55 protein-coding genes and 3 riboswitches (2 of these 58 cut by a window edge) are annotated in these 53,843 nt (G+C 63.4%); of the genes, 17 read left to right on the forward strand and 38 right to left on the reverse strand.

The genetic code is table 11. The features are described from left to right. On the reverse strand, positions 1–844 hold the 5' portion of the coding sequence (locus tag JWV26_RS17440) for a putative urea ABC transporter substrate-binding protein (protein WP_206417434.1). It extends 224 nt beyond the left edge of the window; the window shows 844 of its 1,068 coding nt (coding positions 1–844); the start codon lies at positions 842–844; its stop codon lies off the left edge, out of view. Positions 845–912: 68 nt separating this feature from the next. Beyond that, positions 913–1,010, reverse strand: a riboswitch (guanidine-I (ykkC/yxkD leader). A 333-nt stretch (positions 1,011–1,343) separates the two neighbouring features. Here JWV26_RS17440 and JWV26_RS17445 point away from each other — a divergent pair. Both JWV26_RS17445 and JWV26_RS17450 read left to right on the forward strand, forming a co-directional pair. Continuing rightward, positions 1,344–2,369, forward strand: a complete 1,026-nt coding sequence (locus JWV26_RS17445; protein WP_074913138.1) for an isopenicillin N synthase family dioxygenase — start codon at positions 1,344–1,346, stop codon at positions 2,367–2,369. Beyond that, complete coding sequence (locus JWV26_RS17450; RefSeq protein ID WP_206417435.1) at positions 2,366–3,298, forward strand: hypothetical protein; 933 nt, start codon at positions 2,366–2,368, stop codon at positions 3,296–3,298. The genes JWV26_RS17445 and JWV26_RS17450 overlap by 4 nt, the downstream gene beginning before the upstream one ends. Positions 3,299–3,413: 115 nt before the next feature. Here the strand turns inward: JWV26_RS17450 and JWV26_RS17455 are convergent, their stop codons facing one another. The 3 genes from JWV26_RS17455 to JWV26_RS17465 all read right to left on the reverse strand — a co-directional run bounded on the left by JWV26_RS17455 (position 3,414) and on the right by JWV26_RS17465 (position 6,605). Continuing rightward, on the reverse strand, positions 3,414–4,229 hold the full coding sequence (locus tag JWV26_RS17455; RefSeq protein ID WP_074913515.1) for an ABC transporter ATP-binding protein: 816 nt from the start codon (positions 4,227–4,229) through the stop codon (positions 3,414–3,416). A 41-nt stretch (positions 4,230–4,270) separates the two neighbouring features. Beyond that, positions 4,271–5,086: an ABC transporter permease gene (locus JWV26_RS17460; RefSeq protein WP_206417436.1), complete on the reverse strand. Its 816-nt coding sequence runs from the start codon at positions 5,084–5,086 to the stop codon at positions 4,271–4,273. A 185-nt stretch (positions 5,087–5,271) separates the two neighbouring features. Continuing rightward, positions 5,272–5,372, reverse strand: a riboswitch (guanidine-I (ykkC/yxkD leader). Positions 5,373–5,543: 171 nt separating this feature from the next. Then, positions 5,544–6,605, reverse strand: a complete 1,062-nt coding sequence (locus JWV26_RS17465; protein WP_072422700.1) for a putative urea ABC transporter substrate-binding protein — start codon at positions 6,603–6,605, stop codon at positions 5,544–5,546. Positions 6,606–6,657: 52 nt separating this feature from the next. After that, a riboswitch (guanidine-I (ykkC/yxkD leader) is annotated at positions 6,658–6,775 on the reverse strand. Positions 6,776–7,008: 233 nt separating this feature from the next. Between JWV26_RS17465 and JWV26_RS17470 the strand changes: the two genes are divergently transcribed. Next, entirely contained in the window at positions 7,009–7,431 is a 423-nt protein-coding gene (locus JWV26_RS17470) for a hypothetical protein (RefSeq protein WP_206417437.1), read from the forward strand. Positions 7,432–7,438: 7 nt separating this feature from the next. Here JWV26_RS17470 and JWV26_RS17475 read toward each other — a convergent pair whose 3' ends face one another. After that, positions 7,439–8,359 carry a LysR family transcriptional regulator gene (locus JWV26_RS17475; RefSeq protein ID WP_206417438.1) on the reverse strand — a complete coding sequence of 307 codons (921 nt, stop codon included), beginning with the start codon at positions 8,357–8,359 and terminating at the stop codon, positions 7,439–7,441. A 97-nt stretch (positions 8,360–8,456) separates the two neighbouring features. On the opposite strand from JWV26_RS17475, the gene JWV26_RS17480 reads away from it, so the two are divergent. Then, entirely contained in the window at positions 8,457–10,244 is a 1,788-nt protein-coding gene (locus JWV26_RS17480; RefSeq protein WP_206417439.1) for an alkyl/aryl-sulfatase, read from the forward strand. Positions 10,245–10,388: 144 nt separating this feature from the next. Then, the gene (locus tag JWV26_RS17485) at positions 10,389–10,634 is read left to right on the forward strand and encodes a DUF1145 domain-containing protein (RefSeq protein WP_206417440.1); all 246 of its coding nucleotides are present in this window, start codon (positions 10,389–10,391) and stop codon (positions 10,632–10,634) included. Between the two features lie 129 nt (positions 10,635–10,763). On the opposite strand, the gene mmsB is transcribed toward JWV26_RS17485, so the two are convergent. From mmsB to JWV26_RS17515, 6 genes are all read right to left on the reverse strand, one after another. Beyond that, on the reverse strand, positions 10,764–11,648 hold the full coding sequence (mmsB, locus tag JWV26_RS17490) for a 3-hydroxyisobutyrate dehydrogenase (protein ID WP_206417441.1): 885 nt from the start codon (positions 11,646–11,648) through the stop codon (positions 10,764–10,766). A gap of 129 nt (positions 11,649–11,777) precedes the next feature. Further along, on the reverse strand, positions 11,778–12,881 hold the full coding sequence (locus JWV26_RS17495) for an enoyl-CoA hydratase/isomerase family protein (RefSeq protein ID WP_206419229.1): 1,104 nt from the start codon (positions 12,879–12,881) through the stop codon (positions 11,778–11,780). 53 nt (positions 12,882–12,934) lie between these two features. Further along, the gene (locus JWV26_RS17500; RefSeq protein WP_072422694.1) at positions 12,935–13,753 is read right to left on the reverse strand and encodes an enoyl-CoA hydratase; all 819 of its coding nucleotides are present in this window, start codon (positions 13,751–13,753) and stop codon (positions 12,935–12,937) included. Positions 13,754–13,831: 78 nt separating this feature from the next. Further along, a complete protein-coding gene (locus JWV26_RS17505; RefSeq protein ID WP_206417442.1) occupies positions 13,832–14,995 on the reverse strand; it encodes an acyl-CoA dehydrogenase family protein in 1,164 nt (387 codons plus the stop codon). 6 nt (positions 14,996–15,001) lie between these two features. Beyond that, on the reverse strand, positions 15,002–16,249 hold the full coding sequence (locus JWV26_RS17510) for an ABC transporter substrate-binding protein (protein WP_206417443.1): 1,248 nt from the start codon (positions 16,247–16,249) through the stop codon (positions 15,002–15,004). Between the two features lie 97 nt (positions 16,250–16,346). After that, complete coding sequence (locus JWV26_RS17515; protein WP_206417444.1) at positions 16,347–17,843, reverse strand: CoA-acylating methylmalonate-semialdehyde dehydrogenase; 1,497 nt, start codon at positions 17,841–17,843, stop codon at positions 16,347–16,349. Positions 17,844–17,972: 129 nt separating this feature from the next. On the opposite strand from JWV26_RS17515, the gene JWV26_RS17520 reads away from it, so the two are divergent. Beyond that, positions 17,973–18,848 (forward strand): AraC family transcriptional regulator, encoded by an 876-nt coding sequence (locus tag JWV26_RS17520; RefSeq protein WP_420890302.1) that lies wholly within the window; start codon positions 17,973–17,975, stop codon positions 18,846–18,848. Between the two features lie 11 nt (positions 18,849–18,859). On the opposite strand, the gene JWV26_RS17525 is transcribed toward JWV26_RS17520, so the two are convergent. After that, on the reverse strand, positions 18,860–19,273 hold the full coding sequence (locus tag JWV26_RS17525; protein ID WP_017677852.1) for a PaaI family thioesterase: 414 nt from the start codon (positions 19,271–19,273) through the stop codon (positions 18,860–18,862). 98 nt (positions 19,274–19,371) lie between these two features. Beyond that, positions 19,372–20,184, reverse strand: coding sequence for an HDOD domain-containing protein (locus tag JWV26_RS17530; RefSeq protein WP_196455794.1), 813 nt, complete (start codon positions 20,182–20,184; stop codon positions 19,372–19,374). Positions 20,185–20,322: 138 nt separating this feature from the next. Between JWV26_RS17530 and ung the strand changes: the two genes are divergently transcribed. Beyond that, complete coding sequence (gene ung / locus JWV26_RS17535) at positions 20,323–21,012, forward strand: uracil-DNA glycosylase (RefSeq protein WP_045734432.1); 690 nt, start codon at positions 20,323–20,325, stop codon at positions 21,010–21,012. A 19-nt stretch (positions 21,013–21,031) separates the two neighbouring features. On the opposite strand, the gene JWV26_RS17540 is transcribed toward ung, so the two are convergent. The 6 genes from JWV26_RS17540 to JWV26_RS17565 all read right to left on the reverse strand — a co-directional run bounded on the left by JWV26_RS17540 (position 21,032) and on the right by JWV26_RS17565 (position 26,938). Then, positions 21,032–21,892: a DUF6279 family lipoprotein gene (locus tag JWV26_RS17540; RefSeq protein ID WP_196455795.1), complete on the reverse strand. Its 861-nt coding sequence runs from the start codon at positions 21,890–21,892 to the stop codon at positions 21,032–21,034. Between the two features lie 159 nt (positions 21,893–22,051). After that, positions 22,052–22,753, reverse strand: coding sequence for an ABC transporter ATP-binding protein (locus tag JWV26_RS17545; protein WP_024307362.1), 702 nt, complete (start codon positions 22,751–22,753; stop codon positions 22,052–22,054). Between the two features lie 3 nt (positions 22,754–22,756). Beyond that, entirely contained in the window at positions 22,757–23,524 is a 768-nt protein-coding gene (livG, locus tag JWV26_RS17550; protein WP_017677847.1) for a high-affinity branched-chain amino acid ABC transporter ATP-binding protein LivG, read from the reverse strand. Next, the gene (locus JWV26_RS17555) at positions 23,521–24,780 is read right to left on the reverse strand and encodes a high-affinity branched-chain amino acid ABC transporter permease LivM (RefSeq protein WP_072422686.1); all 1,260 of its coding nucleotides are present in this window, start codon (positions 24,778–24,780) and stop codon (positions 23,521–23,523) included. Before JWV26_RS17555 ends, livG begins: the two co-directional genes overlap by 4 nt. Beyond that, a complete protein-coding gene (gene livH / locus JWV26_RS17560; RefSeq protein WP_072422685.1) occupies positions 24,777–25,700 on the reverse strand; it encodes a high-affinity branched-chain amino acid ABC transporter permease LivH in 924 nt (307 codons plus the stop codon). Before livH ends, JWV26_RS17555 begins: the two co-directional genes overlap by 4 nt. A 116-nt stretch (positions 25,701–25,816) precedes the next feature. Then, entirely contained in the window at positions 25,817–26,938 is a 1,122-nt protein-coding gene (locus tag JWV26_RS17565) for a branched-chain amino acid ABC transporter substrate-binding protein (RefSeq protein WP_072422684.1), read from the reverse strand. Between the two features lie 295 nt (positions 26,939–27,233). On the opposite strand from JWV26_RS17565, the gene JWV26_RS17570 reads away from it, so the two are divergent. Together JWV26_RS17570 and JWV26_RS17575 are read left to right on the forward strand one after the other, a co-directional pair. Beyond that, the gene (locus JWV26_RS17570; protein ID WP_206417446.1) at positions 27,234–27,551 is read left to right on the forward strand and encodes a DUF2288 domain-containing protein; all 318 of its coding nucleotides are present in this window, start codon (positions 27,234–27,236) and stop codon (positions 27,549–27,551) included. Between the two features lie 95 nt (positions 27,552–27,646). Continuing rightward, positions 27,647–28,018: a DUF5064 family protein gene (locus JWV26_RS17575; protein ID WP_079784281.1), complete on the forward strand. Its 372-nt coding sequence runs from the start codon at positions 27,647–27,649 to the stop codon at positions 28,016–28,018. A 68-nt stretch (positions 28,019–28,086) separates the two neighbouring features. Here the strand turns inward: JWV26_RS17575 and JWV26_RS17580 are convergent, their stop codons facing one another. The 3 genes from JWV26_RS17580 to pyrC form a co-directional block, all read right to left on the reverse strand. Further along, on the reverse strand, positions 28,087–28,305 hold the full coding sequence (locus tag JWV26_RS17580) for a bacterioferritin-associated ferredoxin (protein WP_004423711.1): 219 nt from the start codon (positions 28,303–28,305) through the stop codon (positions 28,087–28,089). Between the two features lie 181 nt (positions 28,306–28,486). After that, positions 28,487–29,161 carry a ribonuclease T gene (gene rnt, locus JWV26_RS17585; protein ID WP_004423716.1) on the reverse strand — a complete coding sequence of 225 codons (675 nt, stop codon included), beginning with the start codon at positions 29,159–29,161 and terminating at the stop codon, positions 28,487–28,489. After that, entirely contained in the window at positions 29,158–30,204 is a 1,047-nt protein-coding gene (gene pyrC / locus JWV26_RS17590; protein WP_206417447.1) for a dihydroorotase, read from the reverse strand. The genes rnt and pyrC overlap by 4 nt, the downstream gene beginning before the upstream one ends. 153 nt (positions 30,205–30,357) lie before the next feature. On the opposite strand from pyrC, the gene JWV26_RS17595 reads away from it, so the two are divergent. The 4 genes from JWV26_RS17595 to JWV26_RS17610 all read left to right on the forward strand — a co-directional run bounded on the left by JWV26_RS17595 (position 30,358) and on the right by JWV26_RS17610 (position 34,242). Beyond that, positions 30,358–31,305: a flagellar protein MotY gene (locus JWV26_RS17595; RefSeq protein WP_206417448.1), complete on the forward strand. Its 948-nt coding sequence runs from the start codon at positions 30,358–30,360 to the stop codon at positions 31,303–31,305. Between the two features lie 117 nt (positions 31,306–31,422). After that, positions 31,423–32,640, forward strand: coding sequence for an argininosuccinate synthase (locus tag JWV26_RS17600; protein ID WP_074913101.1), 1,218 nt, complete (start codon positions 31,423–31,425; stop codon positions 32,638–32,640). Positions 32,641–32,710: 70 nt separating this feature from the next. Beyond that, the gene (gene gloA, locus JWV26_RS17605; RefSeq protein ID WP_072422679.1) at positions 32,711–33,103 is read left to right on the forward strand and encodes a lactoylglutathione lyase; all 393 of its coding nucleotides are present in this window, start codon (positions 32,711–32,713) and stop codon (positions 33,101–33,103) included. A gap of 68 nt (positions 33,104–33,171) precedes the next feature. Further along, entirely contained in the window at positions 33,172–34,242 is a 1,071-nt protein-coding gene (locus JWV26_RS17610; protein WP_072422678.1) for a GGDEF domain-containing protein, read from the forward strand. Between the two features lie 44 nt (positions 34,243–34,286). Here the strand turns inward: JWV26_RS17610 and JWV26_RS17615 are convergent, their stop codons facing one another. From JWV26_RS17615 to metG, 9 genes are all read right to left on the reverse strand, one after another. Then, complete coding sequence (locus tag JWV26_RS17615) at positions 34,287–34,466, reverse strand: PA3496 family putative envelope integrity protein (RefSeq protein WP_017677837.1); 180 nt, start codon at positions 34,464–34,466, stop codon at positions 34,287–34,289. 111 nt (positions 34,467–34,577) lie between these two features. Continuing rightward, positions 34,578–35,216 (reverse strand): endonuclease III, encoded by a 639-nt coding sequence (gene nth / locus JWV26_RS17620; protein WP_003245598.1) that lies wholly within the window; start codon positions 35,214–35,216, stop codon positions 34,578–34,580. Further along, complete coding sequence (locus JWV26_RS17625) at positions 35,213–35,920, reverse strand: electron transport complex subunit E (protein WP_072422677.1); 708 nt, start codon at positions 35,918–35,920, stop codon at positions 35,213–35,215. Before JWV26_RS17625 ends, nth begins: the two co-directional genes overlap by 4 nt. Further along, the gene (rsxG, locus tag JWV26_RS17630) at positions 35,917–36,552 is read right to left on the reverse strand and encodes an electron transport complex subunit RsxG (protein WP_206417449.1); all 636 of its coding nucleotides are present in this window, start codon (positions 36,550–36,552) and stop codon (positions 35,917–35,919) included. Before rsxG ends, JWV26_RS17625 begins: the two co-directional genes overlap by 4 nt. A 2-nt stretch (positions 36,553–36,554) precedes the next feature. Next, entirely contained in the window at positions 36,555–37,586 is a 1,032-nt protein-coding gene (locus tag JWV26_RS17635) for an RnfABCDGE type electron transport complex subunit D (RefSeq protein ID WP_074913095.1), read from the reverse strand. Positions 37,587–37,736: 150 nt separating this feature from the next. Beyond that, the gene (rsxC, locus tag JWV26_RS17640) at positions 37,737–40,376 is read right to left on the reverse strand and encodes an electron transport complex subunit RsxC (RefSeq protein WP_206417450.1); all 2,640 of its coding nucleotides are present in this window, start codon (positions 40,374–40,376) and stop codon (positions 37,737–37,739) included. Continuing rightward, a complete protein-coding gene (gene rsxB, locus JWV26_RS17645) occupies positions 40,373–40,948 on the reverse strand; it encodes an electron transport complex subunit RsxB (protein ID WP_012017990.1) in 576 nt (191 codons plus the stop codon). The genes rsxC and rsxB overlap by 4 nt, the downstream gene beginning before the upstream one ends. After that, positions 40,945–41,529 (reverse strand): electron transport complex subunit RsxA, encoded by a 585-nt coding sequence (gene rsxA / locus JWV26_RS17650; RefSeq protein ID WP_021488430.1) that lies wholly within the window; start codon positions 41,527–41,529, stop codon positions 40,945–40,947. The genes rsxB and rsxA overlap by 4 nt, the downstream gene beginning before the upstream one ends. Positions 41,530–41,648: 119 nt before the next feature. Then, on the reverse strand, positions 41,649–43,685 hold the full coding sequence (gene metG / locus JWV26_RS17655; RefSeq protein WP_206417451.1) for a methionine--tRNA ligase: 2,037 nt from the start codon (positions 43,683–43,685) through the stop codon (positions 41,649–41,651). Between the two features lie 162 nt (positions 43,686–43,847). Here metG and apbC point away from each other — a divergent pair, with 162 nt between their 5' ends. Beyond that, positions 43,848–44,936 (forward strand): iron-sulfur cluster carrier protein ApbC, encoded by a 1,089-nt coding sequence (apbC, locus tag JWV26_RS17660; RefSeq protein WP_206417452.1) that lies wholly within the window; start codon positions 43,848–43,850, stop codon positions 44,934–44,936. A 457-nt stretch (positions 44,937–45,393) separates the two neighbouring features. Here apbC and JWV26_RS17665 read toward each other — a convergent pair whose 3' ends face one another. Further along, positions 45,394–45,603 (reverse strand): cold-shock protein, encoded by a 210-nt coding sequence (locus JWV26_RS17665; RefSeq protein WP_003245585.1) that lies wholly within the window; start codon positions 45,601–45,603, stop codon positions 45,394–45,396. A gap of 300 nt (positions 45,604–45,903) precedes the next feature. On the opposite strand from JWV26_RS17665, the gene dcd reads away from it, so the two are divergent. After that, the gene (gene dcd, locus JWV26_RS17670; RefSeq protein WP_004423764.1) at positions 45,904–46,470 is read left to right on the forward strand and encodes a dCTP deaminase; all 567 of its coding nucleotides are present in this window, start codon (positions 45,904–45,906) and stop codon (positions 46,468–46,470) included. A 131-nt stretch (positions 46,471–46,601) separates the two neighbouring features. Continuing rightward, the gene (locus tag JWV26_RS17675; RefSeq protein WP_074913083.1) at positions 46,602–46,814 is read left to right on the forward strand and encodes a hypothetical protein; all 213 of its coding nucleotides are present in this window, start codon (positions 46,602–46,604) and stop codon (positions 46,812–46,814) included. Between the two features lie 60 nt (positions 46,815–46,874). On the opposite strand, the gene nadE is transcribed toward JWV26_RS17675, so the two are convergent. The 3 genes from nadE to JWV26_RS17690 are packed head-to-tail and all read right to left on the reverse strand — an operon-like array spanning position 46,875 to position 49,553. Then, a complete protein-coding gene (gene nadE, locus JWV26_RS17680; RefSeq protein WP_074913081.1) occupies positions 46,875–47,702 on the reverse strand; it encodes an ammonia-dependent NAD(+) synthetase in 828 nt (275 codons plus the stop codon). A 10-nt stretch (positions 47,703–47,712) separates the two neighbouring features. Further along, complete coding sequence (pncB, locus tag JWV26_RS17685) at positions 47,713–48,912, reverse strand: nicotinate phosphoribosyltransferase (RefSeq protein WP_206417453.1); 1,200 nt, start codon at positions 48,910–48,912, stop codon at positions 47,713–47,715. Further along, positions 48,909–49,553, reverse strand: coding sequence for a nicotinamidase (locus JWV26_RS17690; RefSeq protein ID WP_206417454.1), 645 nt, complete (start codon positions 49,551–49,553; stop codon positions 48,909–48,911). Before JWV26_RS17690 ends, pncB begins: the two co-directional genes overlap by 4 nt. Before the next feature lie 141 nt (positions 49,554–49,694). On the opposite strand from JWV26_RS17690, the gene JWV26_RS17695 reads away from it, so the two are divergent. Next, positions 49,695–50,387 (forward strand): NUDIX hydrolase, encoded by a 693-nt coding sequence (locus tag JWV26_RS17695; RefSeq protein ID WP_206417455.1) that lies wholly within the window; start codon positions 49,695–49,697, stop codon positions 50,385–50,387. 248 nt (positions 50,388–50,635) lie between these two features. Here JWV26_RS17695 and JWV26_RS17700 read toward each other — a convergent pair whose 3' ends face one another. From JWV26_RS17700 to JWV26_RS17710, 3 genes are all read right to left on the reverse strand, one after another. Continuing rightward, positions 50,636–53,149 (reverse strand): penicillin acylase family protein, encoded by a 2,514-nt coding sequence (locus tag JWV26_RS17700; protein ID WP_206417456.1) that lies wholly within the window; start codon positions 53,147–53,149, stop codon positions 50,636–50,638. Positions 53,150–53,249: 100 nt separating this feature from the next. Beyond that, positions 53,250–53,714, reverse strand: coding sequence for a DUF2489 domain-containing protein (locus JWV26_RS17705; protein ID WP_072422664.1), 465 nt, complete (start codon positions 53,712–53,714; stop codon positions 53,250–53,252). Positions 53,715–53,721: 7 nt separating this feature from the next. Continuing rightward, positions 53,722–53,843: the 3' portion of an SEC-C metal-binding domain-containing protein gene (locus tag JWV26_RS17710; protein WP_017677822.1), read on the reverse strand. It continues 73 nt past the right edge of the window; the window shows 122 of its 195 coding nt (coding positions 74–195); its start codon lies off the right edge, out of view; it ends in the stop codon at positions 53,722–53,724.

Consider the following 53,843-nt stretch of genomic DNA (forward strand, 5'->3'; position numbering starts at 1 on the left):
TGTAGAACAGCTTGGTGGTCGCCAGTTGCGCCTGGTAGCCGGCCAGGTCGGTGCCGGAGGCCTTGGCCATTTCGGTCAGGGCTTCGGTGGCTTCGGGCGTGCCGGATTGCATCAGTTCGAGAATCTCGAACCAGGCGCCGACCAGGGCTTTGCCGAAGTCCGGGTTGTCCTTCAGGGTCTGGGTGTTGACCACCATCATGTCGAGGATTTCACCAGGGATCTTCGAGGAGTCGAATACCTGGGTGCTGCCGGGCTGGGCGATGATCTCGGCGAGCATCGGGTTCCAGGTGGCGGCAGCCTGCACGCTGGGGGTGGTATAGGCGGCGATGATGTCGGCGTCGGAGGTGTTCACCACCGTCACGTCACGCTCGCTCATGCCTGCCGACTCCAGCGCTCGGGCGAGGAAGTAGTGGGAAACCGACAGCTCCACCAGGTTGACCTGCATGCCCTTGATGTCGGCCAGGGTCTTGCCCTCGCCCTTGATCAGCAGGCCGTCGTTGCCATTGGAGTAATCACCGACGATCAGCGCGGTGCTGTCCACACCACCGGCGGCAGGGATGGTCAGGGCGTCCATGTTGGTCATGGTGCAGCCGTCGAACTGGCCAACGCTGTACTGGTTGATCGATTCGACATAGTCGTTGAGCTGCACGACATCGATGTCGATGCCGTATTTCTTCGCCCATTTGTCGATGATGCCGGAGGTGCTGGCATGGCCCCAGGGCATCCAGCCGGCGTAGAGCGTCCAGCAGACGCTGAAGCTGTCTTTCTTCTCGGCATGAGCGCTGAAGCTGAGCACCGCGGCCAGACCGGCAGCGGCGAAGGAGAGCAGACGGTACTTGCGCATTTGGAACCTCCAGTCTTGTTGAGTACGGGCAGGAGTCGCGGCACGTTTCGAATCGTTCGAAAGGCGCGTTCTCCCGGGCTTTTATCCCGCCGTGTAACCTCACTGGAGGTCGATGACTCTCGGACCAGCACTTGCCAGGCAAGTCGGAACCCTAGTCATCCATTTCGCAAATTGTGGTGCCGCGATTCCGGGAAAAACCCGGTTAGAACCTGCACGTCCAAGCTTTAGCGAATAGCGTGCCAGCTCGCCGAGGCCCGTGGCTGGGCGCTTGGGTGATGCTGCTTGCAGTTTGCGTGCTGCCTGATGGGGCCTGAGCGGCGTTCATTGCACCGTTCGGGGGCAATTTGGCTCGTGGCATCGCGCCTTGGCGGCATCGGGCGGTGGCATGGAAATCGCTATCGACCCTGTTGCAGGGGCGGCCTTGCTGCTGCCCTCGGGACGACCCGACCCGCTGCTCGTCTGGACGACCAGGTAACTCACTTGTTCAAGGGAGATTGCCATGGCGCATACCCATTTCACGTCCATTCCTCTGATCGACGTTTCCGGTCTGTATGCCGACGACCCTACCCAGCGTCAGCGCGTCGCCGATGAGCTCGGCCGAGCTGCCCGCGAGGTGGGCTTTCTGCAGATCACCGGGCATGGCATTTCGCGTGATCTGCGCGACGGCTTGATCGACCAGGCGCGCCGCTTCTTCGCCCGCCCGCTGGAGGAGAAAATGCGTTTCTATATCGGCCAGTCGAGTAACCACAGCGGCTACGTGCCGGAGGGCGAGGAGCAGTTCGTTGGTGGCAGCAAGGACCTGAAAGAGGCCTACGACGTCAATTACGACTACACCGAAGCGGCCCAGGTCTATCCGCTGCTGGGGCCAACGCAGTGGCCAGACTCGGCGGACTTCAAGCGCGAGGTGAGTGCCTACTATCGGGCAGCGCTGGCACTGGGCGACACGCTGTTTCGTGGCTTCGCCCTGGCGCTGGGGCTGGCCGAAGACACCTTCGCCGGCATCACCCGGCAGCCCACCAGCCAGCTGCGCATGATTCATTACCCGCTCGATCCCGATCCGGTGGCCGACCGGCCAGGCATTGGCGCGCACACCGACTACGAGTGTTTCACCATCCTCTTGCCTACCGCCGAAGGCTTGCAAGTGCTCAACGGCGACGGGCAGTGGATCGACGTGCCGCTAGTCGAGGACGCCTTCGTGATCAACATCGGCGACATGCTCGAGGTGCTCAGCAACGGCCATTTCATCGCCACCTCGCACCGTGTGCGCAAGGTCAGCGAGGAGCGTTTCGCCTTCCCGTTGTTCTGCGCCTGCGACTACCCGACGCGCATCGCCCCAATTGCCGGCCTGCCGGCGCGCGGTGAGCGTGTGTACGAGCCGGTGAACTGTGGCGATCATCTGTTCGCCCAGACCGCGCAGACCTTCCGCTATCTGCGCGAGCGGCTGGAGGATGGTTCGCTGCAATTGCCCGATGGTGCAGCGGGTTTGTCCAGCTTTGGTCAAGGCCGCCGGGAGGTGACGGCATGAACTTGCTGGAATTGGCTGAACGTTACCCGCAGCGCGCCGAGGGCGGCGTGCCGGACTGGATGCTCGGGCACTTTCGTCGCCGCACCATCAGCTTCGCCGATGGCCGCAGCGACGAGCGTACCCAGGTGCATTGGCTGCAAAGCCGCACCTTCACCGTCGACCTGCGCCTGCCGGATGCGCCCGCGTTGCCGGTAAGGGCATGGCAGGACTACGAAGCCGCCGAGTTGCGCCAGCTTGCCAACCATGAAGGCTGGGTGGCCGATAGTGTTTGGGAGAACGGCTACTTGAGCTGGCACGGTGGCGTGTCCCTGCAACTGCATAACCGCTGGCCGGAGCCGGCGCAGTTGCAGCGCATCGGCAATTGCATGATCGAGTTCGGCACCACTGGCGCCTATGTCGAGGACTGGCGTTTGCAGGCCAGCGGCGGGCCATTGATCGGCCTGCGTCTGCTGGAGGAGTGCGATGCCGAAACCGGCCAGGTGCTGCAGCGCGGCGGTGGCCTGATTCTCTGCGGCGACCGGCTTGGCTGGGTGCATGGCCGGGGAGCAGAGCCTGGCGAGTCAGCGTTGCAACTGCGTGAGCGCGCCGAACTGGCGCAGGGTGATGGTGAGACTTTGGCTGCGCTGTTCGACTGCGAGACCTCGCTGGCTTGCGCCGATCAGCAGGGGTGTTACCAGGTGGCGTTGTCCACCATGCCGGCACGGGTGGGGCAGATGGTTTCGCTGGAGGGCTTCGAACTACCGGGAGCAGGGCGTGTCTGTCAGCACCTGCAACGCCCGGACGGCCGTGCGTTGGTGCGGACGTTCATCATCGATACGTTGGAGCCGGATTGGCGCGCGGAACTCGCCACGCCGACTACCGGCGAGGCGCAGCGCTGGTTTGCCGCGGAGAGCGAAACGCTGTCGCGCTATCTCGAGGTGTTGAGCTAGTGGAGGCTGCGCCTCCCCGGCCGGAGGCGCAGTTGGTGCGCGCGGCGCACCCTACGGGTTACCACGCGACTTGCGCTGCGTAGGGTGCGCCGTGCGCACCGAAATTGCCGCTCAATCAGCGGCTGGCAATACGCTCGGCCAGCTCGCTGGGCAATTGCACCTGCGCCCGGCGTGCCGCGTTGAGCGGGATGTCATAGGTGATCCGCGCGCCGTAGGCGTTGGGCGCCTGCGGGTCGTGGCGCACCTTGTCGAACACCAGCAGACGGGTGCCGAGGCTGAAGCCTTCGGACAGGTCGTGGGTGACCATGAACACGGTCAGGCGGGTTTCCTGCCACAGCTCCAGCAGCAGTGCGTGCATGTCCTTGCGGATGCCGGGGTCGAGGGCGCCGAACGGCTCGTCGAGCAGCAGCATGCGCGGTTGCATCACCAGCGCCTGGGCGATGGCCAGGCGTTGCTGCATGCCACCCGAAAGCGCGCTGGGGTACTTGTTCAGGGCATGGCCGAGGCCGACCTTGGTGAGGATTTCCGCAGCGCGTTCGCGGGCTTCGCGCTTGGCCGCGCCGAACAATCGACCCAGTAGCTTCGACTTCGGCAGTTCCAGGCCCAGGGCGACGTTGTCCAGCACGCTCAGATGGGGGAACACCGAGTAGCGCTGGAACACCACGCCACGGCTCGGATCGGGCTCGTTGGGCAGCGCCTGGCCGCCCAGCAGCAGCTCGCCACGGCTCGGACGTTCCTGGCCGAGCAGCATGCGCAGAAAGGTCGATTTGCCACAGCCGGAGGCGCCGACCAGGGTGCAGAACTCACCCTCGTCGACCTTGAGGTTGAGGCGTTCGAGCACCACCAGGTCGCCGTATTCCTGCCACAGGTTGCGCGCTTCGATAAAGGCGGTTTTCCCTGTGCTTGCGGGGGCCGTACTGGAGTCGCTCATGGCAGGTTCACTTAGCGGGACGATATGTTGGCTGAACAGGGTCATGCCTTGCCTCCTTCATGCCAGGGGAAGCACAGGCGCAGCACCTGGCGCAGGCCCAGATCCATCAGCCAGGCCAGCAGGGTGATCCATACGACGTAGGGCAGGATCACGTCCATGGCCATGTAGCGACGTACCAGGAAGATGCGGTAACCGAGGCCGTCGGTCGACGCGATGGCTTCAGCGGCGATCAGAAACAGCCAGGCCGAACCGAGCATCAGGCGCAGCGAGATCAGCAGGCGTGGCATCAGTTGCGGCAGCACCAGGCGCAGGATCAGCGTCCAGGAGTTGGCGCCCAGGGTCTGCGCCTTGATCAGCAGCTCGCTGGGAATCTCGCGGGCACGCTGTTCGATGTCACGAGCGATGCAGGGGGTGATGCCGATGACGATCAGCATCACCTTGGACAGCTCACCCAGGCCGAAGACGATGAACAGGATCGGCAGGATCGCCAGCGGCGGAATCATCGACAGCACCGTGAGCAGCGGCGACAGCGGTGCGCCGAACAGCGGCACGCTACCGGCGGCGATGCCCAGCACCAGCCCCAGCAGCGCGGCGATGCCAAGGCCCAGCCCCAGGCGTTGCAGGCTGGAGGCGGTGTCCTGCCAGAACAGGTACTGGCCGCTGCGTTTGTCCTCGGTGAATGCCAGGCGGTCGATGGCATCGACCATCTGGCTGGCGCTGGGCAGCAGCTTGTCGTTGGGGTTCTCGGCCAGGCGACTGGTCGAGGCGCTGAAATAGACGAACAGCAGCAGGGCGAAGGGCAGCAGGATCAGCAGCAGGCGGCTGCTGCGATCCGGGTGGCGGTTGATCAGGCGCATGGATAGTCCTCGTCGGGCCTGGAACGAAATGCGTGCGCAGCTAGCAGGCGCAAGAGCGCGCTGGTTTCGGGCCTTTGGGGGGGACGGCTGGTTGCCGCTGGTGCGAGTGGGGCGTACCCATGATGAACCTCCAGTTTGACAGGGGCGGGCAGGAGTTCGCGGCGGTTCCCCACGGATGGGGCGCGTTCTCCCGGGCTTTTGTCCCGCCGTGTAACCTCGCTGGAGGTCGCTAGCTCTCGGACCAGTCGCTCGCCTGTGGCGAGCCGGAACCCTAGCCGGCTATTGGCAAATTGTGGTGCCGCGATCCCGGCGAGCCGGGTTGTTCCTGCACGCAGGGTCCGTAGCGAACATCGTGCCAGCTAGTCGAGGCGCCTAGCTGGCGGGTTTCGTCGTCGCTCATCGCGGTGAGTGCGCGTTATTGGTGCGGATCGTGGTGCGCCTGCTGTGCGATGGGGCGTTACAGCGCCCCATCGGCGGCCAGTTCCATATAGCGATGGTTGAAGCGCAGCAGAATGCGCTGCGGGTTGCCCAGCGTCTTCTCGCCACTGAATTCGATACCCAGATTGGTCAGGCCCATGCCGCTCTTGCCCAGCAGGCCGTGAGCATCGGCAAAGTGCGCGACCCGTTGCATGAGGTCCGGCAGCTTGCCGGTGCGCGCGAAGTTCAGCGCGCTGCGCGGCGAATAGAACGAGCGCAGGGTGCCCAACTGGGCGTCGAAGTCTTCCGCGGTGGTGTCGGCGGCGGCTGCCATTCTGGCTCGGGCTTCACGACCGGCCGGGGTGGGCAGGCCGAGCAGACGCTGGGTCTCGAACCAGGCGCCCGTCAGCGCGCGGCCGAATTCCGGGTGCTGGGCAAGGGTCTGGCTGCTGACCACGGTGAGGTCGAGGATTTCACCGGGAATCAGATTGGAGCTGAACACCTGGCTGACCTCGGCCTTGCGCCGAATCTCGGAGAGGATCGGGTTCCAGGTGATCACCGCGTCGCCCTTGCCGGCGAGGAAGGCATCAGCGATTTCGGTATCGGAGACGTTGATGATGGTCACGTCGCTTTCATCGAGCAGGGCCCACTCCAGTGCGCGGCTGAGCAGGTAGTGCGAGACCGAGTTCTCCACCAGCAGCACGCTCTTGCCTTTCAGGTCCTGGATTCTCTGGCCGCTGCCACGCAGCAGCAGGGCGTCGGCGCCATTGGAAAAGTCGCCGATGATCAGCGCGGTGCTGTCCTTGCCGGCAGCGGCGGGAATGGTCAGGGCGTCCATGTTGGTCATGCTGCAGGCGTCGAACTGGCCGGCACTGTAGCGCTCGATGGAAGCGACATAATCCGGCACTTCCTGCACCTGAATGTCAATGCCGTACTTGTCCGCCCACTTCTTCACGATGCCCTGTTCGGCGGCGTAGCCCCAGGGCATCCAGCCGGCGAATATCGACCAGCACAGCTTGAAGGTTTTCGGCGCGGCCTGGGCTGTCGGAGCGCCAAGCAGGCAGGCACAGAGCAGGACGGTGAGCAGGGAGCGAATGGACATGGAAACCTCGGGTCATGGACGAAAGCGGGAAAGCCGGCAGCCTGGCTGCGCGTTCTCCCGGGCTTTTGTCCCGCCGTGTAACCCCGCGGCTTCCCGCCGCTGCATGAGGTCGCCCACTCTCGGACCAGCCACTCGCCGTTTGACGAGCCGGAACCCTAGTCGGCCATTACGATTCGCTACCACTGACGATCCTGTGCATGGATCGGCTTTCCGCGACGCTGGGCAAGCGAATGCCATGCCAGCGACAGGGCAATTGTCCTGTGCTCTTGTGGTTTTGCGCCGTCGGTCACAGCCGACGAAGTGAATCGCACCTGTTGCGGACGGCGCTGTCTGATGCCTCAGGGATCACCATCCCGGAGGTCGACATCGGTCGGCGTCGTCCCAGCGGTCACAGGAGGCCGCCATGCCCTACAAGATGCTGTTTTCCGCCTTGCTCTTGATGCTTTCCGGTTGCGCCGTTTATGGCGATGGCTACGACCGTGGTTATCACCACGGCCATGGCTATAGTTACTACGACAGCCACCGACGCGACTACTACCCGCCGCCACGCTACTACTACGAGGAGCGTCGGCATAACTACTATCCGGCTCCTCCGCGCTACGTACCGGCGCCGCCGCCGCGTCATCACTACGGTCACGATCGCCGGTATCGCGACGGCTACAAGCACCAGCAGCCGCGACATGACTATCGCCGTGACCAGCGTCGTCAGGAGCATCGCAGTGGACAGATTCAGCGCGGCTGGGAGGCAGGCCGCAACACGCAGCATCGTTTCTCCAACGGGCGCAGCAATAACGAACAACGCCGTAGCGGCGAGCGCCGCTGGTAAGCCTCCCTCAATCCGCCGCGTGCCCGGCGCGCGGCGTCTGTTCATCCACCAGGCGAATCGCTGTGACCATGGCTTGCGCCGCTGGCGACAGGCTGTGGCCGGCGCGGCTGACCAGTCCATAGGCCGAATGCTGATGCAGGCCCTGAGGCAACAGCGGCAGCAGGGCTAGCTGACCGCTATCGACTTCGTCGGCGATCACGTCCCAGGGCGCCATGCTCAGCACATCGCTGTCGGCCACCAGGCGCTTGAGCACCAGGAAATTGTCGCATTGCACGCTCAACGGCTGCGCTCGCCCGCTGGCCTGCTCCAGGCTGCGTTCTACCACCTGTGGCAGCTGTGTGCCGGCAAGAGGGAAATCGAGCAGGTCGCGCAGTTGCAGGTTGCGTCGCTGCAGCAGCGGATGAGCCGGGCGGCAGAACAGTACGCCCTGATGCACGCGCAACGGTTCGATGCGCAATTGCGCGTCGTCCTGCAATTCGCGGATATCGGCAACGAACAGCTCGATGGTCGAGTCCAGCAGGCTGTCGCGCAGCTCCAGCCAGTTGGCGATGTCTAGTTTCACCTGCACCCGTGGATAACGTTGCAGCAACTGCCCCAGCGCCTGCGGTATCAGACGCGCGGCCGGGTAGGGACCGGCGCCGAGGCGTAGTTCTCCGGCCTCCAGGTTACCCAGCTGATTGACCGCGTTGCTCAGCGCCAGGCTGCTAGCCAGCAGGCGGCGTGCATGTTCCAGCACCAGGTGGCCATGGGCGGTGAGGCTGACGCCGCGGCTGTGGCGATCCACCAGGGTGCAGCCAAGCTGGCTTTCCAGCGCCTGGATGCTGCGGCTCAGCGCCGGCTGGCTGAGGTGCACGGCCGCTGCCGCGCGGGCGAAATGTTGGTGTTCGGCGAGGGCGACGAAGTGGCGGAGTTGGCGTAGATCGTTCATGCGCTTCCTGCATTGGATGGTCTATTCGAATGCATTGGAATTATCGGACGGCCTTTGCCAACCTGCCAGCACTTCAACAACAAGACCTTCCAATGCCATGAGCCCATTCTCTCGCTTCAGCGGCCTGCTGCTGGCTGCCGCCCTGCCATTGAGCGCCTATGCCGAGCTGCCGGCCGAGCGTATCGAACCCAGCATCAACGCCGAACTGGCTGCCCACACCAAGGTGTTCGCGCAGCAGGTCTATCGTGTTGCCGACAACGTCTATTCCGCGGTCGGTTGGCAACTGGGCAACGTGGTGATGATCGAGGCGCCGCAGGGGCTGATCATCGTCGACACCGGCGAGTCGGTCAGCGAGTCGCGCAAGATCATGGCCGAGTTCCGCAAGCTCAGCGACAAGCCGGTCAAGGCGGTGGTCTATACCCACTTCCACCCGGATCACATCAACGGCGTGCAGGCGTTCGTCAGCCGCGAACAGGTGGAGCGCGGCGAGGTACAGATCTACGCCCACGAGACCCTGCTGCAGAACGTGGTGGCGCAGGGCGCGCTGGTCGGGCCGATTCTCGGCGTACGTTCGGCGTACAGCTTCGGTTCCTTCCTGCCGGCCAGTGATCAGGAGGGCATGAATGGTGGCATTGGTCCGTTGGCCAAGCCCGAGCCGTCGTCCTTCATTGCTCCGACCGTGACCTTCGGCGAGCGCCTGGATACCACTATCGCCGGCCTCGATGTGCAGTTTTTGCATGTGCCGAGCGAGGCACCGGACGAGATCATCCTGTATTTGCCGGACAATCGCGTGCTGATCAGTGCCGAGGTCGATCAGGGGCCGACCCTCCCGAACATCCACACGCTGCGTGGCACCAAATTCCGCGACCCGGTGCAGTGGGTCGAGAGCCTGGACAAGCTGCGCGCCTATCAGGCCGAGTACATGGTGCCGCTGCATGGTCGGCCCGTCAGCGGCCAGGACAAGGTCGAGGAAGTGCTGCGCATGACCCGCGACGGCATCGCCTACATCCATGACCAGACCGTGCGCTGGATGAACAAGGGGCTGACGCCGGACGAGCTGGTGGAGAAGGTCAAGCTGCCGCCGCACCTGGCGGGCTACACGCCCTACCTGCGCGAGTACTACGGCACGGTGAAGCACAGCGTGCGGCAGATCTACAACGGCTACCTGGGCTGGTTCCAGGGTGACCCGGTGGACCTCGACCCGACGCCGCCACGGCAGAAGGCCGAGCGCCTGATCGCCATGATGGGCGGGCGCGAGAAGCTGCTGCTGGAGGCCGGCAACGCCTACCTCAAGGGCGACTACCAATGGGCCGCCGAGCTGGCCGGCCACGCCATTCGCGTCGACCACGAAGACACGCTGGCGCGTGAGATCAAGGCGCGCAGCTTTCGTAAGCTGGGCTACGCCAGCATGAACATCAATTGGCGCAACTGGTACCTGATGAGTGCCATGGAGTTGGAGGGCAAGCTCGACGGCGACGCCATCCGCCAGCGCTCGGTGGAGATGCGCAAGGTGTTCCTCTCGCCGGACATGGTGCGCAGCTTCACTCCGCAGAGTTTCCTGCAGAACTGGGTCACGCGTATCGACCCGGAGAAGGCCGGCGATGTCGAGCTGACCCTGGGCTTCAGCTTCCCCGATGTGGACGAACAGTGGGCGCTGGAGGTCCGGCGCGGTGTCGCGCAACTGCACAAGGGCATTCCCGAGGGCACTGCTCTGCGCCTGAGCATGGACAAGCGCTTCATGGAAACTCTGTTGACCGGCGAAGGTGGCCTGGTCAAGGGCGCGCTGCTCGGCGATGTGAAGGTCGACGGCAACCTGCTGGAGATTCGTCGCTTCCTCAATTGCTTCGACTTCGCCGACGAGGCGTTCGGATTGACGCTGCGTTAGCCCTCGGTTCGAAGCAGCAAGAGCGGCGTTGTGTTAGCCATTCGCCGCGGGGCGCGGCTCCTACGGGGCGTTCCCATCGAAAGAAGGGCGGTCTCCTGCCAACCGCCCGGTCACACTTCAGGTTCATCCATTCGGAGGCTGACAATGAACCTGCTGTCTTTCGCCAAGGGCGCCCTGGCCATGTTCTGGCTGGTGGCGTTGCTCAATCTCTTCTACCCCTTCGCCGCGCCGCTGGGCGGCTGGGTCTCCTGGGGCGCCTTGGCGGTGCTGCTGGCGCATGTGGGCGAGCTGGTGCTGTTCGGCTCGCGTCTGCGGGGCCTACCGCTGTTGTGGTGGCAGCGCCTGCAGATGCTGCTGTTCGGTCTGCTGCATCTGCAGACGCTACGCTGAATGCCGATGGCCCTGGTGCGCACGGCGCACCCCACGATGGGGGACGGCACCCTTAGGGTTCGCCATGCGCACCAGCTCTATCGGGAAACGCCTTGATGCGCACAGCGCACCCTACGGGCGATTAACGCGCTATTGCACGAACAACTGCTGCACCACCGAGAAGTCCTGCTTGCCTTTGCCCTGCTTGAGCAGAAGGCGGTAGAGCTGTAGTGCCAGGGCGCCCATCGGTGTGCTGTTGCCGCTGTGGCTGGCGGTTTCCTGGGCCAAGCCGAGGTCCTTGGTCATCAGCTCGGCCATGAAACCACCGCTGTAGCCCTTCGAGGCAGGGGCGTTTTCCATCACCCCAGGCCAGGGGTTGTACTTCTCCAGCGTCCAGTTACCGCCGGAGCTCTGCCGCATGATCTCCGCCAGCACGGCCGGCTTCAGGCCGTTGGCCACGCCCATGGCCATGGCTTCGGCGGTGGCGATCATCTGCACCGCGAGCACCTGGTTGTTGCATACCTTGGCTACCTGGCCGGCGCCCTCCGGGCCGGCGTGGAATATGTTCTTGCCCATGGTGGCGAGCATTGGTCTGGCCTTCTCCAGCGTTTGGGCTTCACCACCCACCATGAAGGTCAGGGTGCCGGCTGCCGCGCCGCCGGTACCGCCGGATACCGGTGCATCGAGCAGAGCGATACCGCGCTCGCGGGCGGCGGCGTGCACCTTGCGCGCGGACTCCGGGGCGATGGTCGAGCACTCGATCACCAGTGTGCCGGCGGGCAACCGCGCAAGCAGGCCGTCGTCTCCCAGGTACAAGCCTTCCACATGACGGCTGGCTGGCAGCATGCTGATCACCACCTTTGCCTGATCGATGGCGTCGGCGGCGCTATCGGCCGCCACGGCACCTTCGCCGGCCAGCGTGTCGACGGCGCTGCGCACCAGGTCGAAGACTTTCAGCGGATAGCCCGCCCGGAGCAGGTTGCGGGCCATGGGCAGGCCCATGTGGCCGAGGCCGATAAAGGCGGTTTGGGTCATGGCAGCTTTCCTTTCTATTGGGCGCTTCGCGCGTCGATTGTCATTGTTCGAGGATTGCTTGTGAGCTCTCCCGGAGCGCATCCGGGCTACATGTAGGGTGCGCCGTGCGGACCGAGTCGGCGCAGCTTCCTACAGATTCGCCAATGGGTGTTCGCCTTCCCAGGCCGGTGCGAAGTGAGCTTCGACCACGGCGGCGGGGATTGCGGCCACGTCCGGCCAGTGCCAATGCGGCGTTTGATCCTTGTCGATCAGGCGGGCACGCACGCCTTCGGGGAATTCCGGGTGGCGGCAGCAGTTCAGGCTCATGGCGTACTCCATGCGGAATACCTCGGCCAGCGACAGATGGCGGGCGCGGCGGATCTGCTCCCAGACCAGGTGCGCCGTCAGCGGGCAGCCATGGGCCAGGGTCTTGGCGGCGCGGGCGAGCAGGACGTCGTCATCCGCCTGCAGGGCGCTGATGGCATGAACGGAGGCGGGCAGGTCGGCGACGTCGAGCAACTCGTCGATACGCTCGCGGCGCGGCAACCATTGGGCCGCCGGCAGCTCGCTGCGCGCTTCGTTTTCCAGCGCACGAAGCAGGCTGTGCAGTTGCAGGTCGGCTTGCTCGCGCCAGTTCAGTTGCACCAGGCCTTCGAGCAGGGCGTCCTGCTGATCGTCGCGCAGGCAGCGGTCGGCCAGGTTCAGGTCCAGCGCATCGCGGGCATTGATGCTGGCGGCGGTGAGGCCAAGGAACAGGCCCAGGCGCCCCGGTAGGCGAGCGAGGAACCAGCTGCCGCCGACATCCGGGTACAGGCCGATATTGATTTCCGGCATGCCCAGGCGGCTGCTCGGGGTGACAATACGGATACCGGCGCCCTGCATCAGGCCCATGCCGCCGCCCAGCACATGGCCGTGCGCCCAGCAGATGAAGGGCTTGGGGTAGGTGTGGATGCGATGGTCGAGGCGATATTCGTCGGCGAAGAAACGTCGTGCCAGGGCCGGTATTTCGCCTGGCTGTTCGCGACACTGATTGACCAGTTGCACGACATCGCCGCCAGCGCAGAAGGCCTTGGAGCCGTTGCCGCGCAGCATCACGCAGGCGATGGTCGAGTCTTCTGCCCAGGCCTTCAGGCGTTCGTCGAGTGCTTCGATCATCGGCAGGGAGAGAGCGTTGAGGTTCTTCTCCGCGTCCAGGCTGGCGATGCCGATGCGGTAGCCATGCAGGCTGGGGCGTTCTTCGAAGGTGACATTCATCATCGGATTCTCGGTGCGCACGGCGCACCCTACGGGCGGAGCGAAACCGCGAGTTATTTGTTGCGCCACTGCGGGTCGCGTTTTTCCAGAAAAGCGTTGACGCCCTCGCGGGTGTCGTCGGCATCGAACAGGTCGACGAAGCGCTCGCGTTCCTCCGGCAGCCAGGTGTTGGCGCCACGCTCACGGGCGCCCTGGATCAGCGGCTTGATGGTGCGTACCGCCACCGGGCTTTGCCGCGCCACCTTGGACGCCAGCAGCAGGGCAGTGCCACGGGCTTCGCCGGTATCCACTATCTGTTCTATAAGGCCGATGCGCAGGGCGGTGTCGGCATCGATGCGTTCGCCACAGAGGATCATGCGCTTGGCCCAGCCTTCGCCGACCAGCCAGGGCAGGGCCTGGGTGCCACCGGCGCAGGGCAACAGACCCACGGAGGCTTCCGGCAGGGCCATCTGTGCCTGGCGTTCGGCGATGCGGATATCGCAGGCCAGGGCGCACTCCAGGCCGCCACCCATGGCGTAGCCGTTGATCGCGGCAATGGACACGCCGCGGAAGTCGCGCAGGGTTTCGAAAGCTTCGCCAAAGCGCCGAGCCATCTCCCGGGCACGGGCCTTGTCGCCATCGGCGAACATGTTCAGGTCGGCGCCGGCGGAGAAGAACTTCGGTCCCTGGCCTGTCACCACCAGGGCATACACTTCGTCGTCACGGTTGAGGTGCTCGACCACCTGCTTGAGACCGATCAGCGAGTCGCGGTCCCAGGTGTTGGCCGGTGGATGGTTGATGGTGATCAGCGCGGTATGGCCATGCTTCTCCACGGTGAGCTTGTGGGTCAGGTCGAAGATGCCGGACTTGTAGGTTTCGATGGCTGTACTCATGGTCGTCCTCGATACGGATCATTGCTGTAGGAGCGAGCTCTGCTCGCGAACATCGCGCGTTCCTACATATCGTGGTTACTACAACAGGCGATCGAGCATGCCGCCCTGCAGAAACAGGCGGCGGGCGACGATCACCCGCATGATCTCGTTGGTACCTTCCAGTATCTGGTGCACGCGGGCGTCGCGTACCCAGCGTTCCAGCGGATAGTCATTCAGATAGCCGTAGCCACCATGCAGTTGCAGCGCTTCGTTGCACACGTCGAAGCACTGGTCGGTGGCGAAGCGCTTGGCCATCGCGCAGTAGAGGCTGGCCTCGCCGTGGCCGTGGTCGAGCTTGTGTGCGGCCAGCCGCACCATCTGCCGGCTGGCGGTCAGGCTGGTGAGCATATCGGCCAGCTTGAACTGCAGAGCCTGAAATTCGCTGAGTGCCTTGCCGAATTGCTTGCGCTCCTCGACATAGCGCAGGCTTTGCTCCAGCGCCGCCTGAGCCGCGCCGAGCGAACAGCTGGCGATATTCAAACGGCCGCCGTCGAGCCCCTTCATGGCGTAGACGAAACCTTCGCCTTCAGGGCCGATACGATTGTTGGCAGGGATGCGCACACCTTCGAACGTGATGGTGCGGGTCGGCTGCGCCTTCCAGCCCATCTTGTCCTCGTTGCGTCCGTAACGTACGCCGGGCGCATCGGCAGGTACCAGGAAGCAGGAAATACCCTTGGCACCATCCTCGCCGGTACGCGCCATGACGATCAGTACCTGTGTGCTTCCCGCACCGGAGATAAAGCACTTGCTGCCATCGATCACGTAGTCGCCGCCGTCGCGCCGCGCTCGGGTGCGCAGGTGGGCGGCGTCCGAGCCAGCGTCCGGTTCGGTCAGGCAGTAGGAGGCCAGCGACTGGCCGTTGATCAGCCCCGGCAACCAGGCATCTTTCAGTGCCTGGTCGGAGAAGCTGGCGAGCATCCAGGTGGCCATGTTGTGGATGGTCAGGTAGGCGGTGGTGGCCACGCAGCCAGCCGCCAGTTGTTCGAAAATCAGTGAGCTGGACAGCCTGGACAGGCCCAGGCCGCCATCCTCTTCGCGCAGATACAGGGCCAGGTAGCCCTGTTCGGCAGCACGGCGAATCACCTCGACGGGAAACTGTTGCTCGCGATCCCACTCGGCGGCGTGGGGCGTCAGCTCCCGCGCGGCGAAGGCACGGGCGCTGTCGGTCAGAAGACGTTGTTCATCACTGAATTCGAAGTCCATGGCATCTCATTGCAAGGTCAGGGGTTGGCCGCCAGCGCGGCGCTCGGCCTGCCACTCGGCGAGGCTGGGCAGCGCGCTGCTGGCATCGAGGCGGTCGACGATTTCGAAGTAGTCCTGCTTGAGCGGGTCCTTGAGTACCTCGTCGCGCGGCTTGACCTTTACCGCGTAGACCGTCTGCAGGTTCTGGTGGTCGAAGGCACGCCATTGTTGTTCGTCTTTGAGCAAGGTATAGCGGTGGCCTTCCAGCGCCTTGATCAGCGCTTCGCTGTCGAGGCTCCTGGCTCGCGTAGCGGCGTCGGCCCACTGTTGAACGATGCTGTAGGCCGAGGCGGCGGAGCTGGATGGGTACATCTCGTAGCGGGCCTTGAAGGCTTCGACGAAGGCTTGGCCGCGCGCGGATTTTTCCAGCGCCGGCACGCGCCAGGTCCAGGGCTCGGTGCCGATCACGCCTGCCATCAGGTTGGGACCGGCCTGTTCGACCATGCTCTGGGTCAGGTTCGGCGCGACGATCTGCATACGCTCGGTCAGGCCAAGATCCTTGGCGACGCGCATGGCGCGTACCAGGTCCTCACCGAACAGCACCAGGGCGAGGATCTCCGCGTTGCTGGCGGCGGCCTGGGTCAGTGCGTCCTGGTAGTCGGCCAGGCGCGCACCCGGGAAGGGGATGCGTACGCTGGCGTGCTGGGCGGCATTGTCGGTGGCGGTGGCCTGGCGCAGCGACGCCTCGCTGGTGTGGCCCCAAGTATAGTCGGCGGTGACATAGAAGTAGCGCTTGTTCGGCAGGGTCTTGCTCAGGTATTGGCCGAGTACCTTGGCGCTCATCCAGGCGTTGTTGCACTCGCGAAACATGTAGCGATGGCCATCCTTGCCGGTGGTGTCGTTGGAGTAGGTGAGGGTGCCGAAGTACAGCAGACCGTGCTGCCTGGCACGCTTACCGGCAGCGATGGCGACCGCGCTGGAGGAGCCGCCGAAGAGCATCGCCGCGCCCTCGGCGGCCAGCTTGTCGACGTTCTTCTCGGCCTTGGCCGGACGCGAGGCGGTGTCCTTGCTGGACAGGCGCAAGGGCCGGCCCAGCACACCGCCAGCGGCGTTAATTTCATCGATGGCCAGCAGGGCTCCACGCATCTGCGCCAATCCCTCCTCCTTGTATGGTCCGGTGCGCGGATAGTTGAGGCCGAGGGTGATCGGCTCGGCAGCCTGCGCACAGGCGGTAAGTGCGGCCCACAGGGCCAGCGTGGCGGACAGGTGGCGCATTGCAGTTCTCCTTGTTTTTGTTCTGCAGAGAACTGTTTTACGCCGCTCGTCCAGTTCGAGTGATCGTCTATTAGTCTAAGAAAGCATCACCCAGTTCTCATTTCAGCTGAATAGTCATGTTCGGGCCATCGCCGAGCGGCGCGTCGTCGAACCAGCGGCTGGTCACCGTCTTGGTCTCGGTATAGAAACGCACCGCCTGCTTACCGTAGGCGTGCAGGTCGCCGTAGAACGAGCCCTTCCAGCCGGTGAAGGAGAAGAACGGCAACGGCACCGGGATCGGTACGTTGATGCCCACCTGGCCAACTTCCACGGCATGCTGGAAATGCCGCGCAGCGCCGCCGGAGCGGGTGAACAGGCTGGTGCCGTTGCCGTAAGGGCTGGCGTTGACCAGTGCGATGGCCTCTTCCAAGGTGTCGACCTGCATGCACACCAGCACCGGGCCGAAGATTTCTTCGCGGTACAGGCCCATCTTCGTCGTCACGCCACGGAACAGTGTCGGCCCGACCCAGTTGCCATTCGGATACCCCTCCACCGTGCACTGCGAACCGTCGAGCAGGCATTCGGCGCCTTCGGCCTTGCCCTGTTCGATCAGGCGCAGCACGCGCTGGCGTGCCTGCGGGCTGATCAGTGGGCCGTAGGCGGCGCCGCTGTCCTGCCAGTGGCCAGGACGCAGTGCGGCCATCTGCTTGGCCAGCTCATCGATCCACTGTTTCGATTCGCCGACGAACACTGCCACGCTGATTGCCATGCAGCGCTGCCCGGCCGCACCACAACTGGCGCCGAGCAGGTTGCTGAGCACCTGATCCTTCGGTGCGTCAGGCATGATCACCATATGGTTCTTGGCCCCGGCGAAGGCCTGCACCCGTTTCAAATGCTGGGTGCCGGTGCGATAGACGTGCTGGCCCACCGTCACCGAACCGACGAAGGACACCGCGCGTACCTGCGGATGCACCAGCAGCGCATCGACTTGCTCACGGCCGCCATGCAGCACCTGCAGCACGCCAGCCGGCGCGCCGGCTTCGAGGAACAGTTCGGCCAGACGATTGGGCGTCATCGGATCCTGTTCCGAGGGTTTGAGAATGAAGGTATTGCCGCAGGCGATGGCCAGCGGAAACATCCACAACGGAATCATCGCCGGGAAGTTGAACGGGGTGATGCCGACGCACACGCCCAGCGGCTGGATCCAACTGGCGGTGTCGATCTCGCGGGCGACGTTCTCCACCGTCTCGCCCATCATCAGGCTGGCGATATTGGCGGCATGCTCGGCCACCTCGATGCCGCGCCAGACGTCGCCCTTGGCGTCGGCGAAGGTCTTCCCGGTTTCCGCTGCGAGAATCTCCGCCAGCTCGTCGTGATGCTCCTTGAGCAGGTGCTGATAACGCAGCATCAGGCGGGCGCGCTCCGATACCGGTACTTCGCGCCAGGCGAGGAAGGCTTTCTGCGCACTGGCCACTGCGGCATCGATTTCCTCGGCGGTGGCCTTGGGGGCGAGGGCGATCACCTCCTGAGTGGCCGGGTCGGTGACTTCGATCAGCTCACGAGCCTGGCTGGTTTGCCATTGGCCGTCGATCAATTGCGGTAGCGTGCGGGGCATGGTCGCCTCCTGTTGTTCTTGTATGGACTCTTTATAGCCATTCGATGTTCGCTTGTGGATTGACGATCTTGGTTTTGGGATGGACGATCTTGTCATTCGATCGGGATGCAAAAGAGTGATGCAGTGAGGATGCGGGTGGAAACCTCCAATTGGCCGTTGCCCGTCGGTGGGCAGCGCTTCATCACTCCGCCGCGCCTGCGCCGCCTGCTGGCGCGCCATGTGCTCAGCTCTGGTTGCTATCCGCTGGCCATCGGCTTCTATCCGGAAGCGGCCGGGCACCAGATGCGACGCCTGCAACCTGACGATCATCTGCTGATCTATTGCCGCTCAGGAAGTGGTTGGCTGGACGTGGCGAATGGACGATTCGAGGTTGCTGCTGGCGATCTGCTGCTGCTGCCCAAGGACGCGCCGCATGCCTATGGCTCCAATGGACAAAAGCCCTGGACGATTTACTGGGTGCACTTCGACGGTAGTCTCAGCGAGGACTTTCTGCGTATGCTGGGCGCGCAGACGCTGCGGCGTATCGGCGTGCAACCCAGATTGATCGGCGATTTCGAGGCGTTGTTGGGTTTGCAGCGTCAGGGCCTCAACGCCTTGCCCTTCATCCATGCCGCGCACCGTTTGCAGGCGATGCTCAGCTCCCTGGCGGTGCTGCCTGCACGGGCCAACCTCAAGTCCGGCCGCGTGCTGGATATCGAGGCGGTGCAGGCGGTGATGCGCGCGCACCTGCACGGCAGCCTCAACCTCGATGAGCTGGCTGCACAGTTCAGGCTGTCACGCTTTCACTTCGCCAAGACCTACCGCGCGCTGACCGGCCATGCGCCGATCCAGGATTTCATCCAGTTGAAGATGGCCCTGGCCTGCCGCCTGCTCGACCGCGGTGATGCCGAAGTGCGTCAGATCGCCGAGCAGCTTGGCTACGACGATCCCTATTACTTCTCACGGCTGTTTCGCAAGGTGGTGGGCATGGCGCCCAGTCATTACCGGGCGCTGCATCAGGGCTAGTCGCACGCCTGCTACACCCGCGCGATGGTCGCCAGCCCGGTGGCCACCAGCTTTTCCTGGCCATCCTTCAGGGCGAACACATCGGCTCGACAGACTGCCTGGCGCTGCCCGGCCTTGAGCACCTCGGCGCGGCACAGCAGGCGTTCGCCGAGCGCCGGGGCGAGCAGGTTGAGCTTGTATTCGCTGGTGACCACGTCGCCGACCATCGACGCCGCTGCCCAGGCGCAGCCGCTGTCGACCATGAAACCGACCACCGCGCCATGCATGTAGCCATGGTGCTGGCACAGGTCGGGACGGCTGCGCACCTGCAGACTGACCCGGCCCGGCGCAAAATCGAGCAGTTCGGCGCCGAGCAGTTGGGCAAAGGTGGAGTGGGCGAGCGCCTGCTCCAGGCGTTCACGGCTGATACCGTTCGAGTCGCTCATATGACCTCCTGCATCGGGCGGTGCAGAAGAGTCTCAACCTGCTCCAGGGGGCGGACAAGCTGCATCCATGTGCCTGATGAGGCTGCATAGCAGGCACTTCAGGCAAGCAGACGCTTCCACAATTGCAGTTCGCCCGCCAGCTCCTGCCTCAGTTCGTCAAGCGGCTGCTCCAGGCCCAGTTTTGCCTGCGCCGGTAGCGGCCCCTGCAGCGTCTTGCTCGTCTGCAGGGCACTGGCGAGCAGGACCAGATCCGCCAGGTCGGCAGCGCTGTCATGCTCGCGCTGCCACTGGCCGTAAAGACGGGTGGACTCGATGATCGCCGAGGGCAGTTGCCAGCGGGTCAGGACCAGAGCGCCGAGATCCCCGGATAGTTGATCGCATAGCTCGTGCAGCGTATCGCTCTCGCGCGGCACGTTCGGCCAGTGCTCCAGCTCGGAAAGTAGCGGCAGGCTGCCGATGTCCTGTAGCAAGCCGCCGAGCATGGCGTCGTCCAGTGACATGCCCGTGCGCTGGGCCAGCACTGCGCAGTGGGCGGCGCGCTCCCTGGCATTGCGCCAACGAGTGCGAAATGCCTGCTGCAGCGCAGGTTCGGAGCTGGTGAACAGGTTTTGCAGGCTGAAGCCCAACACCAGGTCCGCCAGTTGGCGGGTACCAAGGCGGCTCAGCAGTTCACGCAGCGAGCTACAGGAGCGCTCCCCGCGCAGCATAGGGGTATTGGAGAACTGCATCAGGTACGCGGCCAGCGGCGGGTCGCCAGTGATCACGCGGGTCAGTTGTTCCAGCGAGGTGCGCGGGTCGTCCAACAGCTTTCTGATGCGCACGGCGGCTTCAGGCATCTGCGGAATCCTGGCTTCGCCCTTGAGGAAGCGGTTGAGCAACGCCATGCGCAGGGTATCGGTGGAGGGAGACATCGGCTTGGCATCATCGATTGATACGGTTCCCGAAAGGCTAGCAAAGCATCCTTCGCCCTGCCGGCAAGCTCTTCCTTGACTTGCCTTGCGGCCTTCTCTAGCGTGCCTCCACTCGTTTTGTACCCGCAGGAAAACCGCATGACCGATGATCGCATCAAGCTCGAAGCCAGCTGGAAACACGCGCTGCGTGAGGAGTTCGACAAGCCTTACATGAGCGAGCTGCGTGCGTTCCTGCAGGCGGAGAAGGCGGCCGGCAAGGAAATCTATCCGCCGGGCCCATTGATCTTCAATGCGCTCAACTCCACGCCGCTGGATCAGGTCAAGGTAGTGATCATCGGCCAGGACCCTTACCACGGCCCCGGTCAGGCACACGGCCTGTGCTTCTCGGTGCAGCCGGGCGTGCAGACGCCGCCGTCGCTGGTGAATATCTACAAGGAGCTCAAGCGCGACCTCAATATCGACATCCCCGCGCACGGTTACCTGCAGAGCTGGGCCGATCAGGGCGTGCTGCTGCTCAACACCTCGCTGACGGTAGAGCGCGCCAACGCCGGCTCGCACGCGGGCAAGGGCTGGCAGTTCTTTACCGACCGGGTGATCGAGGTGGTCAGCGAGCATCAGCCCAAACTGGTGTTCCTGCTCTGGGGCAGCCATGCGCAGAGCAAACAGCGCCTGATCGACCCGACCAAGCACCTGGTGCTGCGTTCACCGCATCCGTCGCCGCTGTCGGCGCATCGCGGTTTCATTGGTAATGGCCATTTCAGCCGCTGCAACCAGTTCCTCAGCCAGAATGGCATGACGCCCATCGACTGGCGCTTACCGGCGCTCTAAGCCCGCTTGCGAGGCCTGCTCAGCGTCGCGCAACTGCCTGATCAGCCGTGCATTGCTGCGCGGCCAGGTCGGCATGCAGGCTTTTCAAGCGCTTGTCGGCTCGCTCCATCTGTTTTGAGTCGGCCAGGGCGACCAGGTCGACGATCATCTCGGCCATGGCCTGACGATTCTTATCAAAACTGGCCTGGTAGGCCTTGGTGTAGAAGCGCTCGCGTTGTTGCAGCAGGGCGGTCATGCGCGCAGCGAAATCGTCGCCACGGCGTACTTCCAACGCCTCACGCAGAGCCTGCTGCCAGGCCATGCGGTTTTCCAGCCAGACCTGGTTCTGCTCGCCCAGGCCCTGTGCCCAGCTCTGCACCCGCTCGCGCTGCTCGGCGTTCAGGGTGCCGAACCAGGGTTGCAGACGCTCCTCCATGCGCTCGGCGCGCCGGTTGGCCTGCTCCTGCACCGGCGGCTCGAGAAACTCTTCACGCAGCTTGGCGTTCTGCTCGTCCATTGCCGCCAATAGCTGATCGACCTGACGCGGGCTGAGGCCACGCAGCAGCTCGATGGTGCTGGGGGTTATTTCCACGGCGATGCGCTGCATGGCCTGTTCGAAGTCGGCCAGCTGGCTGTCCATCAGTTCGCTGTCGCGGCTGCTCAGCGCTTGCTGACTGCGCTGCAGCCAGTCGAGATAACGCGGCAGCTCGACGCTGCAATGCCAGGCGAGGTGCTCCTGCAGTTGGGGTTTGAGCCAGGCGCTCTGCTCGCTGGTCAGCGCTACGTAGTCGCCCAGTTTCCAGGGGATCAGCCAGTCGAGGTTGCGATAGGCCAGGCCGACACGGCTGCAGGCGCTGAGCAGCACAGTGGTGACCAGTAGCAGAAGCAGGGATTTGCGCATGAACGCAGTCTCGCAAAGGCAGAGCACTTGAGACTAATACTCGACGAACCTGATGCAAGAGGATGGAAATATCCGCTTAAGACTTCAGCGAAGCGGGCATTCGATGCACGGGCAAAAAGAAACCGCCCCGAAGGGCGGTTCCGATATAGCAGGTATCGCTTAGCCGCCGAGGTAGGCGTCGCGTACCTTGGGGTCGTTGAGCAGCTCTTCGCCGCTACCCTGCATGACGATGTGGCCGTTCTCCAGCACGTAGCCGCGATCGGCCAGCTTCAGCGCCTGGTTGGCGTTTTGCTCGACCAGGAACACGGTCACGCCATCTTTGCGCAGTTGCTCGATGATGTCGAAGATCTGCTGGATGATGATCGGCGCCAGACCCAGCGACGGCTCGTCGAGCAGCAGCAGGTTGGGCTTGCTCATCAACGCGCGACCGATGGCGAGCATCTGCTGCTCGCCGCCGCTCATGGTGCCGGCACGTTGGGCGAAGCGTTCCTTCAGGCGCGGGAACAGGTGCAGTACCTTGTCCAGTTGCTCCTGATTGTCCGCCTTGTCACCGAAGAAGCCGCCCATGGCCAGGTTTTCCTCGACGGTCAGGCGGGCGAACACGCGACGGCCTTCTGGCACGATGGCGATGCTCTTGCGCATGATCTCCGGGGTATCCATGCCCACCAGCTCTTCACCCAAGTAACGGATGCTGCCGCTGGTGGCGCGCGGGTTGCCGCAAAGGGTCATCAGCAGGGTCGACTTGCCGGCACCGTTGGCGCCGATCAGGGTGACGATCTCGCCTTTCTGCACTTCGATGCTGACGTCGTGCAGGGCCTGGATCTTGCCGTAGAAGGTTGAGACGTTGTTGAAGCTGAGCATGGATTACGCCTCCCCCAGATAGGCTTTGATCACGTCCGGGTTGTTGCGGATGTCGTCCGGCGTGCCGTCGGCCAGGGGAGTGCCCTGGTTGATCACGTAGATGTGGTCGGAAATGCTCATCACCAGCTTCATGTCGTGCTCGATCAGCAGCACGGTGACATTGTGCTCGTCACGCAGCACGCTGATCAGCGCTTTCAGGTCTTCGGTTTCACGCGGGTTGAGACCGGCGGCCGGCTCGTCGAGCATGAGGATGCTCGGGCGCGTCATCATGCAGCGGGCGATTTCCAGGCGACGCTGCTGACCGTACGCCAGGGTGCCGGCGCTGCGGTTGGCGAAGTCCACGAGGTCGACCTGTTCCAGCCAGTGGGCGGCGTAGTCCATGGCCTCGCGCTCGCTGCGGCGGAATGCCGAGGTTTTGAACAGACCCGCCAGGTAGCTGGTGTTGAGATGGCGATGCTGGGCGATCAGCAGGTTTTCCACCGCCGTCATGTCCTTGAACAGACGCACGTTCTGGAAGGTGCGTACCACGCCCTTGCGGGCGATCTTGTGGCCGGGCAGGCCTTCGATCGCTTCGCCATTGAGGCGGATGCTGCCGGAGCTCGGCTGATAGAAGCCGGTCAGGCAGTTGAAGACGGTGGTCTTGCCGGCGCCGTTCGGGCCGATCATCGAGACCACCTGCTTTTCCTTGACATTCAGGCCCACCCCGTTGACGGCCAACAGACCGCCGAAACGCATGGACAGGCCGCTTACTTCGAGAATCGTGCGGCTCATCGCTTCAGCTCCAGGTGGGGACGTTGCATCGGCAGCAACCCTTGCGGGCGCCATATCATCATGAAGATCATGACCAGGCCGAAGATCAGCATGCGGTACTCGCTCAGCTCACGCATCTCCTGCAGCATCACCATGACGATGGCGGCGAGGATAACGCCCAGCTGAGAGCCCATGCCGCCGAGTACGACGATGGCGAGGATCATCGCTGACTCGATGAAGGTGAACGACTCTGGCGTTACCAGGCCCTGACGGGCAGCGAAGAAGCTGCCGGCGAAACCGGCCAGGCTGGCACCGATGGTGAAGGCCGAAAGCTTGATCACGGTCGGGTTCAGGCCCAGCGCACGGCAGGCAATCTCGTCTTCGCGCAGTGCTTCCCAGGCACGCCCGATCGGCATGCGCAGCAGGCGGTTGACCAGGAACAGGGTCAGCAGCACCAGCAGCAGGGCGATCAGGTAGAGGAAGATCACCTTGTACTGGGAGTTGTAGGCGATTTCGAAGTAGCCGTGGAAGGTCGGCATGTCGGCCGGCACGCGGCGCTCGAAGGACAGACCGAACAGGGTCGGCTTGTTCTCGTTGGCGATACTCAGGCCGTTCGGGCCACCGGTCAGTTCGGTCAGGTTACGCAGCAGAATGCGGATGATCTCGCCGAAGCCCAGGGTCACGATGGCCAGGTAGTCGCCGCGCAGGCGCAGCACCGGAAAACCGAGCAGGAAGCCGAACAGCGCAGCCATCATGCCGGCGATCGGCAGGCACATCCAGAAACTCAGGCCGAAGTAATGCGAGAGGATCGCATAGCTGTAGGCGCCGACTGCATAGAAACCGACGTAACCCAGGTCGAGCAGACCGGCCAGACCCACCACGATGTTCAGGCCAAGGCCGAGCATCACGTAGATCAGGATCAGCGTGGCGATATCCACCGAACCGCGGCTGGCGAAGAACGGCCACACCAGCGCCACCATGACCATCGCCAGAATGATCCAGCGCTGGGTGGAGGGCAGGGTGAGGAAGTTGCCGATCTGACCGGAGCCGCTGGGCAGCTTGGGCAGTTTGGCCCAGGCCGGAGTCAGCCGGTCACGCAGCAATTGCCATAGGAAGATCAGCGTAGCGGCACCGCCGATGCACCAGAGTTCGAATGCAGTTGCGCCTTCCACGCGCAGGCTGATGCCGACGGTGGAGAGTTTCAGGCCCAGTACCGGGTAGGAGATGATCAGCACCAGCAGGGCGCTGAAAATCGCGGATTTGATGTTCCGGCTCATACCTTTTCCACCTCCGGGCGGCCAAGGATGCCGGTTGGACGGAACAGCAGCACCAGCACCAGCAGGCTGAACGCCACCACGTCCTTGTATTGATCACCGAAGATATCGGCGCCGAAGGCTTCGGCCACGCCCAGCAGCAGGCCGCCGAGTACCGCGCCAGGGATGCTGCCGATGCCGCCCAGTACCGCAGCGGTGAAGGCCTTGATGCCGGCGAGGAATCCAAGGTGCGGGTTGATCACACCGTAGTTCATGCCCAGCAGTACCGAGGCGATGGCGGCCAGTGCAGCACCGATGACGAAGGTCAGGGCGATGATGTTGTTGGTGTTGATGCCGAGCAGGTTGGCCATCTTCAGATCTTCGGCGCAGGCGCGGCAGGCGCGGCCCAGGCGCGAACGGGAGATGAACAGGGTCAGGCCGATCATGGTGACGAACGTGACGATGAAGATCAGCACCTGCATGTAGGACACCACCACGCCGTTGGCGGCGCTTTCACCGAGGATGAAATTGCCCGGCAGCAGGCTGGGAATGGCCTTGTCCTTGGAGTCCTGTGAGAGCAACACCGCGTTTTGCAAGAAGATCGACATACCGATTGCGGAGATCAGCGGGATCAGACGGTTGCCGCCACGCAGGGGGCGGTAGGCCACCCGTTCGATGCTGTAGCCGTAGGCGCTGGTGACGATCATGGTGGCGGCGAACGCCGCGATCATCACGAAGGGCACGGCTTCCAGGCCGAACATGGCGAGGCCGGCGATAACGGTGAAGGCTACGTACGAGCCAATCATGTAAACCTCGCCATGGGCGAAGTTGATCATGCCGATGATGCCGTAGACCATGGTGTAGCCGATGGCGATCAGGGCATAGGTGCTGCCAATGGTCAGGCCATTTAGCAACTGTTGCAGGTAGTGATAAAGATCAGGCATTGCCTAACTCCTGGGCGCTTGCGTAAAGCGGCGCTTGTGGCGCAGCGCGAGGCCGGAATTCTTCTAATAAACAAAGCCCACTGCTCGCGCAGTGGGCTTTGGCTCAGACAGGAAGCTTACTTGGCTTCGGACTTGGTGCCGTCCTGGTGCCACTCGTACACCACGAAGCTGAAGTCCTTCAGGTCACCCTTCTCGTCGAAGGCCAGGGCGCCGGTGGGGGTGTCGAAGCTGTTGGCGCGCAGGGCAGCCGCTACCTTGGCGGTATCGGTATCGCCGGCTTTCTCGATGCCTTCGGCGATCACCTGAACGGCAGCGTAGGCCGGGAACACGAACGGACCGCTCGGGTCTTCGTTCTTGGCCTTGAAGGCCTCGACCAGCGCCTGGTTCTTCGGATCCTGGTCGAAGGACTTCGGCAGGGTGACCAGCAGGCCTTCGGAAGCCGGGCCAGCGATGGCCGAGATTTCCTTGTTACCCACACCTTCCGGGCCCATGAACTTGACGTTCAGGCCGCGCTCTTTGGTCTGGCGCAGCAGCAGGCCCAGCTCCGGGTGGTAGCCGCCGTAGTAGACGAAGTCGACGCCAGCCTGGTTGAGCTTGGCGATCAGTGCCGAGAAGTCCTTGTCGCCGGCGTTGATGCCTTCGAACAGGGAAACCTTCACGCCTTTGCCTTCCAGGGTCTGCTTGACCGCGGTGGCGATACCTTCACCGTACTGCTGCTTGTCGTGAATGACGGCGACGTTCTTCGGCTTGACGTGGTCAGCGATGAAGTTGCCGGCGGTCGGGCCTTGCAGGCTGTCCAGACCGATAGTGCGGAAGACCAGCTCGTAGCCACGAGCGGTGATGTCCGGGCTGGTAGAAGCCGCGGTGATCATCAGGATGCCTTCGTCTTCGTAGATGTCGGAAGCCGGCTGAGTAGAGCTGGAGCACAGGTGGCCAACCACGAACTTGACGCCGTCGTTGACGATCTTGTTGGCAACGGCAACGGCCTGCTTCGGATCGCACGCGTCGTCATAGACCACGCCTTCGAGTTGGGCGCCGTTGACGCCGCCGGCCTTGTTGATCTGCTCGATGGCCATCTTGGCGCCGATGAATTGCATCTCACCGTACTGAGCAACGGCACCGGTCACCGGACCGGCCAGACCGATCTTGATGTTGTCGGCCGCCATCGAATAGCTGGCCGCCCCCGCCAGTGCCATTGCCGCGAACAGCTTGGAAATCTGCTTAGTAGCCTTGTTCATGAGTGCTCCACTCTTGTGTTTTTCGTTGTTGTAGTTCTTGCGGCCGAAGCTGCAGAACCGGGTTCGTTACCCCGGTAATGCCTCCGGCAACTGTACCGGAACAGTGTAGAGCGCGGATTTGCGCCTTGAAAAGCCGGCAGCTGGAGGCGAAACGTGGGGTTGTCGCTAAATTGCAAGGAATGTATAGAAAAACGGCGTGGCCTGGGTCGGCTGGCGAGCGTCGCGCGGTTGCCAGGGCAGTTGCCGACGCTATCATTGCGCGCCTGCATTCAAAGCCATCGAGACGGGACACACCATGACGGATCAATCTAGCACCCTCTATGCCAAGCTGCTCGGTGAGACAGCACCGATTCGTTGGCAGGAACTGCAGCCGTTCTTCGCTCGCGGTGCGCTACTCTGGGTCGAGGGTAGTCAGGATCTGGTGGCGGTCGCGCAGGCTGTGGCCGAGAACGATCAGGCTCTAGTCGCGCAATGGATGAACCAAGGCCTGTTGTGCAAGCTCGAAGATTCACGTGCCGAAGATCTGCTCTCGCGTGACCCGCAGTTGTGGGCAGTCGTGGTCGCCCCCTGGGTGCTGGTACAGGAAAGGGCAGGGGATTCGACCCTGCACTGAAATGGCGCGCTGCAGGGCTGTGAGCGGCGAGCTAGACTCTTCGCACGCTCCCGCCAGGGAGTTTTTCGCAGCGTCATGGCAAAGGAGTGAGCCCCATGTTCGAACCTGGTCATCTGCATCGCAGTAATCCGCCTGGCCTGGGCGGGCAACCCGGTTACAGCATCGATTTCTACTACGAGGTGCGCAAGGATTCGCAAGAAGGGCCCATGCTGCATGGGCGTCTGGTGGGCGAGATCGACGGCAAGGCCTTCGAGGAAGTTTTCGAAATGCACCGCGATACTGCGTTCAATTTCGCCAGCGTGATCTCCCGCCTGGTGGCCAAGCATGGCCTGCCGCCCAACCATAGTCCGATCATGCGTGCGCACGCCGAGTACGATGCGATCTTCGAGGACATTCGCGCCAAGCTGCACGCCAAGCCGGGTGAAGCGGTGGACCTCGATCACCTGGAGCGCGACGGCCTGACGTGACCCCTGGCTGTTCGAGGACGAAAAAAAACCGGATTCCAGGATCCGGTTTTTTCATTCTCGGTCGTGCGTCAGGCCGCGACGAAACCAGCGGGGTAGGCCAGCGAGGCTTGGCTGCTCTGGACTTCGGCGATGGTTTCGCGGACGACCTGCTTGGCCAGGCAAGCGCACTTGCCGCACTGGCTGGCGATGCCGAGCGTGCCGCGGACTTCACGATAGCTGCAGCAGCCCTCGTAGACCGCGTCGCGGATTTGAGTATCGGTGACACCTTCACAGAGGCAGACGTACATAAGCAAGGCTCGTCTTGGTGGTTCTGTTCGATGGATCGGATACTAATGTTAATGAGAATGCTTGTCAAAGATCGATTGCGAATGCTCGCATCTCCTGACGAACGGTGTATGAGCGCCGTTGCGCAGATATGAAAAAACCGGCCTGGCCGGTTTTTTCATTGAAGGGTGAATGCGCGGAGGCTCACTGATCGAACTCGTCCCAGCCGCCCATTTCCTTCCAGCGATTGACGATGCCGCAGAACAGTTCGGCGGTCTTCTCGGTGTCGTAGCGTGCCGAGTGCGCTTCCTTGCCATCGAACTCGATACCGGCGGTCTGGCAGGCCTTGGCCAGCACGGTCTGGCCGTAGGCGAGACCAGCCAATGTCGCTGTATCGAAGCTGGAGAAGGGGTGGAAGGGGTTGCGCTTGATGCCGCAACGAGCCACCGCGGCATTGAGGAAGCCCAGGTCGAAGCTGCTGTTATGGCCGACCAGAATCGCACGCTTGCAGCCAGCCGATTTGATCGACTTGCGCAGTCCCTTGAAGATTTCGCCCAGCGCGTGCTCTTCGCTCACTGCCATGCGCAGCGGGTGGTCGAGCTTGATGCCGGTGAATTCCAGCGCGGCCTGTTCGATGTTGGCGCCTGCGAAGGGTTCGATGCGGAAGAAGTGGGTGTGATCCGGATAGAGGAAGCCGCTCTCGTCCATGGCGATGGTGGTCGCGGCGATTTCCAGCAGGGCATCGGTGGCGCAGTTGAAGCCGCCGGTTTCCACATCCACTACCACGGGCAAATAACCGCGAAAGCGCGCCGCCATGGGCGTGCGCGGGCCGGACGGCAGGCTGGGTTCGAGTTCGTCGTCGTAGTTGTCTTCGCTCACGCCTGAGCCTCCAGCAATTTCCAGCGCAGGGTTTCGCCGGCGCGCAGTGGCACCACGCTGTTGTCGCCCAGCGGCAGGGTGGCCGGCACGGTCCACTCCTCACGCACCAGGGTGATGCTGTCGCTGTTACGTGGCATGCCGTAGAAATCCGGGCCGTGGAAGCTGGCGAAGGCTTCCAGCTTGTCCAGCGCACCGCGCTGCTCGAAGGCCTCGGCGTACAGCTCGATGGCCGCATAGGCGGTGTAACAGCCGGCGCAGCCGCAGGCGGCTTCCTTGGCGTGCTTGACGTGCGGTGCCGAGTCGGTGCCGAGGAAGAACTTGACGTTGCCGCTGGTGGCGGCGTCGAGCAGGGCTTCCTGGTGCACGTTGCGCTTGAGGATCGGCAGGCAATAGAAGTGCGGGCGAATGCCGCCAACCAGCATGTGGTTGCGGTTGTACAGCAGGTGGTGCGCGGTGATGGTGGCGCCGACGTTGACCGAGGCGGCCTCGACGAACTGCACCGCGTCGCGGGTGGTGATGTGCTCGAACACCACTTTCAGTGTGGGGAAGCGTTCGACCACGCGGGTCAGGTGCTCATCGATGAAGGCTTTCTCACGGTCGAACACGTCGATCTCGGCGCGGGTCACTTCGCCATGCACCAGCAGCAGCATGCCGACCTCGGCCATGGCTTCCAGCGCCGGGAAGATCTTGTCGATGCTGGTCACGCCCGAGTCGGAGTTGGTGGTGGCGCCGGCCGGGTAGAGCTTGGCGGCATGCACGAAGCCACTGGCCTTGGCCGCGCGCACATCCTCGGGGCTGGTGTTGTCGGTGAGGTACAGCACCATCAGCGGCTCGAAGCGGCTGCCTGCCGGGCGGGCCGCGAGAATGCGCTGGCGATAGGCGTCGGCTTCGGCGGCGTTGCGTACCGGCGGAACCAGGTTGGGCATGATGATGGCGCGGCCAAAAGTGCGCGCGGCATCGCCGACGGTGTGTGGCAGCACCGCGCCGTCGCGCAGGTGAATGTGCCAGTCATCGGGACGCAGGAGAGTCAGGCGGTCGGACATGGAGGCTTCCAGGCGGGTAAAACGTGGCCGCATGTTAACTGAAAAGCGCCTGTTCGCGCTCGCGCCGACGCGACAATCGCACGCCGGGGGTCAAGTTTCCGCGCGCCTGACCGATACCCCGTGAGAATGCCGTGAACCGCCGTGGAGTTGACCGTGCGTGCGCCCAATTTCCTTCTGATCAGCCTGCTGGCTGGCATGCCCTTGTGCCTGCCGGCGCATGCCATCAGCTTCCAGACGCGGCTGGAAAAGGTAGAGTGGACGGTCGAGGGTGACCAGTTCGAGTGTCGCCTGAGCCAGCCGATCAGCAATTTCGGCAGCGGCGAGTTCGTACGCCGCGCGGGTGAACAGGTCACCTTTCGTCTCAAGGCCCGTGAGCGCTGGATGGGGGCGGGGTCGGCGACCTTGCTGGCGGCGGCGGCGCCCTGGCAGCCGGGGCGCGGCGATATCAATCTCGGTGTGGTCAGCGTCGGTAATGGCGAGGTGCCGTTCAACAGTTCGCAGGAGCAGGGGGCGCGGCTGCTCACCGGTCTGCTCGAAGGGCGCAGCCCGCTGGTGCGCCACCGCACCCTCAATGGTGGCGACAATCTGGAAGTACGTTTGCTGCCGGTCAAGTTTCACAAGGCCTATGACGATTACCAGGCCTGTACCGCCAAGTTGCTACCGGTCAATTTCGATCAGATTCGCCAGGCGCAGATCGGTTTTCCCGGTGGCGGCATCGATCTCGATCCGATGGCCAAGGCCAAGCTCGACATCATCCTCGACTTCGTCAAGGCCGACCCGAGCATCAACAGCTTCCAGATCGATGGTCACGCCGACAACAGCGGCAATCGTCTGACCAATCGCGACCTCTCACGCCGCCGTGCGCTGGCCGTGCAGGAGTATCTGGTGGCCGGTGGCGTACCGGTCGAGCAGATCACCATGCGCTTTCATGGCGAGCGTTACCCGCTGGTGCCAAATAATAACGAAGCCAATCGCGCCAAGAACCGTCGCGCGACCCTGCGCCTGGATCGCGTACCCGCGCCGGAAGTCCCGGTACAGAGCGAACCGCAGACCGCTCCACCGACCACCCCGGTCGATCCGGTCGGAAGCACCCCCTCCTGAGCAAAAAACGCTGATTCCCGCCGTCGCTTCGTCGTCACAAGCTGTCGCGCCCCTGTAAATTGGCCCGCAGGGCCAGTAGAATCACCGGTTTTACCGTACAACCCGTGGAGTGATGGCATGGCGGACGTCAAAAAGGTAGTTCTGGCCTATTCCGGTGGCCTGGACACCTCGGTGATCCTCAAGTGGCTGCAAGATACCTACAACTGTGAAGTGGTGACTTTCACCGCCGACCTCGGTCAGGGCGAGGAGGTCGAGCCGGCCCGCGCCAAGGCTCAGGCGATGGGCGTCAAGGAAATCTACATCGACGACCTGCGCGAAGAGTTCGTCCGCGATTTCGTCTACCCGATGTTCCGCGCCAACACCGTCTACGAAGGCGAGTACCTGCTGGGTACGTCCATCGCCCGCCCGCTGATCGCCAAGCGCCTGATCGAAATCGCCAACGAGACTGGCGCCGACGCCATCTCCCACGGTGCTACCGGCAAGGGCAACGACCAGGTGCGTTTCGAGCTGGGCGCCTATGCGCTGAAGCCGGGGGTGAAAGTCATCGCTCCGTGGCGCGAGTGGGACCTGCTGTCGCGTGAGAAGCTGATGGACTACGCCGAGAAGCACGCCATCCCGATCGAGCGCCACGGCAAGAAGAAGTCGCCGTACTCCATGGATGCCAACCTGCTGCACATCTCCTATGAAGGTGGCGTGCTGGAAGACACCTGGACCGAGCACGAAGAAGACATGTGGAAATGGACTGTCTCCCCTGAGGCAGCGCCGGACGCACCGACTTATATCGAGCTGACCTACCGCGCCGGCGACATCGTCGCCATCGACGGCAAGGCCATGAGCCCGGCGCAGGTACTGGCCGAGCTGAACCGCATCGGTGGCGAGAACGGCATTGGCCGTCTGGACATCGTCGAGAACCGTTTCGTCGGTATGAAGTCCCGTGGCTGCTACGAGACCCCCGGCGGCACCATCATGCTCAAGGCTCACCGCGCCATCGAGTCGATCACCCTCGACCGCGAAGTGGCGCACTTGAAAGACGAGCTGATGCCGAAGTACGCCAGCCTGATCTACAACGGTTTCTGGTGGAGCCCGGAGCGTCTGATGCTGCAACAGATGATCGACGCCTCCCAGGCCAACGTGAACGGCGTGGTACGCCTGAAGCTGTACAAAGGCAACGTCATCGTCACTGGCCGCAAGTCCGACGACTCGCTGTTCGATGCCAACATCGCGACCTTCGAGGAAGATGGCGGCGCCTACAACCAGCAGGACGCGGCGGGCTTCATCAAGCTCAACGCCCTGCGCATGCGCATCGCCGCCGGCAAGGGCCGCAAGCTGGTCTAAGCTGATTCACCTGCGCTACAAGGACCCCGGCCAAGTGCCGGGGTTCTGCTTTCCAGAAGAGGAAAACCTGATGAGACTGCTGCATACCATGCTACGTGTCGGCGACCTGGACCAATCCATCGCCTTCTACACCGAAGTGCTGGGCATGACCTTGCTGCGGCGCAAGGATTACCCGGACGGACAGTTCACCCTGGCCTTCGTTGGCTATGGCGACGAGGCACACAACAGCGTGATCGAGCTGACCCACAACTGGGGTGTGGACAGCTACGAACTGGGCACCGGCTACGGTCATATCGCCCTGGAAGTCGAGGATGTCTACAAGGCCTGCGAGGACATTCGCAGTCGGGGCGGCAAGATCACCCGCGAGCCGGGGCCGATGAAGCATGGCAGCAGCATCCTGGCCTTCGTCGAGGATCCGGACGGTTACAAGGTCGAGCTGCTGTCGCCCAAGCGAAGCGATTGACAGTTGGAAATCTTTGTAAGTAAATGCTTACAAAGATAGTGGCTATTCGCTGATCGGCGAGGTGCCCCATGATGGCTGATCCCAAGGCCTTGCGCCTTATTCGCGTGGTTCAGGAGCTGTCGATGGCGAAGGACGTGGACCGTGTGGCGGAGATTGTTCGCAGCGCGGCCCGCGAGCTGACCGGGGCCGACGGCGCCACCTTCGTTCTGCGCGATGGGCAGCAATGTTTCTATCGCGATGAGGACGCCATCTCACCCTTGTGGAAGGGCCAGCGTTTCCCCCTCAGTGCGTGTATCAGCGGTTGGGCCATGCTCAACCGCCGCGCCGCCGTGATCCCCGATATCTATGTCGACTCGCGCATTCCCCATGAGGTGTATCGGCCTACCTTCGTCAAGAGTCTGGTCATGGTGCCCATCCGCACCCTGGAGCCGATCGGCGCCATTGGCACCTATTGGGCGGAGTCTTATCAGGCCTCCGACGAGCAGATTCAGCTGCTGCAGGCCTTGGCCGACTCCACCTCGGTGGCCCTGGAGAATGTCCAGGTCTATGCCGAGCTGGAGCAGCGTGTAGAAGAGCGCACGGCGCAACTGGCCGAGGCCAATCGGCGCTTGCAAGGCGAGGTGCGTGAACGCCAGCTGGCCGAGCAGGCGGTGCGCCAGCTGTCGCTGACCGATGAGTTGACCGGGCTGTACAACCGTCGCGGTTTTCGCCTGCTGGCCGAACGCGAACTGCGTGCGGCGCAGCGGCGCAAGGGCCGTTGCCTGTTGCTGTACGCCGATCTCGATGATCTCAAACCGGTCAATGATCGCTTCGGCCATGGTGCCGGGGATCGTTTGCTCAGGGCGGCGGCCGAAGTGCTCAAGACCCAGTTCCGTACCACCGACGTGATCGCTCGCCTGGGCGGCGATGAGTTCGTCGTGCTGGCCAGCGACTACAGCGATAGCGAAGAGGTGCTGCGGCGTCTTGAGCAGGCATTGCGTGGCAGAGAGGGCGGAGCCGGTCAGAGACTATCAATGAGCATGGGGATCAGCGAATCGTCGCTGAATCCCGACGAGGGGCTCGATAGTCTGTTGGTGCAAGCCGATGCGGCGATGTACGCCAACAAGTGCGCGCGGCGCGCCTTGCGCGCGGTGAGCTGAAACGAAAAAGCCCCGCGGTTGGCGGGGCTTCTTGCGCGGCGCGATCAGATATCGAAATCGTATTCGGCCAGCTGTTTGTGCAGGCGACGTTCTTCGAGGAAGTTGTCGATGATGCGGCGCTTGGTCAGGTTGGTCTTGGCGACTTCTACCGCAGGCTCGGCATCGTCCGATTCTTCCGCGACAAAGTCTTCGTCCAGCTCGAGATCTTCTTTGTCAGTGCTCATCTATTCCACTCCAGGCCAGTTACTGGGGCCGTTTGCGCACCTTATAGCGGCAAAAATAGAGCGGGTAAAAAAGATTTTTTCAATCAGGAGATCGCCAGATTCTATGGTCGATCAATCGTCGGATGTCTTGGCCTTGTACTCGCACAGATCTTCGATGCGGCAGGCGCCACAACGCGGTTTGCGCGCGGTGCAAACATAGCGCCCGTGCAGGATCAGCCAGTGATGGGCGTCGAGCAGATAATCCTTGGGCACGAACTTGAGCAGCTTCTTCTCCACCTCCACCACGTTCTTGCCCGGCGCGATGCCGGTGCGGTTGCTGACGCGAAAAATATGCGTGTCCACGGCCATGGCCAGCTGGCGGAAGGCGGTGTTGAGCACCACGTTGGCAGTCTTGCGGCCGACGCCTGGCAGGGCTTCGAGGTCCTCGCGGTTGTCCGGCACCTGGCTGCCGTGTTTCTCGATGAGAATGCGGCAGGCCTCGATGACGTTCTTCGCCTTGCTGTTGTAAAGGCCGATGGTCTTGATGTACTCGCTCAATCCCTCGACGCCCAGGGCGTAGATGGCCTCTGGCGTATTGGCCACCGGAAACAGCTTGGCCGTGGCCTTGTTGACGCTGACGTCGGTGGCCTGGGCCGATAGCGTCACCGCCACCAGCAGCTCGAAGGGTGTGCTGTAGGCCAGTTCGGTCTTCGGCTCGGGGTTGTCCTCGTGCAGGCGACGGAAGATTTCCAGACGTTTGGCTGCGTTCATTCGATGACTCCGGTAACGCGAACGCGGCGGCTTTGTGCAGGCAGCTCGGGCGCGGCGGCCTTGGCCCGTTCCGCGGCGATCTGATCGATGCGGTTCTTGCCGGCGATCAGCAGGCCCAAGACGATGAAGGCGCCCGGCGGCAGGATGGCCAGCAGAAAGCCCTTGTAGTCCTGCACCAGGGTGAGCTTCCACTCGGCGGCAATCGGGCCGAACAGCAGGTGCATGTTGGCGAACAGTGCACCGGTACCGAGCAGCTCGCGGATGGCGCCGATGAGCACCAGCACCACGCCGAAGCCCAGGCCCATCATCAGGCCGTCATAGGCGGCGCGGGCCGGGTCATGCTTGGCGGCGAAGCCGTCGGCGCGGCCGAGAATCACGCAGTTGGTGGTGATCAGCGGGATGAAGATGCCGAGAATCTGGTACAGCTCATAGGTGTAGGCCTGCATCAGCAGTTCGATGCAGGTCGTCAGCGCGGCAATGATCATGACGAAGGCAGGTAGACGCACGGCTGTATTGACGACGCCGCGGACCAGCGACACGGCGGTATTGGAGCACACCAGCACCACCGCACTGGCCAGGGCCAGGCCGAGGGCGTTGACCGTGGAGTTGCTCACCCCCAGCAGCGGGCACAGGCCGAGCAGCTGCACCAGCGCCGGGTTGTTCTTCCACAGGCCGTTGAAGCTGATTTCGCGGTAACTGGTCATTGTTCGTCCTCCGCCAGGCCCAGCAGTTGGGCGCGGTGCTTGTCGAAGTAGCGCAGGGCGCCGTGCACGGCCTTGACCACGGCGCGCGGGGTGATGGTGGCGCCGGCGAACTGGTCGAACTCGCCGCGATCCTTCTTCACTGCCCAGCCGTCTTCGCCGGGGGTGCTCAGGGACTTGCCCTCGAAGCTGCGCACCCAGTCGCTCTTGGCCAGCTCGATCTTGTCACCCAGCCCCGGGGTTTCTCGGTGGCTGAGCACACGTACGCCAGCCAGGCGACCATCAGCGAAGATGCCCACCAGCAGGTGGATGGCGCCGCTGTAGCCATCCGGTGCGGTCACCGGCAGGATCAGCGCGCTGGGTTGGTCGCCCTTCAAGGCCAGGTAGGCCGACTGCGGGCTGCGGTGGCCCAGCTCGGGGGCGTTGAGCTCGATGCGGTTGTCCAGCAGGTGGTTGTCATAGCTGCCGGCCGGCAGGATCTCGGCCAGGGCGCGCACCTGCGCTTCGCGCTCGGCGGCGGCGATACGCGTGGCGGTGCCCTGTTGCAGCAGGGCGACGCTGCCGACGGTGCCAATGGCGAACAGCCCGAGCACCAGGGCGTTCTTCAGCATCGAGCGGCTGATTTCCGGCAGCATGCTCATTCTCCCAGCTTGAAGCCGCTATTGGGCTTGCGATGGCCGTAGCTGCGCGGCCGGGTGTAGTAATCGATGGTCGGCGCCGCCAGGTTCATCAGCAACACGGCGAAGGCCACCGCGTCCGGGTAGCCGCCCCAGGCGCGGATCACGTAGACCAGTACACCGACGCCGATGCCGAACACCAGGCGCCCGCGATTGCTGGTAGCGCCGGACACCGGGTCGGTGACGATGAAGAAGGCGCCGAGCATGGTGGCGCCGGTCAGCAGGTGAAACAGCGGCGAGCCGTTGGAATCCGAGCCGCTGCCGTTCCAGAACAGCAGGCTCATGACGAACAGCGCGGCGAGCATCCCCACTGGCGCGTGCCAGGTGATCAGGCGTTTGTGCAGCAGGTACAGGCCGCCGGCGAGAAAGGCCAGGTTGACCGCCTCGCTGCCGGCGCCGCCGAAGTGGCCGAAGGCCACATTGCTAGCGCGTAGCTCGTCGATGGTCAGGCTCTTGTTGACCTTCAATGCGTCCAGCGCGGTGGCCTGGGCCCAGCCGTCGGGCAGGTTGGCAATGCCGAGGATGTGCTTGAGACCGTCCAGCGCGGCGACGCCGTGTGGCGCAGGCCAACTGGTCATTTCCACCGGGAAGGAGATCAGCACCACCACGTAGCCGACCATGGCCGGGTTGAAGGGGTTCTGCCCGAGGCCGCCATATAGCTGCTTGCCGAAGCCGATGGCGAAGCCGCAGGCGATCAGGGTCAGCCACCAGGGCGAGTAGGGCGGCAGGGCCAGGGCCAGTAGCACGGCGGTGACCAGGGCGCTGTAGTCCTTGAGGAAGAAGGCCAGCGGGCGTTGGCGCGCTGCCAGCAAGGCGGCCTCGAAGCCCAGCGCGCAGAGGCTGGCCCAGACCAGGTTGAACAGGGTGCCGGCGCCGAACAGCCAGGTCAGCGCGAGGATGCCCGGCACAGTGGCCAGCAGCACCTGCAGCATGACCTGCTGGGTGCGGTTGCTGCCCTTGGCGTGGGGCGATGTGATGCGGGGCAGGGCCATCGGCGCTCCGGTGGTTCTGTTACTGCGTTCGTACTGATCGCAGTGGTGTTCATTCCCCGGATTGCATCCGGGCTACGGTTGTCTGTGCCGCCCGGATGCTCCGATGCGACGGATTATTGCGTGTAGCCCGGATGCAATCCGGGATGATCGTTACGGCTGATAGTCGGCCAGCTTGCGTTCGGCTTCGCTCAGACGAGTGCGTGCCTGCTCCAGTGCATCGGCGGCGGCGTTGTCGTCCCGTTCCAGCTTGCGCAGGTCGGCGCGAGCAAAGGCCACTTCGGTTTTCAAGGCTTTCAGCTCGGCATCCACACCAGGCCGTTCGGTGCGTACCAGTTCCGGGGCAGGCTTGCCCGAGGCCGCCTCGGCGGCGTGCAGGGCCTGTTCGGCAGCGGCCAGGGCATCACGCAGCGGCTGCAGAGTGGCTTCGTCAGCGCCGGCCTTCTCGGCCTTCTTCAGTTCGGCGCGTTTCATCGCCAGCTCGACCTTGGTCTTTTTCAAGGCATCGTCACCGGCGGATTTGGCGGCTGGGGCGGGTATCTGGCTCTCCACATCGGCCAGGGCTCTCTCGGCTTCTTCCAGTTGCTGGCGCAGACGGGCGAGTTCGGCCTGTTGCTCGTCGTCCGGGGTTTCGATCTTCTCCAGCTTGCGCAGCTGCGCCTTGAGCATGGCCGCTTCGATCTTGGCCTTTTTCAAGGCATCGTCACCGGCGGGTTTGGCGGCTGGGGCGGGTGTCTGGCTCTCCAGATCGGCCAGGGCTTTCTCGGCGGCTTCCAGCTGTTGGCGCACACGGGCGATTTCGGCCTGTTGCTCCTCGTCCGGGGTTTCGATCTTCTCCAGCTTGCGCAACTGGGCCTTGAGCATGGCGGCGTCGATCTTGGCCTTTTTCAGCGCCTCGTCGCCGGCTGGCTTGGCCGCGGGGGCAGGCGCCTGGCTTTCCAGGCTGGTTAGAGACTTCTCGGCTTCTTCCAGCTGCTGACGCAGACGGGCGAGTTCGGCCTGCTGATCGTCGTCCGGGTTCTCGATCTTTTCCAGTTTGCGCAGCTGGGCCTTGAGCATGGCGGCTTCGATCTTAGCTTTTTTCAGCGCTTCGTCACTGGCCGGTTTGGGCGCTGGGGCTGGTGCAGCTGCCTGTGCGTCGGCCAGGGCCTTTTGCGCGGCTTCGGCAGCGGCGCGTAGCTCGCTGACCTGCGCCTGCAGTTCGGGCGTATCGTGGGCGGCCAGCTGTTTTTCCGCCTTTTTCAGCGCGACCTGGGCCATGCTGGCTTCGATCTTGAGTTTCTTCAGCGCTTCATCGGCCGGCGCGGCTGCGGCTGCAGGGGGCGCTTCGGCCTGCGCCGCCTTGGCGCGGGCGGCTTTTTCGGCACGGGCTTTGCGCTCGGCTTCCTTCTGTTCCTCGGCGCGGCGCAGGCGTTCCTGGCGCTGCTCGAAACGCTGCTTGGAGTGCTCGGCCTTGAGTTGTTTCTGCTCCAGCTCGCGGATTTCCGCCTTGGCCGCGCGGTAGTACTGCACCAGCGGAATACTCGATGGGCAGACGTAGGCGCAGGCGCCGCACTCGATGCAGTCGAACAGGTTGTGCGCCTTGAGCTGTTCGTGCTCCTGGCCCAGGGCGAAGAAGTGCAGCTGCTGCGGCAGCAGGCTGGCCGGGCAGGCCTCGGCGCATTCGCCGCAGCGGATGCAGGGCAAGGGCGGCGGCGGTGGCGGCAGTTCGGCGGCGGTACTGGCCAGCAGGCAGTTGGCGGTCTTGATCAGCGGCACGTCGAGCGAGGTCAGGGTGAAGCCCATCATCGGTCCGCCCATGATCAGGCGATTGAGTTTGCTGGTGTCCAGCCCGGCAAACTCCAGCAGCTCGCCCACTGGCGTGCCGAGCAGCGCCTCGACGTTACCCGGCCGCGCCAGTGCTTCGCCGGTCAGGGTGGTAATGCGCGAGATCAGCGGCTTGCCCAGCACCACCGCGTCGTGAATGGCCGTGCAGGTACCGACGTTCTGGCAGAGGATGCCGATATCGGCCGGCAGGCCGCCCGAGGGCACCTCGACACCGGTGAGAATCTGGATCAGCTGCTTCTCGCCGCCGGAGGGGTACTTGGTGGGGAATACCCGCACCTGGTAGCTGCGCTCGCTGCAGGCGCCGCGTACGGCAGCGATGGCCTCGGGCTTGTTGTCCTCGATGCCGATCAGCACCTGATCGGGCTGGATCAGCTGCACCAGGATATCGATGCCGGAAATCAGCTCATCTACGTGCTCGCGCATCAGCAGGTCGTCGGCGGTGATATAGGGCTCGCACTCGGTGCCGTTGATGATCAGCGTGTGGATCTTCTGCGTCGGCCGTGCGGTGAGTTTGACCGCGGTAGGGAAGCCGGCACCGCCCAGGCCGCTGATACCTGCCTCGCGAATCAGCGCCAGCAGCTCGGCCGATTCCATATGCCGGTAGTCGGCATGGGGCGTCAGTTCGCCCCACTCGTCCATGCCGTCGCTGTCGATGACAATGGCCGGCGCCAGCATGCCGGAGACGTGCGGATAGGGCTGCGGGCCGATAAAGCTGACGGTGCCGGAGGTCGGGGCATGCAGCGGCGCGCTGACGAAGCCGTTGGCCTCGGCGATCTTCTGCCCCTTGAGTACCCGCTCACCGACCACCACGCAGGGCTCGGCGACCGTACCGATATGCTGGCCGAGCGGCAAGACCAGGCGCTTGGGCAGCGGCGCCTGCTGGATCGGCGTGCGGTTGGACAGCTCCTTGCGCTCGGCAGGGTGTATGCCACCCGGGATATCCCAGATCTTTTCCTGCGCGCTCATGCCGCCTGCTCCCGGTCGCTGGCGATCAACTGGCCGGGCGCCAGCGGTTTGTCCCATTTCCAGCTCTGCACGGTGCTACCGACCTCGATCATGTCGATGCAGTCGACCGGGCAGGGCTCCACGCACAGGTCACAGCCGGTGCATTCGCTGACGATGACCGTGTGCATCTGCCGCGCCGCGCCGACGATAGCGTCCACCGGGCAGGCCTGGATGCACTTGGTGCAGCCAATGCATTCCGCTTCGCGGATAAACGCGACCATCTGCGGCTTCTCGCCTTCCACCGCATCCAGCGGCTCGGGTTCGACGTCCAGCAGGTCGGCCAGCGCCTGGATGGTCGCCTCGCCGCCGGGCGGGCACTTGTTGATCTTGTCGCCGCCGGCGATCGCCTCGGCGTAGGGCTTGCAGCCGGGGTAGCCGCACTGGCCGCACTGGGTCTGCGGCAGCAGGGCGTTGATCTGCTCGGCGATGGGGTCGCCCTCGACCTTGAAGCGCACCGCGGCGAAACCCAGAATGGCGCCGGCGATCAGGCACAGGCCGAGCAGCGCGAGTACGGCGACCAGAACCAGGCTCATAGCTTGATCAACCCGGCAAAGCCCATGAAGGCCAGCGACATCAGGCCGGCGGTGATCATGCCGATGGCCGCGCCCTGGAAGGATTTCGGCACGTCGGCGATGGCAATGCGTTCGCGCATGGCGGCGAACAGCACCAGCACCAGGGAGAAGCCCAGGCCTGCCGCGAAGCCGTTGGCAGTGGCGGTGATGAAGGTGAACTCGGCCTTGTTGGCGTTGAGCAGGGCGACGCCGAGGACGATGCAGTTGGTGGTGATCAGCGGCAGGAAGATGCCCAGCACGCGATACAGCAGCGGACTGGTCTTGTTCACCACCATCTCGGTGAACTGCACGGTCACCGCGATCACCAGAATGAAGCTGATGGTGCGCAGGAACTCCAGATCCAGCGGCTTGAGCACGTACTGCTGCACCAGGTAGCTGCACATGGCAGCCAGGGTCAGCACGAAGGTGGTGGCCAGGGACAGGCCGATGGCGGTTTCGATCTTCTTCGACACGCCCATGAACGGGCACAGGCCGAGAAACTGCACCAGCACGAAGTTGTTGACCAGGATGGCGCTGACCATGATCAGGACGAGTTCGGTCATCGGATTGCCGTCGAGTGCGCAAAGGCCATAGGAAAAGGGCGCCTATTATCGGGAAGCGCGCAGATGCAAACAAGCCGGCATTGGCCGGCTTGTTCGACGCCTATAAGCCTAGCTGGGGCTTACTTGACGCGCTGGCCCGGCTTGGCGCCGCTGTCCGGGCTGAGCAGGTAGATTTCCTCGCCACCGGGGCCGGCGGCCAGGACCATGCCTTCGCTGATGCCGAACTTCATCTTGCGCGGCGCCAGGTTGGCGACGTACAGGGTCAGGCGGCCTTCCAGCTTGCTCGGGTCCGGGTAGGCGGACTTGATGCCGGAGAACACGTTGCGCTTCTCGTCGCCGATATCCAGCGACAGGCGCAGCAGCTTGTCGGCGCCTTCGACGAACTCGCACTTCTCGATCAGGGCGATACGCAGGTCGACGGCGGCGAAGGCGTCGAAGTTGATCTCGGCGGCCAGCGGGTCCTTGGCCAGTTCACCATTGCCCTGTGGCTTGGACGCTTCGGCGGCCAGGTCTTCCTTGGAGGCTTCGACCATGGCTTCGATCTTCGCCGGCTCGATGCGGGTGAGCAGCGGGTTGAACGGGTTGAGCTGATGGTTGGCCAGCGGCAGCGACAGGTCGGCCCAGGTTTGCGGCTTCACATTGAGGAAGGCTTCGGCGTCACTGGCCAGCTTCGGCAGCACGGGTTTCAACATGATTACCAACTGACGGAACAGGTTGATGCCCAGCGCGCAGATTTCCTGCACCTCGGCCTGCTTGCCTTCGACCTTGTTCAGGGCCCAGGGCGCCTTGTCGGCGATCCAGGCGTTGGCGCGGTCGGCCAGCGCCATGATCTCGCGCATGGCGCGGGAGAAGTCGCGTGCCTCGTAGGCCTCCGCGATGCTCGGCGCGGCGGCCTGGAAGGCGTCCCACAGCTCCGGCTCCGGGTTGGCGGCGACCAGCAGGCCATCGTTGCCCTTGTGGATGAAGCCGGCGCAGCGGCTGGCGATGTTGACCACCTTGCCGACCAGATCCGAGTTGACCTTCTGCACGAAGTCATCGAGGTTCAGGTCCAGATCGTCGACGCCGCGGCCCAGCTTGGAGGCGTAGTAGTAGCGCAGGTATTCCGGGTTCAGGTGGTCCAGGTAGGTGCGCGCCTTGATGAAGGTGCCGCGCGATTTGGACATCTTCTGGCCGTTCACCGTCAGGTAGCCGTGCACATTGACCGCGGTGGGCTTGCGGTAGCCCGCGCCTTCGAGCATGGCCGGCCAGAACAGGGCGTGGAAGTTGACGATGTCCTTGCCGATGAAGTGATACAGCTCGGCGGTGGAATCCTTGCCCCAGAATGCGTCGAAGTCCAGCTCCGGACGGCGCGCGCAGAGGTTCTTGAAGCTGGCCATGTAGCCGATCGGCGCATCCAGCCAGACGTAGAAGTACTTGCCCGGCTCGCCGGGAATCTCGAAGCCGAAGTAGGGCGCATCACGGCTGATGTCCCACTCCTGCAGGCCGCCGTCGAGCCACTCGGCGATCTTGTTGGCCACCGCTTCCTGCAGGGCGCCGGAGCGCGTCCACTGCTTGAGCATGGCTTCGAAGTCCGGCAGCTTGAAGAAGAAGTGCTGCGACTCCTTGAGCACCGGCACCGCGCCGGAGATGGCCGAGCGCGGGTTCTTCAGCTCGGTCGGTGCATAGGTGGCACCGCATTTCTCGCAGTTGTCGCCGTACTGATCCTCGGTGCCACATTTCGGGCAGGTGCCCTTGATGAAACGGTCGGCGAGGAACATGCCCTTCTCGGGGTCGAAGTACTGGGTCACCGCGCGGGTGGCGATATGGCCCTTGTCGCGCAGCGCCAGGTAGATCGACGCCGACAACTCGCGGTTTTCCTGCGAGTGGGTGGAGTGGTAGTTGTCGAAGTCCACGCCGAAGTCGGCGAAGTCGGCGGTGTGCTCGGCCTGTACGTTGGCAATGAGCTGCTCGGGGGTGATGCCTTCTTTCTCGGCGCGCAGCATGATCGCCGAACCGTGCGCATCGTCTGCACAGACGTAGATGGCCTGATTGCCACGCAGCTTCTGGTAGCGCACCCACATGTCGGTCTGCACGTACTCGAGCATATGGCCAAGGTGGATGGAACCGTTGGCGTAGGGGAGGGCGCTGGTAACGAGAATCTTGCGGGCTTCGGTCATGGTGATCGGCTGCACTGGTAAAACGAGGGAAGTCGGCAACTATAAAGCAGCGGCAGGCTGCAAGCCACCTGCACCGGGTAAGCGTGGTCGATGTACCGCGCATGGCTCGGTGCTGCTGCTATTATGCCGGCCTGTTTTTCTGCTGCCTTCTGGAGTCCATGCATGAGTGCCGTCACCCGCGAAGCGGTCGAAGCCTGTCTGCGTCAGTTCACCGACCCCCATCTCGATCAGGACCCGGTCAGCGCCGGTTGTCTGCGTGAAGTCGATATTCAGGGCGCACGCGTATCCGTGCACCTGGAGCTGGGCTACGCCGCCGGCTTGTTCAAGAACGGTTGGGCGCAGATGCTGCAGATGGCGCTGGAGAACCTCGATGGTGTCGACGGTGCGCGAGTGCAGGTCGATTGCGTGATCGACTCGCACCAGGGGCAGGCGCAGGTGCCGGCGTTGGCTGGGGTGAAAAACGTTATCGCCGTGGCCTCGGGCAAGGGCGGGGTGGGCAAGTCCACCACCGCCGCCAACCTGGCGCTGGCGCTGGCCCGCGAGGGCGCGCGTGTGGGCATTCTCGATGCCGATATCTACGGCCCGAGCCAGGGCATCATGTTCGGCATCGCAGAGGGCACGCGGCCGCAGGTGAAGGATCAGAAATGGTTCGTGCCTCTCGAAGCCCATGGCGTGCAGGTGATGTCCATGGCCTTTCTCACCGACGACAACACGCCGATGGTCTGGCGCGGGCCGATGGTCAGCGGTGCGCTGCTGCAACTGATCACCCAGACCGCCTGGAACGACCTCGATTACCTGGTGGTGGACATGCCGCCGGGCACCGGCGACATCCAGCTGACCCTGGCACAGAAGGTGCCGGTGGCCGGTAGCGTGATCGTCACCACGCCGCAGGACCTGGCCCTGCTCGATGCCAAGAAAGGCGTGGAGATGTTCCGCAAGGTGCATATCCCGGTGCTCGGTGTGGTGGAGAACATGGCCGTGCACATCTGCTCCAACTGCGGTCATGCCGAGCACCTGTTCGGCGAGGGTGGCGGTGAGAAGCTGGCTGCACAGTATGGCGTCGAGCTGCTGGCCTCGTTGCCGCTGTCGATGGCCATCCGCATGCAGGCCGATGATGGCAAGCCGACCACCATTGCCGATCCGGAAAGCCAGATCGCCATGATCTACCAGGACCTGGCGCGCAAGGTCGGCGCGCGCATCGCTCTGGCTGGCAAGCCGGCGATGCCCAGTATCGAGATCAGTGAGGACTAATAGCGGCTGCGCAGCGGCCCTCTGATGACCCTCTCCCATTCATGGGGCGAAGAGGCGCGTTTTGGAAGCATCGCTTCCTGCGCCTATGAGCGCCTGATCGCGAAGCGATCAGGCCGGGGCGCGGAGCGGGGTGCCCGAAGGGCGGGAGAGGGCCATGCAGGCGACTCGGTCCTGACTTGGCTTTCCAATTGCCCTGCGGCGTGGGCATCCTGCGCAGCTCTACCACCCGACTCAGTTCAAGCGCCGGCGGATCGAATCTGTAGGAGCGGCGCCCCGCCGCGAATCAGGGCGGCGCAAATTTGAAAAGCTTCGCCCCGGGGCGGGGCTCCTACGGAAAGCTGCTTTGGAGCGGCTTCAGCCGCGATTTCGCGGATAAATCCGCTCCTACAAGGCGTGTAAACACCCACAAAAAAGCCCCGCACTAGGCGGGGCTCTTTCTCAAGCAGGGTAGCGCAGGTTAGATAACCTGAACTTCCTCAGCCTGCATGCCTTTCTGACCACGGGTGGCCACGAAGGATACTTGCTGGCCTTCTTTCAGGCTCTTGAAACCATCGCTCTGGATGGCTTTGAAGTGTACGAAGAGGTCGTCACCGGATTGCGGGGTGATGAAGCCGTAGCCTTTCTCATCGTTGAACCACTTGACGGTGCCAGTCTGACGATTGGACATGTGATGTCTCCTAACAAAAGTAATAACAGCCCTGGAAAAGCCCAGGCCGGGACTGAGTGCAACGAGTACTAGGAGTCGGACGATGTTTGGATCGAGATCTAGGCATCTAGTAGCGATTCGCGGTGACACATGCAGCACAGTGGGCACACCATACGTGTTTTTATCGCCAAGTGCGAATGCTCGATGCAGCTTTTTTGCAAATAATGACTGATGGGCGCGCCGGCACTCTTTGAAGCGTGGCGCCTGCATCGGTAAGATGCGCTCACTTTTTTCGTAACCGCCCACTCAGGACACCTCGCCATGAGCATCAAATCGGACAAGTGGATTCGCCGCATGGCCCAGGAACACGGCATGATCGAGCCCTACGTCGAGCGCCAGGTGCGCGGTGCCGACGACAGTCGCGTCATCTCCTACGGTGTTTCCAGCTACGGCTACGATGTACGTTGCGCCGATGAATTCAAGGTGTTCACCAATATCCACTCGGCCATCGTCGACCCGAAGAATTTCGATGAGAAGAGCTTCGTCGACATCAAGAGCGACGTTTGCATCATTCCGCCTAACTCCTTCGCCCTGGCCCGCACTGTCGAGTACTTCCGCATCCCGCGCGACGTACTGACCATCTGCCTGGGCAAGAGCACCTATGCGCGTTGCGGCATCATCGTCAACGTCACGCCGCTGGAGCCGGAGTGGGAAGGTCACGTGACCCTGGAATTCTCCAACACCACCAACCTGCCGGCGAAGATCTACGCCAACGAAGGTGTGGCGCAGATGCTGTTCCTGCAGTCCGATGAGGCCTGTGAGGTTTCCTACCGTGATCGTGGTGGCAAGTACCAGGGGCAGACCGGGGTAACCCTGCCCAAGGCCTGATCGCCGAAGCGTTGCCAGAAAGCCGGGCTTAGCCCGGCTTTTTTGTGCGCGCTAGCGTTTGGTCGGATAGCCTGAATTTCCTGCTCCTGTGGGGCTCCATCTACAACAGCCCACGTTCAGGAGAACGACTCATGTCTTTGCTCGATCTCAATGCGGGAGGCATTCCCGGCCAGCCCGAACCCGATATCCCTGATCAGCCAGGAAGACCCGTGCCGCCGCAGGAGCCGGGTGAGCCGACATTGCCCGATCAACCGCCGCCGGCGCCGGTGGCCCAGTGTCGGCCACGTGAGGTTTTCGAGCGCCTCGCCGCGCCAGCAGAGCGCATTGCCGGGGAGTGGCATTGATTTGCAGTGCAGACGAAAAAGCCGGGCGATGCCCGGCTCTTTCTTTCCGCCCTGCGGCGCTCAGGGCACCAGCGGCAGTTCGCGTTTGTGGCGTGTGTTGTCGTAGGTGCGAACGATGGTGGCATAGGCCTCGTCACTGACTTTCTCGCCATGCAGGAAGGCGTCGATTTCGGCGTAGGTGACGCCATGCGCCTCCTCGTCTGGTTTGCCTGGGCGCAGCTCTTCCAGGTCAGCGGTCGGCGTTTTCATCACCAGGTGCTGCGGAGCACCCAGGTGCTTGGCAATGGCACGTACCTGATTCTTCACCAGGCCGGACAGCGGAGCGAGGTCGCAGGCGCCGTCACCGAACTTGGTGAAAAAACCCATCACCGCCTCGGCAGCGTGATCGGTGCCGATCACCAGGCCATTGTTGGCGTTGGCGATGGCGAACTGGGCAACCATGCGGATGCGTGCCTTGATGTTGCCGACGACGAAATCGCGGCGGGCGTCGCTGAGTTTCTGTAAATGAGTGACCTGCTCGCCGAGGCCGGAGACGCTGTCGGCGATGTTTACCGTGTCTTGTTCATCGGCGCAGATGAATTTCAGCGAATCCTGGGCGTCATGCTCGTCGTGCTGAGCGTTGTGCGGCAGGCGCACGGCGATGAAGCGGTACGCAGTCTCGCCTGTTTCGGCACGCAGCTCCTCGACCGAAAGCTGGGCCAGGCGCCCGGCGGTCAGCGAGTCGACGCCGCCGCTGATGCCCAGGACCAGCACCTTGAGGCCGGAATTCTTCAGGGTGTTCTTGATGAAGGTCTTGCGCCGCTCGATTTCTGCACTCAGCGCAGCGTCGTCGGCGAATGGCGGCACCACGTCGAGGGCGGCGGCGATTTCGGCTTGGCGGTTGCTCATGTCTGGCTCCTCACTGGGTCACGCGAAAGACGTGTTTCAGGTAATGGACGAAGTTCTCGTCGCGGCATTGGGTCTTGCCGGGCGTATCGGAAATCTTCGCTACCGGTTGACCGTTGCAGGCGATCATCTTGATCACGATGTTCATCGGCTCGACGCCGGGGATGTCGCAGGTCAGGTTGGTTCCGACCCCGAAGCTTACGTGGATTCGCCCGGAAAGTGCACGGTAGAGCCGCAGCGACTTGGGCAGGTCGAGCCCGTCGGAGAACACCAGGGTCTTGCTCATCGGATCGATGCCGAGTTTCTCGTAGTGGGCGATGGCTTTTTCCGCCCACACCAGTGGGTCGCCGGAGTCATGGCGCAGGCCGTCGAAGAGCTTGGCGAAGTACAGGTCGAAATCGGCCAGGAAGGCATCCATGGTGATGCAGTCGGTCAGGGCGATGCCCAGCAAACCGCGGTATTCGCGCACCCAGCAGTCGAGCGCGGCGATCTGGCTGTCGATCAGCCGTGGACCGAGCTGCTGGTGCGCCATCAGCCATTCGTGGGCCATGGTGCCAATGGGCTTGAGGTCGAACTCGCGGGCCAGGTGCACATTGCTGGTGCCGACGAAGCGACCGGGGAAATCGCGCTTGAGTATGTGTACCGCCTGCTCCTGTACGCGGTAGGAGAAGCGCCTGCGGGTGCCGAAATCAGCCAGCTGGAAGCCGGCCAGTTCGCTCGGCGAGGCTTCGGCCTTGAGCCAGTCGAGCTTCTCGTACAGGCGCTCGGCAGCCTGCTCCAGCAGCACTTCACGGTAGCGATAGCGGTTGCGCACTTCGCTGACGATGGCCAGTAGCGGCACCTCGAAGAGGATCACGTGCAACCAGGGGCCGCGCAGACGGATGCTCAACTGGCCGTCTTCGATGCTGGTGTGCACGTAGCGCAGGTTGAAGCGGAACAGGCTTAGAAAACGAATGAAGTCCGCCTTGATGAACGGGATGCGTTCGAGGAAGGCCAGCTGGTCGACGCTCAGGCTCAGCTCACTGAGGCGTTCGATCTGGTAGCGGATCTCGGCCAGATAGGGCGTCAGATCCTCGCTGCTGCGGCAGCGGAATTCCCATTCCACCTCGGCATTGGGGTAGTTGTGCAGCACCGCCTGCATCATGGTCAGCTTGTAGAAATCGGTGTCCAACAGATTCTGTACGGTGCGGTCGGCGAAGATGCTCTCGCTCATCGCAGGTTCTCCTTGGCGAGGGTGCCATCCAGCTGTTCCAGGCTGGCAGCCAGTGTGATGCCCTGTTCGCGCATGGCGAGGCAGGCGGTTTCAGCTGTTTCGCTGGCGATGGCTCGGCAGGCCGGCAGATACACGATCACTTCGAAGCCGGCGCGACGCAGTTGCAGGGCGGTGGTCTTGACGCAGTAGTCCAGGGCCAGGCCGCCCATCAGTACAAGGTCGACGCCATTTTGCCGAAGAAATTCGATCACGCCCGTGCTGCGCTTCTCGGCCAGGTCGTGATAGCAGGCGCCGTAAGGGTGCAGGTCCGGCTCAACACCTTTCCACACGAAGTAGTCGTAATCCAGCGGCGCTGGCAGGCCATCGAGCAATTCGAAGCCGGGTGTACCAGGTACGCAGTGGCTGACCCAGGTCAGGTCGGCATTGGCCAGCGGCAGGGGGCGCAGCATCTCATCGTGTGTGTCGACGACCCAGGCCGCCTGCGGGCTATGGGCATCCTTGCTGCCGATGCGCAGCTGGGCGCGTGTGGCCAGTTGGTTCAGCGCCGGGACGATGGCATCGCCCTCGGGTACGGGGAGCTCGCTGGGGCATAGCGGGGTGAAGCCTTTCTGGGCGTCGACGTCGAAGCTGGCGATCTTCATGGTGCGCCTCCTTCTCGTGGGTGAGTGACTACATATTTCATCTGATGAAATATGTAGTCAAGCGTTTTCACCAAATCCTGCGTGAAAAAATATGAGTTATTGGTCAAGATGAAATAAGTAGATGAAGGAGCAAGGGACGGGATGAGTGCAGTGGAAGTGCTGGCCGGGGTGGATATCGTTGCCCTACGCCTGAGCGAGGAGGGGGTGTTGCAGGTGCTGCTGCTGCGTCGCCAGCGTGAACCCTACGCCGGGCAATGGGCGCTACCGGGCGTGCTGGTCAACGGTCGTTGCGCCGATGCCAGCCTGGACGCCGCCGCAGCCCGTGCGCTGGCGGACAAGGCACGCCTGCAACCGCAGTATCTGGAGCAGGTGGCGACGGTGGGTAATGGTCTGCGAGATCCACGTGGCTGGTCGCTGAGCACCTGCTATCTGGCGCTGCTGGCACCCGACGCCGAGCCGCAGGATGAAAGTTTGCGCTTCGTCGATCTGTCGCGCGTCACTGCAGGGCAGCAGGCGTTGCCATTCGACCATACGCAACTGGTGCGCCTGGCAGCCGAGCGGCTGCGCGGCAAGTCGGTGTACAGCTCGCTGCCGCTGTACCTGCTGGCGCCGCGATTTACCGTGACCGAAGCGCTGACGGCATTCCAGGCTTGCTTGGGCGAGCCGGTACAGCACACCACCTTGCGTGGCCGTCTGGAGCGGATGAAGGCGCAGGGCTGGATCAGTGACACCGGCGAGAAGAATTATCCGAAGATGGGGCGGCCGCAGAATCTTCTGGAGCATCGTCCGCAAGCGGTGGATGCCTTTATCTTTGATCGCAGCCTGTTGGCTTAGGCAGGAATTGCCCGAATCACAGGCAAAAAAATAGGCGCCAGAGGCGCCAGGGGAGCATTTCAATCGATGCATAGTCTCTGAGCATGCAGCGTGCGAGAAGTTCCGCCCGGTGATGGAAAAAAGCCATCTTTTTTCTTCAGGCAAAAGAAAAGGCGCCAGGGGCGCCTTAAACGATGATCTATGGAGTAAGTCGATTATTCAGAGTGGGGCGCTGAGGTAAAGGTTCAGCGTCACCCGACGAACGGTCGCTACTTGGCCGGCATCAGCAGCAGGCGCTGGTTACCGTAGACCTTGTCCAGATTCTCCGCTTTGAACGGGAAGCTCATGTACCCGCCTTTGAGCCATGCCTCGATGCCATCGGCATAGTGAGGGCTGGCCGGGTTGCCGGATTGCCCCGAGCTGTTGACGCCGACCAGGGGTTCGTCAGCGGCAAAATCCACCACGATACGCATGGCCGGGATCAGGAAGGTGTTGAAATCCTGGCCCCAGGCGTAGGCCGATACGTTCAGCGTGCTGTGGTCGCCCCCGGCCGGATAGGGGCCGCGATCCAGATAGCCTTTCAGGGCGTTGATGCTGGTGCGCTGGCTGGCGCTCATGTGAGGCGCCATGCGCGTGGCGTCGGTTACCCACTCATAGGTGTGCAGTTTGCCCCATTGCCAGTTGCGCCGCTCGGCGCCCAATCGACTTTCCAGCAGCTCGATGCTGGCGGCCAGGCTACGCGCCAGAATGGTCGGCTTGTCTTCCTGCACTGGCGTGCGGATGTCGTTCCAGAACGGGCTGTCGGCACGCCCAAGCAGGTGATCGGCCTGCGCCGAGTAGGAGGTGTTGGCGGTTTGCACCAGCGCCTTCCATGCCGGGCTGTCGTCCGGGCCCAGCTCGTCGAGGAAGATCTGCCGTGCGCTTTCATGCAGGAAGGCGCCGTAAATGGCGGCATCGGCCGAACTGGCGGCAAGCTTGCCGTCGAACGCCAGCAGGCGCTTCAGGGCTTCATCAGCACGTGCGCGCTGGCCAGCCGGCAGGGCCGCGATAGCCTGGCGCAGCGAGTCGTGCATGGCCGGGTCATTGAACATGGCCTGCAGTTTGGCGACGAAGGGTGAGGTCTGGTCGTACTGCATGGCGATCATGCTGCGGCCATCGTGACGGCCATTGCCGGCCAGCTCGGCGATACGTTCGGCGCGTTCCGGGTAGTACCAGGAGCTGGACAGCTGCATGCCGTAACCGGGCGGCACGCTACGTTCGTTGGCGGTGCCCAGCCAGCCTTGCGGCGGGTCCTGATCGTAAGGGTGCAGCATCGGGTCGGCGAAGCCGTCCCAGGCGTAGCGCTCGTCCCAGCCAGGGGAGGGCAGCAGGCCACGACCTTCGCGGCGATTCGGGTAGCGCCCGGTGACCTGCCAGCCAATATGCTGGGCGTCGGCGAAGACGATGTTCAGCGGCATGGCGCGGATCTCCCGCGTCGCCTCGAAGGCCTGGTCCACCGACTGTGCTCGCGACAGGTCGAAGAAGGCGTCGAGGCTCTGGTCACGCTCGAACTGGGTGGTTTTCAGCGCCAGGCCGTAGCCGCTCTGCAGCGCCAGGGGTTGCAGCATATGCTTGCGTTCGCCCAGTACCGAGTTGAGCAGCGGCCCGTTGCGGGTCTCGTAAAGCGTTTCGCGGATCGGGCGCTGGCCCTTGATGAAGAAGGTCTCCTGGCGTTCGCTGACCGGCAGCCACTTGCCGTCGGCCTGGTACATCAGGCGACTGCCTTCGCGCTTGATGCGCTCCAGGTAGATGTCCTGATTGTCGCCCATGACCATGGTCATGCCCCACGCCAGCTTGCCGTTGTAGCCGGCGACCACAGCCGGCACGCCCGCCAGGGACACGCCCGCAGCCTGGTATTTGGGCGAGCGGATCTGCACGAAACTCCACAGCGAGGGCATGCTCAGTGGCAGGTGCGTGTCATTGGCCAGCAGGCTCTTGCCGCCACGGCTACGCTGCGGGGCGATGGCCCAGTTGTTCGAGGCGGCGACGCCGAGCATGTGTTGTTCGGCGATCTGCGCGGTTGTGCGGGAAATCGCCTGCAGGCCTGGCAATTGGCCTTTGAGGTCGAGTCCGGCGAGTTTTTCCGCCTCGGCGAAGGGCAGCGGTTCGTCCGGGTAGATCGGCAGCAGCCAGGGCAGCTTGTCGGTGCCCACCTGCTGGGCCATGGTCAGCGCGGCGATCTCTTCCTGCAGGTTCACCGCCAAGCCGAAGTTGAGCAGGCAGAACAGCAGCACCGAGTCCTCGGGCTTCCAGTACTCGGGACGGTAGCCGGACTCGGCCAGATCCATCGGCATACGATCACGGTAGCGGAACATATAGGCGTTGACGCCACGCGAATAGACCTCGAAGAAACGTTTCAGGCGCGGCGAGGCGTCGGCGTAGAGAATTTCTGCGTTCTTTTTCAGGTTGACCGCGCGCATGAAACGGTCCATTTCCAGCACGCCGGGCCCCGCCATCTCGGCCAGGCGGCCTTGAGCCAGCAGGCGCATGCCGATCATCTGGCTGAGACGGTCACCGGCATGCACGTAGCCCAGGGTAAACAGCGCGTCGTGAAAATTGCTCGATTCGATCAGCGGCATGCCGAGTGCGTTACGCCGCACCGACGCACTCTCGGCCACGCCCTGGATGCGCTCAACGCCACGGGTAGGTGGCACGCTGTCGGCATAACGGCTGTTGAGCAGGGACTGGCAGCCGGCGAGGCTGATCAGTGAGGCGGCAAGAGTCAGGCGGGCCAGCGCGCGCATGGCGAAGTTCCTTGGTGTGCGGACGGTCGAGGCCGGTCGCGCAATGACCGGCCACAAAGGCGCCAAGGTAATGAGGCTGCCGTAGCCTGGCAAGAGGGGCTCAGGCGTTTGCTCGAGACCCTTTCAGTCCTTCGTCCAGTAACCAGCGTGCAGCGATGCGAGCAGCGGCCTTGTGCTGCAGTTCCAGCTCGTTGAAGCGTTTTTCGAAGCGCCGCCGTTCGGCCTTGTCCAAGGCTTTCCAGCCCGCATGCGTGGGCACCTCGGCGGTGGCTTCGAAGAGCAGATGGAACACCTGGCAGCGGCTGTCATTGCTCAGGGCGCTGTCATAGTTGTCAAGCAGCACCTTGATGCGGATGGCGCCTTCGATCAGTGGCAACTGCTCATCGAGCAGGCTGCTGGCGAGGATGCTCAGGTCACCGCCGATGCGTTGCTGGCGCTCTTGCTGCGCTTCGTCACGGGCGCGTTGGTTCGCCCAGACGCGGCGCCACAGATGCCAGGCATAAGCGGCCAGCGCTGCGATCAGCAGCAGGCCGATCAGCAGCAGGGTGAGGTTCAGGGCACTCATGCGCGGTTCAGGCGCCGTGGCACTTCTTGTACTTCTTCTCACTGCCGCATGGGCAAGGATCGTTACGGCCGACATCCTTCAGCGCGTTGCGCACCGGCTCCTGATGGCCATGGTTGCAGTGCGGGCCGT

It is taken from the genome of Ectopseudomonas toyotomiensis (assembly GCF_017167985.1).
GTDB classification, from domain to species: domain Bacteria; phylum Pseudomonadota; class Gammaproteobacteria; order Pseudomonadales; family Pseudomonadaceae; genus Aquipseudomonas; species Aquipseudomonas toyotomiensis.

Bases quoted from the DNA above. Each gene is read 5' to 3' on its own strand.
- JWV26_RS17445 (WP_074913138.1), top strand. From the start codon at position 1,344: ATGGCGCATACCCATTTCACGTCCATTCCTCTGATCGACGTTTCCGGT.
- JWV26_RS17450 (WP_206417435.1), top strand. From the start codon at position 2,366: ATGAACTTGCTGGAATTGGCTGAACGTTACCCGCAGCGCGCCGAGGGC.
- JWV26_RS17455 (WP_074913515.1), bottom strand. From the start codon at position 4,229: ATGAGCGACTCCAGTACGGCCCCCGCAAGCACAGGGAAAACCGCCTTT.
- JWV26_RS17460 (WP_206417436.1), bottom strand. From the start codon at position 5,086: ATGCGCCTGATCAACCGCCACCCGGATCGCAGCAGCCGCCTGCTGCTG.
- JWV26_RS17465 (WP_072422700.1), bottom strand. From the start codon at position 6,605: ATGTCCATTCGCTCCCTGCTCACCGTCCTGCTCTGTGCCTGCCTGCTT.
- JWV26_RS17470 (WP_206417437.1), top strand. From the start codon at position 7,009: ATGCCCTACAAGATGCTGTTTTCCGCCTTGCTCTTGATGCTTTCCGGT.
- JWV26_RS17475 (WP_206417438.1), bottom strand. From the start codon at position 8,359: ATGAACGATCTACGCCAACTCCGCCACTTCGTCGCCCTCGCCGAACAC.
- JWV26_RS17480 (WP_206417439.1), top strand. From the start codon at position 8,457: ATGAGCCCATTCTCTCGCTTCAGCGGCCTGCTGCTGGCTGCCGCCCTG.
- JWV26_RS17485 (WP_206417440.1), top strand. From the start codon at position 10,389: ATGAACCTGCTGTCTTTCGCCAAGGGCGCCCTGGCCATGTTCTGGCTG.
- mmsB (WP_206417441.1), bottom strand. From the start codon at position 11,648: ATGACCCAAACCGCCTTTATCGGCCTCGGCCACATGGGCCTGCCCATG.
- JWV26_RS17495 (WP_206419229.1), bottom strand. From the start codon at position 12,881: ATGAATGTCACCTTCGAAGAACGCCCCAGCCTGCATGGCTACCGCATC.
- JWV26_RS17500 (WP_072422694.1), bottom strand. From the start codon at position 13,753: ATGAGTACAGCCATCGAAACCTACAAGTCCGGCATCTTCGACCTGACC.
- JWV26_RS17505 (WP_206417442.1), bottom strand. From the start codon at position 14,995: ATGGACTTCGAATTCAGTGATGAACAACGTCTTCTGACCGACAGCGCC.
- JWV26_RS17510 (WP_206417443.1), bottom strand. From the start codon at position 16,249: ATGCGCCACCTGTCCGCCACGCTGGCCCTGTGGGCCGCACTTACCGCC.
- JWV26_RS17515 (WP_206417444.1), bottom strand. From the start codon at position 17,843: ATGCCCCGCACGCTACCGCAATTGATCGACGGCCAATGGCAAACCAGC.
- JWV26_RS17520 (WP_420890302.1), top strand. From the start codon at position 17,973: ATGCGGGTGGAAACCTCCAATTGGCCGTTGCCCGTCGGTGGGCAGCGC.
- JWV26_RS17525 (WP_017677852.1), bottom strand. From the start codon at position 19,273: ATGAGCGACTCGAACGGTATCAGCCGTGAACGCCTGGAGCAGGCGCTC.
- JWV26_RS17530 (WP_196455794.1), bottom strand. From the start codon at position 20,184: ATGTCTCCCTCCACCGATACCCTGCGCATGGCGTTGCTCAACCGCTTC.
- ung (WP_045734432.1), top strand. From the start codon at position 20,323: ATGACCGATGATCGCATCAAGCTCGAAGCCAGCTGGAAACACGCGCTG.
- JWV26_RS17540 (WP_196455795.1), bottom strand. From the start codon at position 21,892: ATGCGCAAATCCCTGCTTCTGCTACTGGTCACCACTGTGCTGCTCAGC.
- JWV26_RS17545 (WP_024307362.1), bottom strand. From the start codon at position 22,753: ATGCTCAGCTTCAACAACGTCTCAACCTTCTACGGCAAGATCCAGGCC.
- livG (WP_017677847.1), bottom strand. From the start codon at position 23,524: ATGAGCCGCACGATTCTCGAAGTAAGCGGCCTGTCCATGCGTTTCGGC.
- JWV26_RS17555 (WP_072422686.1), bottom strand. From the start codon at position 24,780: ATGAGCCGGAACATCAAATCCGCGATTTTCAGCGCCCTGCTGGTGCTG.
- livH (WP_072422685.1), bottom strand. From the start codon at position 25,700: ATGCCTGATCTTTATCACTACCTGCAACAGTTGCTAAATGGCCTGACC.
- JWV26_RS17565 (WP_072422684.1), bottom strand. From the start codon at position 26,938: ATGAACAAGGCTACTAAGCAGATTTCCAAGCTGTTCGCGGCAATGGCA.
- JWV26_RS17570 (WP_206417446.1), top strand. From the start codon at position 27,234: ATGACGGATCAATCTAGCACCCTCTATGCCAAGCTGCTCGGTGAGACA.
- JWV26_RS17575 (WP_079784281.1), top strand. From the start codon at position 27,647: ATGTTCGAACCTGGTCATCTGCATCGCAGTAATCCGCCTGGCCTGGGC.
- JWV26_RS17580 (WP_004423711.1), bottom strand. From the start codon at position 28,305: ATGTACGTCTGCCTCTGTGAAGGTGTCACCGATACTCAAATCCGCGAC.
- pyrC (WP_206417447.1), bottom strand. From the start codon at position 30,204: ATGTCCGACCGCCTGACTCTCCTGCGTCCCGATGACTGGCACATTCAC.
- JWV26_RS17600 (WP_074913101.1), top strand. From the start codon at position 31,423: ATGGCGGACGTCAAAAAGGTAGTTCTGGCCTATTCCGGTGGCCTGGAC.
- gloA (WP_072422679.1), top strand. From the start codon at position 32,711: ATGAGACTGCTGCATACCATGCTACGTGTCGGCGACCTGGACCAATCC.
- JWV26_RS17610 (WP_072422678.1), top strand. From the start codon at position 33,172: ATGATGGCTGATCCCAAGGCCTTGCGCCTTATTCGCGTGGTTCAGGAG.
- JWV26_RS17615 (WP_017677837.1), bottom strand. From the start codon at position 34,466: ATGAGCACTGACAAAGAAGATCTCGAGCTGGACGAAGACTTTGTCGCG.
- nth (WP_003245598.1), bottom strand. From the start codon at position 35,216: ATGAACGCAGCCAAACGTCTGGAAATCTTCCGTCGCCTGCACGAGGAC.
- JWV26_RS17625 (WP_072422677.1), bottom strand. From the start codon at position 35,920: ATGACCAGTTACCGCGAAATCAGCTTCAACGGCCTGTGGAAGAACAAC.
- rsxG (WP_206417449.1), bottom strand. From the start codon at position 36,552: ATGCTGCCGGAAATCAGCCGCTCGATGCTGAAGAACGCCCTGGTGCTC.
- JWV26_RS17635 (WP_074913095.1), bottom strand. From the start codon at position 37,586: ATGGCCCTGCCCCGCATCACATCGCCCCACGCCAAGGGCAGCAACCGC.
- rsxC (WP_206417450.1), bottom strand. From the start codon at position 40,376: ATGAGCGCGCAGGAAAAGATCTGGGATATCCCGGGTGGCATACACCCT.
- rsxB (WP_012017990.1), bottom strand. From the start codon at position 40,948: ATGAGCCTGGTTCTGGTCGCCGTACTCGCGCTGCTCGGCCTGTGCCTG.
- rsxA (WP_021488430.1), bottom strand. From the start codon at position 41,529: ATGACCGAACTCGTCCTGATCATGGTCAGCGCCATCCTGGTCAACAAC.
- metG (WP_206417451.1), bottom strand. From the start codon at position 43,685: ATGACCGAAGCCCGCAAGATTCTCGTTACCAGCGCCCTCCCCTACGCC.
- apbC (WP_206417452.1), top strand. From the start codon at position 43,848: ATGAGTGCCGTCACCCGCGAAGCGGTCGAAGCCTGTCTGCGTCAGTTC.
- JWV26_RS17665 (WP_003245585.1), bottom strand. From the start codon at position 45,603: ATGTCCAATCGTCAGACTGGCACCGTCAAGTGGTTCAACGATGAGAAA.
- dcd (WP_004423764.1), top strand. From the start codon at position 45,904: ATGAGCATCAAATCGGACAAGTGGATTCGCCGCATGGCCCAGGAACAC.
- JWV26_RS17675 (WP_074913083.1), top strand. From the start codon at position 46,602: ATGTCTTTGCTCGATCTCAATGCGGGAGGCATTCCCGGCCAGCCCGAA.
- nadE (WP_074913081.1), bottom strand. From the start codon at position 47,702: ATGAGCAACCGCCAAGCCGAAATCGCCGCCGCCCTCGACGTGGTGCCG.
- pncB (WP_206417453.1), bottom strand. From the start codon at position 48,912: ATGAGCGAGAGCATCTTCGCCGACCGCACCGTACAGAATCTGTTGGAC.
- JWV26_RS17690 (WP_206417454.1), bottom strand. From the start codon at position 49,553: ATGAAGATCGCCAGCTTCGACGTCGACGCCCAGAAAGGCTTCACCCCG.
- JWV26_RS17695 (WP_206417455.1), top strand. From the start codon at position 49,695: ATGAGTGCAGTGGAAGTGCTGGCCGGGGTGGATATCGTTGCCCTACGC.
- JWV26_RS17700 (WP_206417456.1), bottom strand. From the start codon at position 53,149: ATGCGCGCGCTGGCCCGCCTGACTCTTGCCGCCTCACTGATCAGCCTC.
- JWV26_RS17705 (WP_072422664.1), bottom strand. From the start codon at position 53,714: ATGAGTGCCCTGAACCTCACCCTGCTGCTGATCGGCCTGCTGCTGATC.